Origin of the sequence: Herbaspirillum camelliae (assembly GCF_001929405.1) — a bacterium.
Lineage (GTDB): Bacteria > Pseudomonadota > Gammaproteobacteria > Burkholderiales > Burkholderiaceae_D > Herbaspirillum > Herbaspirillum seropedicae.
The window spans coordinates 2438449-2496119 of record NZ_KV880769.1 but is presented as its reverse complement, the minus strand read 5'-3'; the positions used below and the strand labels follow the sequence as shown (position 1 = coordinate 2496119).

Annotated in this window: 45 protein-coding genes (2 of these 45 only partly in view); 23 read left to right on the top strand and 22 right to left on the bottom strand. The window is 63.7% G+C overall.

Annotated features, from left to right (window positions below; translation table 11 throughout):
* From BGK68_RS11095 to BGK68_RS11055, 9 genes are all read right to left on the bottom strand, one after another.
* A protein-coding gene (locus tag BGK68_RS11095) for a fumarylacetoacetate hydrolase family protein (RefSeq protein ID WP_075257144.1) crosses the window boundary here: on the bottom strand, positions 1-524 show its 5' portion. 460 nt of this gene lie to the left of the window's left edge; 524 of the gene's 984 nt are visible here — the first part of the coding sequence; its start codon is at positions 522-524; its stop codon lies off the left edge, out of view.
* A gap of 3 nt (positions 525-527) precedes the next feature.
* Entirely contained in the window at positions 528-1109 is a 582-nt protein-coding gene (locus BGK68_RS11090; RefSeq protein WP_075257143.1) for a cupin domain-containing protein, read from the bottom strand.
* A gap of 23 nt (positions 1110-1132) precedes the next feature.
* Positions 1133-1948 carry a cyclase family protein gene (locus BGK68_RS11085; protein WP_075257142.1) on the bottom strand — a complete coding sequence of 272 codons (816 nt, stop codon included), beginning with the start codon at positions 1946-1948 and terminating at the stop codon, positions 1133-1135.
* The gene (locus tag BGK68_RS11080; protein ID WP_083657783.1) at positions 1945-3099 is read right to left on the bottom strand and encodes an MFS transporter; all 1155 of its coding nucleotides are present in this window, start codon (positions 3097-3099) and stop codon (positions 1945-1947) included. The genes BGK68_RS11085 and BGK68_RS11080 overlap by 4 nt, the downstream gene beginning before the upstream one ends.
* 75 nt (positions 3100-3174) lie before the next feature.
* Positions 3175-4305 carry an FAD-dependent oxidoreductase gene (locus BGK68_RS11075; protein ID WP_075257141.1) on the bottom strand — a complete coding sequence of 377 codons (1131 nt, stop codon included), beginning with the start codon at positions 4303-4305 and terminating at the stop codon, positions 3175-3177.
* A gap of 32 nt (positions 4306-4337) precedes the next feature.
* On the bottom strand, positions 4338-4676 hold the full coding sequence (locus BGK68_RS11070) for a Rieske (2Fe-2S) protein (protein ID WP_075257140.1): 339 nt from the start codon (positions 4674-4676) through the stop codon (positions 4338-4340).
* A 38-nt stretch (positions 4677-4714) separates the two neighbouring features.
* Complete coding sequence (locus tag BGK68_RS11065) at positions 4715-5641, bottom strand: VOC family protein (RefSeq protein ID WP_075257139.1); 927 nt, start codon at positions 5639-5641, stop codon at positions 4715-4717.
* A gap of 28 nt (positions 5642-5669) precedes the next feature.
* A complete protein-coding gene (locus BGK68_RS11060) occupies positions 5670-6830 on the bottom strand; it encodes an alpha/beta hydrolase family protein (RefSeq protein ID WP_075257138.1) in 1161 nt (386 codons plus the stop codon).
* A 30-nt stretch (positions 6831-6860) separates the two neighbouring features.
* Positions 6861-7724, bottom strand: a complete 864-nt coding sequence (locus BGK68_RS11055) for a SphA family protein (protein WP_075259789.1) — start codon at positions 7722-7724, stop codon at positions 6861-6863.
* 342 nt (positions 7725-8066) lie between these two features.
* Here BGK68_RS11055 and BGK68_RS11050 point away from each other — a divergent pair, with 342 nt between their 5' ends.
* The 8 genes from BGK68_RS11050 to BGK68_RS11015 all read left to right on the top strand — a co-directional run bounded on the left by BGK68_RS11050 (position 8067) and on the right by BGK68_RS11015 (position 22835).
* Positions 8067-8981, top strand: coding sequence for a LysR family transcriptional regulator (locus BGK68_RS11050; RefSeq protein ID WP_075257137.1), 915 nt, complete (start codon positions 8067-8069; stop codon positions 8979-8981).
* 639 nt (positions 8982-9620) lie between these two features.
* Entirely contained in the window at positions 9621-11162 is a 1542-nt protein-coding gene (locus BGK68_RS11045; protein WP_075257136.1) for a TolC family protein, read from the top strand.
* 10 nt (positions 11163-11172) lie between these two features.
* Positions 11173-12009, top strand: coding sequence for an efflux RND transporter periplasmic adaptor subunit (locus tag BGK68_RS11040; protein WP_233149292.1), 837 nt, complete (start codon positions 11173-11175; stop codon positions 12007-12009).
* A gap of 41 nt (positions 12010-12050) precedes the next feature.
* Positions 12051-12971, top strand: coding sequence for a phage tail protein (locus BGK68_RS11035; RefSeq protein WP_075257135.1), 921 nt, complete (start codon positions 12051-12053; stop codon positions 12969-12971).
* A 58-nt stretch (positions 12972-13029) separates the two neighbouring features.
* Positions 13030-14007, top strand: a complete 978-nt coding sequence (locus tag BGK68_RS11030) for a tetratricopeptide repeat protein (protein WP_075257134.1) — start codon at positions 13030-13032, stop codon at positions 14005-14007.
* Positions 14008-14079: 72 nt separating this feature from the next.
* Complete coding sequence (locus BGK68_RS11025) at positions 14080-19299, top strand: Ig-like domain-containing protein (RefSeq protein ID WP_083657782.1); 5220 nt, start codon at positions 14080-14082, stop codon at positions 19297-19299.
* Complete coding sequence (locus BGK68_RS11020) at positions 19296-20696, top strand: efflux RND transporter periplasmic adaptor subunit (RefSeq protein WP_075257132.1); 1401 nt, start codon at positions 19296-19298, stop codon at positions 20694-20696. The genes BGK68_RS11025 and BGK68_RS11020 overlap by 4 nt, the downstream gene beginning before the upstream one ends.
* 9 nt (positions 20697-20705) lie before the next feature.
* Positions 20706-22835 carry an HlyD family secretion protein gene (locus tag BGK68_RS11015; protein WP_198937189.1) on the top strand — a complete coding sequence of 710 codons (2130 nt, stop codon included), beginning with the start codon at positions 20706-20708 and terminating at the stop codon, positions 22833-22835.
* A gap of 14 nt (positions 22836-22849) precedes the next feature.
* Here the strand turns inward: BGK68_RS11015 and BGK68_RS11010 are convergent, their stop codons facing one another.
* Positions 22850-23536, bottom strand: a complete 687-nt coding sequence (locus tag BGK68_RS11010; protein ID WP_075257131.1) for a papain-like cysteine protease family protein — start codon at positions 23534-23536, stop codon at positions 22850-22852.
* Positions 23537-23556: 20 nt separating this feature from the next.
* Entirely contained in the window at positions 23557-24303 is a 747-nt protein-coding gene (locus BGK68_RS11005; protein ID WP_075257130.1) for a DUF1353 domain-containing protein, read from the bottom strand.
* Between the two features lie 392 nt (positions 24304-24695).
* Between BGK68_RS11005 and groES the strand changes: the two genes are divergently transcribed.
* The gene (gene groES, locus BGK68_RS11000) at positions 24696-24986 is read left to right on the top strand and encodes a co-chaperone GroES (RefSeq protein ID WP_008115200.1); all 291 of its coding nucleotides are present in this window, start codon (positions 24696-24698) and stop codon (positions 24984-24986) included.
* 149 nt (positions 24987-25135) lie between these two features.
* On the top strand, positions 25136-26785 hold the full coding sequence (gene groL / locus BGK68_RS10995) for a chaperonin GroEL (RefSeq protein ID WP_075257129.1): 1650 nt from the start codon (positions 25136-25138) through the stop codon (positions 26783-26785).
* A gap of 301 nt (positions 26786-27086) precedes the next feature.
* Here the strand turns inward: groL and BGK68_RS10990 are convergent, their stop codons facing one another.
* The gene (locus BGK68_RS10990) at positions 27087-28310 is read right to left on the bottom strand and encodes a porin (protein ID WP_075257128.1); all 1224 of its coding nucleotides are present in this window, start codon (positions 28308-28310) and stop codon (positions 27087-27089) included.
* Positions 28311-28880: 570 nt separating this feature from the next.
* On the opposite strand from BGK68_RS10990, the gene BGK68_RS10980 reads away from it, so the two are divergent.
* The 3 genes from BGK68_RS10980 to BGK68_RS10970 all read left to right on the top strand — a co-directional run bounded on the left by BGK68_RS10980 (position 28881) and on the right by BGK68_RS10970 (position 31423).
* Complete coding sequence (locus BGK68_RS10980; RefSeq protein WP_075259786.1) at positions 28881-29918, top strand: methionine ABC transporter ATP-binding protein; 1038 nt, start codon at positions 28881-28883, stop codon at positions 29916-29918.
* Positions 29908-30561, top strand: coding sequence for a methionine ABC transporter permease (locus BGK68_RS10975; protein WP_013233024.1), 654 nt, complete (start codon positions 29908-29910; stop codon positions 30559-30561). The genes BGK68_RS10980 and BGK68_RS10975 overlap by 11 nt, the downstream gene beginning before the upstream one ends.
* Before the next feature lie 64 nt (positions 30562-30625).
* Entirely contained in the window at positions 30626-31423 is a 798-nt protein-coding gene (locus tag BGK68_RS10970) for a MetQ/NlpA family ABC transporter substrate-binding protein (protein ID WP_075257126.1), read from the top strand.
* Between the two features lie 81 nt (positions 31424-31504).
* Here the strand turns inward: BGK68_RS10970 and ylqF are convergent, their stop codons facing one another.
* Both ylqF and BGK68_RS10960 read right to left on the bottom strand, forming a co-directional pair.
* Positions 31505-32467, bottom strand: coding sequence for a ribosome biogenesis GTPase YlqF (ylqF, locus tag BGK68_RS10965; protein ID WP_075257125.1), 963 nt, complete (start codon positions 32465-32467; stop codon positions 31505-31507).
* Positions 32468-32607: 140 nt separating this feature from the next.
* Complete coding sequence (locus BGK68_RS10960; RefSeq protein ID WP_075257124.1) at positions 32608-34044, bottom strand: MFS transporter; 1437 nt, start codon at positions 34042-34044, stop codon at positions 32608-32610.
* Between the two features lie 212 nt (positions 34045-34256).
* Between BGK68_RS10960 and BGK68_RS10955 the strand changes: the two genes are divergently transcribed.
* Positions 34257-35123: a LysR family transcriptional regulator gene (locus tag BGK68_RS10955; RefSeq protein ID WP_075257123.1), complete on the top strand. Its 867-nt coding sequence runs from the start codon at positions 34257-34259 to the stop codon at positions 35121-35123.
* A gap of 18 nt (positions 35124-35141) precedes the next feature.
* Here BGK68_RS10955 and BGK68_RS10950 read toward each other — a convergent pair whose 3' ends face one another.
* Positions 35142-36083, bottom strand: a complete 942-nt coding sequence (locus tag BGK68_RS10950) for a histone deacetylase family protein (protein WP_075257122.1) — start codon at positions 36081-36083, stop codon at positions 35142-35144.
* Positions 36084-36298: 215 nt separating this feature from the next.
* On the opposite strand from BGK68_RS10950, the gene mltB reads away from it, so the two are divergent.
* The 3 genes from mltB to BGK68_RS10935 all read left to right on the top strand — a co-directional run bounded on the left by mltB (position 36299) and on the right by BGK68_RS10935 (position 40885).
* Entirely contained in the window at positions 36299-37459 is a 1161-nt protein-coding gene (mltB, locus tag BGK68_RS10945) for a lytic murein transglycosylase B (RefSeq protein ID WP_075257121.1), read from the top strand.
* Positions 37460-37536: 77 nt separating this feature from the next.
* Positions 37537-39708, top strand: coding sequence for a TonB-dependent siderophore receptor (locus tag BGK68_RS10940; RefSeq protein ID WP_075257120.1), 2172 nt, complete (start codon positions 37537-37539; stop codon positions 39706-39708).
* Between the two features lie 4 nt (positions 39709-39712).
* Positions 39713-40885, top strand: coding sequence for a phosphotransferase enzyme family protein (locus tag BGK68_RS10935; RefSeq protein ID WP_075257119.1), 1173 nt, complete (start codon positions 39713-39715; stop codon positions 40883-40885).
* A gap of 57 nt (positions 40886-40942) precedes the next feature.
* Here the strand turns inward: BGK68_RS10935 and BGK68_RS10930 are convergent, their stop codons facing one another.
* Positions 40943-41485: a YaeQ family protein gene (locus BGK68_RS10930; RefSeq protein ID WP_013233015.1), complete on the bottom strand. Its 543-nt coding sequence runs from the start codon at positions 41483-41485 to the stop codon at positions 40943-40945.
* Between the two features lie 112 nt (positions 41486-41597).
* Here BGK68_RS10930 and BGK68_RS10925 point away from each other — a divergent pair, with 112 nt between their 5' ends.
* Positions 41598-42194, top strand: coding sequence for a DUF1415 domain-containing protein (locus BGK68_RS10925; protein ID WP_083657781.1), 597 nt, complete (start codon positions 41598-41600; stop codon positions 42192-42194).
* A 336-nt stretch (positions 42195-42530) separates the two neighbouring features.
* Positions 42531-42878 carry a hypothetical protein gene (locus BGK68_RS10920; protein WP_041310237.1) on the top strand — a complete coding sequence of 116 codons (348 nt, stop codon included), beginning with the start codon at positions 42531-42533 and terminating at the stop codon, positions 42876-42878.
* A gap of 98 nt (positions 42879-42976) precedes the next feature.
* Here the strand turns inward: BGK68_RS10920 and cysM are convergent, their stop codons facing one another.
* Complete coding sequence (gene cysM, locus BGK68_RS10915) at positions 42977-43879, bottom strand: cysteine synthase CysM (RefSeq protein ID WP_075259784.1); 903 nt, start codon at positions 43877-43879, stop codon at positions 42977-42979.
* A gap of 226 nt (positions 43880-44105) precedes the next feature.
* On the opposite strand from cysM, the gene BGK68_RS10910 reads away from it, so the two are divergent.
* Positions 44106-46076: an acyltransferase family protein gene (locus BGK68_RS10910; RefSeq protein ID WP_198937188.1), complete on the top strand. Its 1971-nt coding sequence runs from the start codon at positions 44106-44108 to the stop codon at positions 46074-46076.
* A 117-nt stretch (positions 46077-46193) separates the two neighbouring features.
* Positions 46194-47846 carry an isovaleryl-CoA dehydrogenase gene (locus BGK68_RS10905; protein WP_075257118.1) on the top strand — a complete coding sequence of 551 codons (1653 nt, stop codon included), beginning with the start codon at positions 46194-46196 and terminating at the stop codon, positions 47844-47846.
* 22 nt (positions 47847-47868) lie between these two features.
* Here BGK68_RS10905 and BGK68_RS10900 read toward each other — a convergent pair whose 3' ends face one another.
* Positions 47869-49695: a hypothetical protein gene (locus BGK68_RS10900; protein WP_075257117.1), complete on the bottom strand. Its 1827-nt coding sequence runs from the start codon at positions 49693-49695 to the stop codon at positions 47869-47871.
* 145 nt (positions 49696-49840) lie between these two features.
* The gene (locus BGK68_RS10895; RefSeq protein WP_075257116.1) at positions 49841-50665 is read right to left on the bottom strand and encodes an AraC family transcriptional regulator; all 825 of its coding nucleotides are present in this window, start codon (positions 50663-50665) and stop codon (positions 49841-49843) included.
* 88 nt (positions 50666-50753) lie between these two features.
* Between BGK68_RS10895 and BGK68_RS10890 the strand changes: the two genes are divergently transcribed.
* Entirely contained in the window at positions 50754-51995 is a 1242-nt protein-coding gene (locus BGK68_RS10890; RefSeq protein ID WP_075257115.1) for an MFS transporter, read from the top strand.
* A gap of 81 nt (positions 51996-52076) precedes the next feature.
* Here the strand turns inward: BGK68_RS10890 and BGK68_RS10885 are convergent, their stop codons facing one another.
* Positions 52077-53897, bottom strand: a complete 1821-nt coding sequence (locus BGK68_RS10885; RefSeq protein WP_075259782.1) for a methyl-accepting chemotaxis protein — start codon at positions 53895-53897, stop codon at positions 52077-52079.
* A gap of 659 nt (positions 53898-54556) precedes the next feature.
* On the opposite strand from BGK68_RS10885, the gene BGK68_RS10880 reads away from it, so the two are divergent.
* On the top strand, positions 54557-55777 hold the full coding sequence (locus BGK68_RS10880; RefSeq protein ID WP_075257114.1) for an HD-GYP domain-containing protein: 1221 nt from the start codon (positions 54557-54559) through the stop codon (positions 55775-55777).
* Positions 55778-55817: 40 nt separating this feature from the next.
* Here the strand turns inward: BGK68_RS10880 and glpK are convergent, their stop codons facing one another.
* Both glpK and BGK68_RS10870 read right to left on the bottom strand, forming a co-directional pair.
* On the bottom strand, positions 55818-57305 hold the full coding sequence (gene glpK / locus BGK68_RS10875) for a glycerol kinase GlpK (RefSeq protein ID WP_075257113.1): 1488 nt from the start codon (positions 57303-57305) through the stop codon (positions 55818-55820).
* 262 nt (positions 57306-57567) lie between these two features.
* Positions 57568-57671: the final stretch of an ABC transporter substrate-binding protein gene (locus BGK68_RS10870; protein ID WP_013233003.1), read on the bottom strand. It continues 1645 nt past the right edge of the window; the window shows 104 of its 1749 coding nt (coding positions 1646-1749); its start codon lies beyond the right edge, outside the window; it ends in the stop codon at positions 57568-57570.

The window sequence follows — 57671 nt, the reverse complement described above, 5'->3', positions numbered from 1 at the left end:
CGCAAGCTCCAGTCATTGATCTGCACCAGCAGACGCACTGCCTGCAAGGCCTGGCTGGCCTGCACGCCCATAGGGACGGGGCCGACGATCACACCGAATTCGCCTTCGAAGTCGATGCCATCTTCTTCCGAGGGCAGCGCCACGTCCTGATAGGGGCCGAGGAAATCATCGCTGGCGCCCTGGTACATCACGGGCACGGTGTCGAAATGCGGGATCGGTGGTGTCTTGAAGGCCTCTTCCATCAGCCGCCCATGATTGAGAAAGGCCGAGGCATCCAGCCATTGCGGGCTGCGTGGCAGCGGGGCGATGCATTGGCGCGGGTCGAATGCGATGGTCTCAGTGAGACCGCCCTGGTTGAGGGCGTCGTAACGTTCTTGCAGCAAGGGCCGCACCTGGTCCCAACGTTGCACGGCGTCCAGCAGGCTGGCGGCGATCTGCGGCACGGGCTCGGCCTGGCGCTGGTCGCGCGAGACCAGCAGCAAGGCGCCATCCAGGCTGCCATCGGGGAGCGTGGCCAGTTTCATGGCTCAGCCCTCCTTGCGCAGTTGGGCGGCGATGTCGGCCTCATAACGGCCATCGACCAGGATGAAGAGCATGCGGCAGGGCCGGCCCGAGCGATTGGCCCAGGCGTGGTTGGTGCCGCGCTGTACCACCACGCTGCCCGGCTTGAGCGCGACTTCGCCCTGGTCGAGCACCAGGGTCATCTCGCCTTCGATGACGATGCCATAGTCCACCGACTCGGTGCGGTGCATCAGCGGATGGGGTGAGTCGGCCTGCACCGTGGAGGCCTGGGCTTCGCCGATCTGTGTAAAGGCATCCTGCATCTTGTGATGGGCATGGGCGAGGAACTCGTCGGTATCGGGCGGGATATCGACGAAGCGCATGCGCGTGCCGTGGGGGGGCGGAGACAGCACCAGTGCTCCCACGGTGGGATCAGCGCCGTTGTCCACCTGCGCTGGCGTGCTGGAGGTACTCCAGACTTCATGGAACACGGTGCCGGGGATGGCGGCGATTTCCACGACGGTCGGCAGCGGCCCGTTGCTGCTGACGATGGAACGGCCTTGGGCGTCGTGGCCGGTGACCACGCGATGGATGGGGGGAAAGCTCATGATGACTCCAGTGGCAAGCAGGTTCAGGCGGCGTCGAAGATCGCCACGGCGCGCGTCCATCCGGCGCTGGCGCCGCGGATCTTGTGCGGGAAGCAGCTGATCATGAAGCCATGCGCTGGCAGGGCTTCGAGGTTGTGCAGTTTCTCCAGGTGGCAGTAGCCGATGTCGCGGCCGGCCTTGTGGCCTTCCCAGATCAGGGCCTTGTTGCCGGTCTCGGCCACGCGCTGGGCGGTATAGGAAAAGGGGGCGTCCCAGCTCCATGCGTCAGTGCCGGTCAGGCGTACGCCGCGTTGGAGCAGGTACATGGTCGCTTCATAACCCATGCCGCAACCGGCGCCGAGATAGTCGCGGTGACCATAGCGGGAGCCGGCGCGGGTGTTGACCACGACGATATCGAGTGGCTCCAGGACATGGCCGATGCGCTTCAATTCGGCTTCCACGTCGGCGGCAGTGGCGACGTAGCCATCGGGGAAGTGGCGGAAGTCCAGTTTCACGCCGGGCTGGAAGCACCACTCCAGCGGGACTTCATCGATGGTGATGGAGGGGCGTGCGCCGCCATTCCTGGCGTCCTGGGTGGAATGGAAATGCCAGGGCGCATCGAGATGGGTGCCGTTGTGCGTGGTCAGGGTGACCCATTCAGCGGCGGCGGCTTCGCCGTCGGGATAGTCTTCGGGCTGGGTGCCGGGCAGCATGGCCATGAATTCGGGCAAGGTGTCGGCGTGCTTCTGGTAGGTGATCTTGGGCGCCAGTGGCGGCGGGTCGGAGAGCACGTCGTTTTCGAGATAGATGGACAAGTCGACGAAGCGATGCCGGCGACGTGCTTGCAAGGATGCGGTCATGCCAGGGCCTCCTGAGGTTGAACGGCGGCACCACGCGGCAGCCGCGAGAAACAGAACGATGCCGTCAGGCCCAGCGTCAGCGCCACCGGTCCCAGGCTGCCATAGCCCCAGCCCTGCACCAGCGTGCCGCCGAGGATGGGGCCGATGGCCGCGCCGGTCATCAGCATGGCGGGCGTGGCGGCCATGGCGCGGCCACTGCGGTCCAGCCGGGCCATGAGGCCGAAGGCAAAGGTATGCGTGAAGATCATCACGGCGGCAAATACCGACGCGGCGGCGGCATAGGGTGCGAAGCGCGCCGAGGACATGATCACCAGCACCAGCAGCGCCTGCACCAGCGGGCCGGCCATGAGCACGCTGCGGGCCGGCAGGCGCTTTTCCAGCAGGGCCGCCAGCGGTGCGGGCAGGAGATTGACGAAACCCAGGGCGATGAGCACGCCGGTGACGGCTTGCAGGCCGAAGCCGCGATCACTGCCGACGCGTTCGAGGAAGCTGAAGGTCATCGACTGCACCAGCCCCATGCAGGCGATCCCGGCGATGCCGTACCAGACCTGACGCGGCACCGGTTGACGCACGATGGACACGCGCGGCAGGCCATCGGTCTCGGCACGCGGAAAGGCCAAGGCGCTGGCCAGCGCGCCCACCGCCATCACGCCGGCAAAGAGGTAGAACAGCGTGCTGCCACCAAGGTGAGCGACCAGCGGCGGCGCACTGCCCAGAAACAGGATGGCGAAGACGCCCAGCGCGATACCGACCAGGGCAAAGCCGCGATGCGGATTGCTGCCACGGGCGATGGTGCCATGCGTGACGCTCAGGGACAGCCCGGTCGTGATGCCGCACACGGTATGCAACAGGGCCAGCAGGAGGTAGTGATGGGTCTGCGCCGCCACGGTGAACAAGAGCGCCGACAGGGCGAAGCCGATGGCGGCCTTCCAGCGCGCCGTCTCGGGATCGAAGCGCGGCGCCAGCATGGCGCTGGCCAGCACAGCGCCACCGAGAAAGAGCGAGGCCAGCAGGCCGGCCTGGCGCGCATCGAAATGGTAATGCGCCACCAGCGTGCCGACCCACACTGGCAGGGCCACCAGGTCAATCATGCCGGCGCAATGCGCCAGCATCAGCGCAGCCAGGCCGCGCTTGGAATAGCTCGTGATCATGTCGTCTCCTCGCGTTGTGCGCAGGTCAAAACTGTTAATGATTTATATTTTTTATGGGTTTTATGCGTTGTGCATTCAGATGGGTTGCACCAGCGCCGCATGCGAGGCGCGCATGATGCGCGAATGCTCGTCCTTGTCGCCGCCTTCGACCTCGATCTCACCCAGGCGCGCCGAGTTTTCCACCACCATGCGGCAGCGCTCCCAGCGACGCTCCTCGAAGGCGGCCAGGGCCTGGGGCACGGCGCCGTTGCGTTCCAGCTCATCGGCCAGCACCAGTGCATCCTCGATGCCGATGCAAGCGCCCGAGGCCAGGTGGGGCGTGGTGGCATGGACGGCGTCGCCGATCAGCACCACGCGTCCCTGGTACCACGGACGCGGCAACAGCAGGCCTTCCAGCGGACGGAAGATGATGCGGGCCTTGTCATCGAGCTGCTCGCGGATGGTCTTGAGCACCGGCGCGCTGAACTCTTCCAGCAAGCCGCGCAGATGCGAGACAAAGGTGGCCGGATCGACGTGATCGTTGAGCGGGCGCGGTTCGGTGACGAACAGGTACATCTCGTCCCGGGACACAGGATTGACGCCCGGCTTGATGCGCGGCCCCATCCACATGGTGCAGGTAGTGATCTCTTGCGGACGCGGCAGCACGGCGCGCCACACCGCCTGGCCGCTGTAGCGCGGCTTGGGGGCATGGGGGAAGAGATGCGTGCGCAGCTTGGAATAGAGGCCATCGGCGCCGATCACCAGGTCATAGCGGCGGGTCTGGCCATCGGTGAAGTCCACTTCGACCTCGTGGCCGACTTCGCGCAGTGCGCTGAAGGTGCAACCCAGGCGTACATCGGCGCCGGCCGCGCGGGTGGCGTCGGCCAGGATGCGCGCCAGCACCGGACGCAGGATGGCGCCGCCGCCCGGCACATCGGGGCTGGCCAGGCGCGGTGTGGGCAGTTCGGCCACTTGCGGACCATGCGGCAGGCACAGGCGCACACCATCGCCGGCTGCCCCTTCGCGCAGGAAGGCCTCCAGCACACCCAACTGCTTCAAGGCGCGCAGGGTGGCCGGCCCCAGGCTGATGCCAGCGCCATAGTTGCGCCACTGGGCATCGAGTTCCACCAGGTCGACCTGGGCGCCGCGGCGGCGCAGGTCGATGGCGGCCGACATGCCGGAAAAACCGCCGCCGATGATGAGGATGCGTTGGGCTGCGAGTGTCATGGTGAGTCTCCTGGATATTTTTCTTGAAAGAGTTAACGCTGATCGTCGGCGGCCGCATGCAGGCCGCCGTCGTCATCGATGCGTAGCGGCACTGCCGTGAGCGTGTCGCCCAGGCAGGGACCGAGCGTACAGACGCCCGTGAGCGGATCGAACAGCGCGCCATGGGCAGCGCAGACCAGGTGCTGGCCGGTGCCGTCGAAATAGGCGTCGCGCCGCCACGGCAGCGGCGTGCCGTGGTGCGGGCAACTGTCGCGCCAGGCGCGGACCTGGTCGCCCCGACGCAAGACGAAGAGGGTGGCCTGCCCTGCCGATTCGGTATCGAAACCGCGTGCGCCGTTCTCCGGCAGTTGCGTGACGTGGCACAGGTACATGGCTGTCTCCGTTTTAGTACTCGTACTCGTCCTCGTACTCAGTGCGCCGCGCCTGGCGGCGGCGGGCCGCTCGGCGCCCACTTCTCGCGGTACTGGAACAGGAACAGCTGCGAGGCATCGGCGCCCATGGGGACTTCGCGCGCGGCCCAGCTTTGGTCGTGCAGGTCCATGTCGGCGTCGTACTCGACATGGCAGCCCAGCGGGGAATTGAAATACCAGAACCAGTTGCTGCCGAAACGATGGCGGCCAGGCCCCCAGAAGCTCTGGTAGCCCTTTTCCACGAAGCGGGTGCCGGCCAGCAGCAGTTCGGTCGGACCGCCCATATGGAAGGTGAAATGCTCGCAGCCTTTCATGAAGGGCGGGGTCTGGATCATGAACAGGGTGTGATGGTCCAGGGTACCTGCAGGGCGCAGGAAGGGGCCGACGCCGGTGAAGCGGTCGGTGCAGACAAAGCCCAGGCGATGATAGAAGGCCTCGGCCTTGGCCGCGTCCGGCACGAAATACACCACATGCGAGAGCGTGCGCGGCAAGGCCGGCAATTCGGGCGGCAGACCCAGTTCGTTGGGCGCGCGCTGGGCGTGGCCAGGGCCATTGACGCGTTCAGCGGGCAGCGTCAGGGGGCGGCGCACGGTGAGCTGGAAGGCCAGCGCAAAGCCCATGTCATCGACGCTGCGCACGATGCCATCGCGGCGGCTGACTTCGCGGTCGCGGCGCAGTTCGGTCTCGATGGCGTCCAGCGTGGCGCTGTCGGCCACGCCATAGACGGTCTCGCGCAGCAGGCTGGCGGTGCCCATGGCTGGCGCAAGACTGGCGTCGTCCTTGGCGCGCAGCACGACGGCGGTGCCGTCCAGCGCTTCGAAGCGGTCGCCGCCGGCGTCCTTGAGGCCATAGTCCAGCAGGTACTGGCGGCAGGCGGGCAAGTCATCCACGCCAAATACCAGGGCGTCAGGTCCAATGATGTTCATGCGTATTCCTTAGGGTTGCAGTCGATGTTCAGCGCTTGGTGCGGCCGCCCAGAGTCTCGGCGACCCAGTCGGCGATGTAGTGGCCGGCGTTGATGGAGTTGTCGAAGCTGGCGTGCTGCACGCCGCCTTCGCGGTCGGTGAAGACCTTCAATTCGCGCTTGGGGCTGTTGACCAGTTGTTCGTAGGTGCGATGCGCCCACTTGAGCGGAATCTGGCTGTCCTTCTCGCCATGGGTGACCAGGAAAGGCACGCGGATCTTCTCGACCACGCCGTCCAGGTGGACGTCCTCGGTGATGCGCCTGAAGTCGTCGATATCCTTGGCGCCCCAGACCCAGCAGACGTGCTGCCAGTAATGCGGCACAGGGAAATCGCCCTCCTTCTCCAGACGCCGTTTCTGCACATCGCGCCAATCGTGATTGGCGCCCCACACCACGCCGCAGGCAAAGCGCGGCTCCATGGCCACCACCCGGGGGCAGTAGTAACCGCCCAGCGAGACCCCTTCGCAGCCGATGCGGGCGGGATCGACGTCCTCGCGCTGCTCCAGCCAGTCCACCACATGGCGCGCCCAGTGCTCGGCATCGAAGCGTGCCGTCAAGCCGTGCAGGCGCAGGGCTTCGCCGGTGCCGGGCTGGTCGATCACCAGCGAGGCGACACCGCGCTCGGCCAGCCAGCCGGGCAGGCCCACCAGGTATTTCATTTCCTTGGTCGAATCCAGGCCGTTGAGCTGCACCAGGATCGGGGCGGGCCCCTGCACGTTCCTGGCCCGGGTATAGAGACCGGAGATCACCTTGCCTTCGTAGGGAATCTCGACCCGTTCGCAGTTCTCGCCCGCCAGCGCGATGCCGCGCTGGAACACTTCCAGGAAGCGCTTGTAGAGTTCCAGACGGCCCGGCGCGCCATGGCCCTGCAGGCGTTCGCAGGTCAGCAGGTAGCTGGCGGCGCGCTTGTATTTCTCGCCCGCCGACAGCAGACGGCCGCGCGACTCATCCTCGGCGGCCAGGCTGCACAGCTTTTCGGCCATGTCCGCCCAGGTGGCGCGGAAGGCCGCCGTGCCTTCGGCGTCAGGCTGCCTGGCGGCCTCCTGCAAGGGCGCGCACATGGCTTCGATTTCACCGATGCGCGCGCCCATCTCGATGGCGAGGTCAACGGAAAGATTCCAGACATAGTTCGTCGGGAAGTAACGGAACATGGTGTGACTCCTATGATGACGAGCGCTTGCTCAGTGGCCCCCGCCCATCCACAGCGGCATGGCGAAGTTGATCCAGATGGCGTCGCTCTTGGCGGTATTGGCGGCGTACAGGCCGCGCTGGTAATTCATGTTGATGCTGAAGGGACCGGCGTTGTAGGCCACGGTCGGTCCCAGGGACAGGCTGCGGGCGCGGTTGCCGGTGATGTCGGCGCCGTTCTGCCGGTCATCGGTGAACTGGTTAAGGTAAGAACCGGTGACGCCAAACTTCCATTTGCCGACATTCCAGCCACCGATGAAATCGGCCACATAGGCCGTGCCGGAACGATAATTGGTGCTGCTGTTGCGGTCGTTGATGAGCAGGCGGTTGGAGATGCCCAGATCGAGTCCGTCGGGGTTGTTGTGACGCACGGCCAGCACCGGCTGCCAGGAGGTGTAGCCGACCGCCACGCTGGGCCGGGTCGGGCTGTAGGAGCCGGTCTCCAAAGAGATATCGAATCCGAGCGTGACATTGGTGTGGGCGGCCACGTCCCAGCGCAGCAGCACCGGTGTGGCGGTGACGTTGGAAAGGCCGTTGTGCGTTTCGCTGTGGCCCGCCACTTCGGTATGCAGCGACACCACCGGCAGCACCAGCTGCGAATACACCTTGGCGCCCAGCCATTGCACGCCATAGGAGGCCAGCAAGCGCGTCGTGGCCGAGTAGGCCGACGACTTGAAGGGGATGGGCAGCTTGTTGCCGTTGTTGTCGTAGAGACCGTTAGAGGAACTGTAGTTGAACTGTTCCACCGCAAACAGGCCGGGGATGGGCGGCAGCGCCGCGATGTACTCGCTGGTGGAACCGGTGGGGAACGGCGAGACGCCGCCCTCGAAAGCATAGGCTGCGGGCCATACGGCCATGGTCAGCAGCGCGCAAGTTGCCAGCTGGCATGCCGGCACGAATCCTCTCTTCACTTCTGTCTCCTTGTCTCCTACCCTGCCTGGCGGGGTGTGGCCGCTATCGGCGCATTGTCATGGCCAGGCTCAACAGCGGCGCATCCAGTGCGAGCGCGCCGCCGGCTTGCCGCGCCAGCCCTTTCTGATGGGGCCATGCAGCGGATGAGTGAAGCTTAAGAGTGGGGTTGATATTGATCAAATGGATTGTTTTGATTCATGATATGGACGGCATCAATACATCGACCACCCCATCCGTCGTCTATTCGAGGGTCGGCAAGAACAAGCACAACAACGGAGACCAGCGCCATGCGTTTCAACAAGCTCGACCTCAATCTTCTGGTCGCCCTGGATGCCCTGCTCACAGAGATGAGCATCAGCCGCGCCGCCGAAAAGATCCACCTGAGCCAGTCGGCCATGAGCAATGCCCTGGCGCGGCTGCGCGAGTATTTCGATGATGAATTGCTGATCCAGGTGGGCCGGCGCATGGAGCCCACACCACGCGCCGAGGTGCTCAAGGATGCGGTGCATGATGTGCTGCGGCGTATCGATGGCTCCATCGCGGCGTTGCCGGCCTTCGTGCCGGCCGAGTCCACGCGCGAGTTCCGCATCTCGGTCTCGGACTTCACGCTCTCCGTGCTCATCCCTCGCGTGCTGGCGCGCGCGCACGCTGAAGGCAAGCACATCCGCTTTGCCCTGATGCCGCAGGTGCAAGACCCGACCCGTTCGCTGGATCGGGCCGAGGTGGACCTGCTGGTCTTGCCACAGGAATTCTGCACGCCCGATCATCCTGCCGAAGAGGTCTTCCGCGAACGGCATGTCTGCGTGGTCTGGCGTGACAGCGCGTTGGCGCAAGGCGAGCTGACGCTGGAGCGCTACATGGCCTCAGGCCATGTGGTGATGGTGCCGCCTGGGGCCAATGCGTCTTCGGTGGAAGCGTGGATGGCCAAGAAGCTGGGCTTTGCGCGCCGGGTGGAAGTGACCAGCTTCAGCTTCGCTTCTGCGCTGGCGCTGGTGCAGGGGACGGATCGCATCGCCACTGTGCATGGCCGGCTGGCGCAGCTGCTGGCGCCGCAATGGCCGGTGGTGATCAAGGAGAGTCCGCTGGCGCTGGGCGAGATGCGGCAGATGATGCAGTGGCATCGCTACCGCAGCAATGATCCTGGCATTCAGTGGCTGCGCCGGGTGTTTCTGGAGAGTGCGCGGGAGATGCCACCGGCGTAACTTCTTCGTTGGAGAAGAACATGCATATGGTTTTCTCACTTATTTCACTTATTTCATTTATCTCATTTGTCTCATTTGTCTCATTTATCTCATTTATCTCATTTATCTCTTTGACGGTCCGTACCTGCAGCATGGAGTTTCATTTTGGCGACAGCCGCCCAGGGAAGACTGCAATGGGATCGAGGACCTGACGATATTCAATGGCACAGTAACTCCCCGTAACTTCCTCTAAGTCCACACCGGCCCTTTTTGATCCAGGCCAAGCTCAACTGAACGTACTCGTCAAGCGCCCGCGCTCCACACGAGGCAGGTCAAACCCGACCGGAAATCTGCTTGAACTAAGTCCTGCCATCACTTACCATCCGTAACTGTTTGGTACGTTGCAGTAGAATTCAGCACGTTTTATTACGTGTTACTTCATGTTTTGCATTACGTTGTTCGCATTGATAGTCAGTCACTGATCTATCAAAAAATAATTCCAAATCCCGCGAAAACCAGCGTAACTGCGCGATGCCAGGATGTGCCGGCCAGGACGCAAAAGCCAGTCCGTGGACGAAGGGGGCTTTCTTCACGAGATGGAAGAAAGAGAATAGAAAATATGCTGCGGTCGGGAGCACTGCAGTCGGGGGAAGGTTTCACATGGCAATTCGCAATCGCAGCAGCGAGACCAGGTCTCGTCCATTCATTCGTCTGGCCTGCAGCGCCCTGGCGCTGAGCGCCGTAGCGGGATGTGCATCCATCGAACCGCAGGCCCTGAGCAACAGCGAGATCGCTGCCACCCTGCAGGCGGACAAGCAAGCGCTGGACAAGGGCATCGAGCCGCTCAACGGCCCTCTGACGCTGGATGAAGCGATCGCCCGGGCCATCAAGTACAACGCCGATCGCCGCCTGAAGATGATGGAAGAAGCGCTGGCCGCCGGCACGCTGGAAGCGGGCAACTACGACATGCTGCCCAAGCTGGTCGCCTCGGCCGGTTACCGCGACCGCAACAACGACTACATCACCCGCAGTCAGGATTCGGTCACCGGACAGCAGTCGCTGGCCAACCCCTTCATTTCCTCGGGCCGCAGCGCCGTCACCACCGATCTCACTTTCTCCTGGAGCCTGCTGGACTTCGGCCAGAGCTATTACGCCGCCAAGCAGAACGCCGACCGCGTGCTGGTAGCCCGGGAGCGCCGCCGCAAGGCCTTGCATACCCTGATCCAGGATGTGCGCACGGCCTACTGGCGCGTGGTGGCCGCGCAATCGCTCAAGGGCAAGGTGCAAAGCGGAATCGTTGATGCGGAACAGGCCTTGAAGGACGCCGAACGCGCCGAAAACGAGCGCTTGCGCAACCCGCTGGAGGCCCTGCGCTTCCAGCGCCAGTTGCTGGAAAACCTGCGTCTGCTGGAAACCGTCGAGCAGGAACTCTCGGCTGCCCGCATCGAGCTGGCCGCATTGACGCGCCTGCCGCTGGGCAGCGACTACAGCGTCGCCGCGCCGCAGATGAGCTTGTCCAAGACCTGGCTCGAACTTCCGGTGGCCCAGCTTGAGGAGCAGGCTTTGCAACGCAATGCCGATCTGCGCGAAAGCATGTACAACGCGCGCATCGCCCAGCAGGAAACCCATCGCACCATGCTGCGCCTGTTCCCTGGGCTGTCGTTCAATTATGGCTACAAGAGCAGCGACGACAGCTATCTGATCAATCAGCACTGGCGCGAGGCCGGTGTCCAGGTTTCTTTCAACCTGTTCAATCTGCTGGCCCTGCCCAGCCAGAAACGCCTGGCCGATGCAGGCGTGGACCTGGCCGAACAGAAACGCATGGTCACGCAGATGGCCGTGTTGACCCAGTTGCACATCGCCCGCCTGCAATACGCCAATGCCATGCACCAGTATGAGCGTGCCGATACCATTGCCAATGTGGAAGGACGCATCGCCGACCACGTCGGCAACCAGGCGGTGGCGCAGAAACAGACCCAGCTGGACCGCGTCTCCCAGCAGACCTCGCTGATCCTTGCGCAACTGCGCCGCTACCAGGCCATGGCGGCGGTCCATACCGCCTCATCGCGGCTGCAGGCCTCGCTGGGCATGGAGCCAAGCATTGGCGATGTGGCGGGAGACTCCATTGGCGATCTGGCCAAGGCCGTCCACAAGTCACTTCAGGATTGGGATAACGGCCCCCTTCCGGTGACCAGCAACTAGGTTCGCAAGCATGACCACCCCGCCTCCGCGCCGCCCCATGCAGCTGTTGTCGGCACCGATCATCGCGTTGGTGATGGCTGCGGCTGCGACGCCCTCTTGTCTTGCCGCAGCCCAGACGGCCCAGGCTGCAGACCCTGCAAGACCGGCGCCGTCGGCCTCGCCGGGCATGCTCGACAAACGCGAGATCCGCGCCCAGCTTGCACCGGTGCGCTACACCACCATTGCCGCCGAGATCGGTGCGGTCATCGCGCGCCTGCCCGTCACGGAAGGCGCTCGCTTCCAGCGCGGCCAGACCCTGGTGCAGTTCGATTGCGCCGTCCAGAACGCCCAGCTCAACAAGGCCCGGGCCAGCCTGAGCGCAGCCGACAAGGCCTGGCAGGCCAACAAGCGCCTGGCTGAACTCAATTCAGTGGGGCGGGTCGAGCTTGACGCCTCAGAGGCGGAAGTGGCCAAGGCCCGCGCCGACCTGGCCGCGCAGGCTGCCCTGGTCGGCAAGTGCTCCATTGCGGCGCCCTTTGGCGGGCGTGTGGCCGAGCAAAAAGTGCGTGAACAGCAATTTGCACAACCCGGCCAGACGCTGCTGGAAATCATCGATGACAGCGCCCTGGAACTGGAATTCATCGTGCCCTCGAAGTGGCTGGTCTGGATCAAGCCGGGCAAGGTCTTCCAGATCCGCATCGACGAAACCGGCAAGACCTATCCGGCCAAGGTCCAGCGCCTGGGCGCCAGGGTAGATCCGGTAAGCCAGTCGGTCAAGGTGGTCGGCGTGGTGGATGGAAAATTCAATGAACTGATGGCCGGCATGAGCGGCGCCGTGATGTTCGGCCAGCAAGAGCAGCAGCCGTAGTACCCAATCCAGGGATCAAAAACTCATCAAGGGGGAAGTTCATGCAGATCAAGTCCAACAAGGCGATGAAGAAAATCGCCGCACTGAGCGTATTGAGCGCGGCCATGATGGCCAGTTCCAACAGCCAGGCCTGCTCGGCCGACCCTTTCATCTCGGCGGTCTGCATCATGGCCCTGGCCGGCAATCAGGCTACCGGCGGGTTCGACAGTTACGTGCCGGCCGTTGGCCAGCAACTCCCGGTCTCTTCCTATCAGGCCTTGTACTCCCTGGTCGGCAACACCTATGGTGGCAACAGCAGCTCATTCAATTTGCCTAACCTGCAGGGACGCTTCGTGGTCGGCGCGGGTGTCCAGGCGGCCACGGGCATTGCCTACCCTATCGGCAAAGCGCAGGATAATACCCCGACGATCCTGTTGACGGAAAGCCAGTTGCCCAGCCATACACATGCTTTGAGCAGCGCCACCTCCCCCATCAGCTTCTCCGGCAACGTATCACTGAGCTTCCAGAACGTGAGCTTCGCCACCAGTTTATCGGGAGTCACTGCGGCAACGACCCTGGCCAACGTAGGCGGCTCTGTCGATGGCAGCGCGCTGCAACTGTACGCCTCTCATGGCGGCACCACGACCAATGAGCCTCAGGGAGCCTCACTGACGCTGACCACGGGCTCGAGCGCCAAGATCTATTCCAACGCCACACCTTCTGTGTCCATGATCGGCGGCGCCAACGGCAGCATTCGCGGCACGGCTCCCGTTACGTTCACCGGTACGCCGACCACCACCCTGGGTGGCGCCGCTACGACGATCATGGTGGGCACGCCGACAGCCAGCGTCGCCGGTCTGGGCGCCAATATCACGGGGAAAACTGCTGCGACAGGCATCGGCGCAGCGGTCACCATCATGCCGTCCTATATCGCCATGCGTTACTTCATCGCCGTCAACGGCCTCTATCCTGTTTCCAATTAAGCACGCGGCTACGCTGCCTGCCAGCGTAGCCTGCGTTTTTTGATGATCGTGATTGCCCATGAAGCTCGCCCGCCCCAGTACTCTTCGGGTCATGATGATTGCCGCGCTGCTGGCCGTCAGCGGCGGTGCGCATGCCCAACGGGATAAGGCCGTGGATAAAGCCATGGAGGCTGCGCAAGCGGCACTCACGGCCAAGGATTATCCCAAGGCCTATGCCATGTACCTGCGCCAGAGCGACCGTAACGGTCTGGCGCAGTTCGTGGTGGGCATGTTCCATCAAGAGGGCTGGGGACGCCCGCGCGACCCGGTGAAAGCCTGCTCCTGGTTCGAGAAGGCGGCACAACAAAAGGTGCCGGCCGCTGCGAACAACTGGGCCGATTGCCTGGCGCTGGGCGTCGGTCGTGCTGCCGACATTCCTGCCGCGCTGAAGTGGTACGAGCTGGCGGCACAGCAGGGCCATCTGATTTCGGCCTGCCATGCCGCCGATTACTACCTCCAGGGCAAGGGCGTAGCACAGGATGTACCGCGCGGGATGGCCATGTGCACAGCAGTTGCCCAGGCCTCCTCGATACCGGCCATGCTGCAGATGGCGCAGTACCATGAACAGGGCACATTCGTTCCGCAGGACCTGCAGCGCGCACGCGCCTGGTACCAGGCAGCCGCCGAACTGGGCAGCGCCGAGGCGCAATTCCATCTGGGCGTGATGCTGGCCCAGGGCGATGGCGGACCCGCCGACCTGGGGGCCGCCGTGAACTGGCTGGAAAGCGCTGCCGGTAGCGGTTACGTGCCGGCCTACCTGCCGCTGGCGCTGCTGTATGCGAAGCTGCCGGTGCAAGCCGATACGGGACTGTTGGCGCCCGAGCATCTGGCCAAGGCCTATCTATGGAACAGTGCCGCCAAGGCCACGGTGACCGATGCGACCGCACGCGCTGCCGTCGAGCGCCTGGACGGCATGATCAGCGCCGTCATGCCTGCCGCCTGGCGGCCTACGCTGGATCAGCAGGTGGCGGCCCACCTGGCGCAACATGCGCACTGACACGGCTACCTTTCTTCAACACGCGCTTGCTGCCTTGCGCGCCGGCATCTACGTCACCTCGGGACTATCGCCATGACCAGCACACCCCTCCCCCATCTGCCCACAGCACTCGAGCCTGACACCGACCGCCCTGCCCGCATGCGCCTGCAACGCAAGCCGCACCGGCTGGCGCTGGAGCAGCGTTTCATGTTCGACGGCGCGGCCGTGGTCGATGCGGCGCACGCCGCCGCCGATACCGCCGCGCTAGCCAAGATCGCCGAGGTGCCGGCTGCGGTGGAGGTGCGTGCTGCCGACCCGGGCAAGAATGAGCAGAAGAAGGAAGTGGTCATCGTCGATACCTCGGTGGCCGACTACAAGGCGCTGGAAGCCAAGATCGGCGCGGGTGTGGGCATTGTCGAGATCGACGGCAGCAAGGATGGCCTGGCGCAGATCGCCAAATGGGCGCAGACGCAGAGCGGCTACGATTCCATCAGCATTCTCTCGCACGGAGCCGATGGCCAGTTGCACCTGGGCAGTACCACGCTGACCGACAGCAGCCTGTCCGACACCCTGGTCAAGGCCGAGCTGGCCGAACTGGGACATGCGCTCAAGGCCGGCGGCGACCTGCTGCTGTACGGTTGCGATATTGCCGAAACAGCAGAGGGCAAGGCCTTCATCAATGACTTGTCCAAGGCCACGGGCGCAGACGTCGCGGCCTCCAGCGATGTGACCGGCAACGCCGCGCGCGGGGGCGACTGGACGCTGGAGTACCGCACCGGCACGATTGAAGCCCACGCATTTGCCGCCACCGATTATCAAGGCGTGCTGGCCAGCTCGACCTTCGATTTCGAAACCGTCGGGCAAGGCACCGTCGCCAAGACCATCACCCAGACTGTCGGATCGGACACGATGGTCATTACATCGACCGACAGCAACATGCTGGTGGATTCGCAGGTCAACGCCTTCGGCGCCGTGGTCGCCGATGCCTCGGGCAAGGTGATGGCCACAGGAGAAGGTGGCCTCTATGCCGAGTCGCATCTGGTGATCAGCGTCGCAGGCAGCAAGACCTTTGACCTGACTTCCTTCACCCTGGTCCAGGTGGGCGGGGATGGGCTGACCATTACCCTCACCACCAGCAAGGGCAGTGAAACCTTCACCGCCAACTTCGTCAACAACTCCTGGGTAGTGAACCTGTCCAATGCGGTGCATCCGGCCTACTTCACCGGCGTGAGCACCGTGGCCATCACCACGGCCGATGCCGGCGGCGTCTTCGAATGGGGCTTCGACAATATCGTCCTGAGCAACATCACCTCCCCCAACGCCGTGCCGTCTACCAACGTGGCCACGGCCGTTCTGTCGCAGGACAGTGGCCTGAGCAACAGCGACTTCATTACCAACGTCGCCAACCAGACCATCAGCGGCACGCTCACGGCCAACCTGGTGGCGGGTGAATCGGTGCAGGTCTCCTTCGATGGCGGCGCTACCTGGACCACCGCCACCAGCAGCGTGGGCAGTTCCGCCTGGTCGGTCAATACCACGCTGTCGGGCAGCAATACCTTCGAAGCACGCGTGACCAATGCCAATGGCAGCGGCACGGCCTACACGCACACCTATACCTTCGACAATGTCGCACCGACCGTCACGGTGGGCAACCTAGCCTTCTCCAATGACAGCGGCAGCAGCAATACGGACTTCATTACCAGCATCGCCTCGCAGAACATTACCGCTACCCTCAGCGCGGCCCCGGCCGGTAGCGATGTGGTGTATGGCTCGCTGGACAATGGTGCGACCTGGGTCAACATCACCAGCAAGGTCTCCGGCACCAACTTGATCTGGAACGGCGTGACGCTGACTGGCAGCAACACGCTGCTGATCAAGGTACAGGATCGCGCCGGCAATGACGGCCCAGTGGCCACGCAAAGCTATACGCTGGACACCACGGCTCCCACCATCACCTTCAGCAACGTCGCTCTCTCCAACGACAGCGGCACCAGCAGTACGGACTTCATCACCAACGTTGCCGCGCAGACCATTACCGCCACCCTCAGCGCCGCCCCGGCCGCCAGCGATGTGGTGTATGGCTCGCTGGACAATGGCGCCACCTGGACCAACATCACCAGCAAGGTCTCCGGTACCACCTTGACCTGGAATGGTGTGACGCTGTCCGGCAGCAACACGCTGATGCTGCGCGTGGCCGATGCCGCGGGCAACAATGGCGCGAGCACGCCCCAGTCTTACGTACTGGACACGACCGCCCCGACGATCACGTTCTCCACCATCCGTTTCTCCAGCGATACCGGCGCCAGCAGTACCGACCTCATCACCAACGTTGCCGCGCAGACCATTACCGCCACCCTCAGCGCCGCCCCGGCCGGCAGCGATGTGGTGTATGGCTCGCTGGACAATGGTGCGACCTGGACCAACATCACCAGCAAGGTCTCCGGCACCACCTTGACCTGGAACGGCGTGACGCTGACGGGCAGCAATACCTTGCGCCTGCGCGTGACCGACGCCGCAGGCAACAATGGCTCCAGTTCCAACGCCAGCTATACGCTCGACACCTCCGCCCCCGCCACGCCCGGCGCGCCCACGCTGGACGCCGCCAGCGACAGCGGCGTCTCCAGCAGCGACCACATCACCAACGTGACCACACCAACGCTGAGCGGCACGGCCGAGACCGGCAGTACCGTCAGCATCTACGACGGCGCCACGCTGCTGGGATCCGCGGTAGCCACCAATGGCAGCTGGAGCTACACCTCCGGCACGCTGCCCAGCGGCACTCACGTCTTCACGGTCAAGGCGACCGACACTGCCGGCAACGTCTCGGCGGCGTCTTCCGCACTGACCGTCACCGTGGACACGACCGCGCCGACGCTCAACTCGCTGACCTTGCCCGCCAATGGCACCTATTACAGCGGCCAGGCCATGGACTTCGTGGTCAACTTCGACGAAGCGGTGCTGGTCGATACCACCGGTGGCACGCCGCGCATTGCCATCACCGTCGGCGCGGCAACGCGCTATGCCACCTATGTCTCCGGCTCCGGTACGAGCGCCCTGTCGTTCCGCTATGTCGTGCCCAGCGGCGACAGCGACTTCGACGGCATCACCGTCGGTTCGCTGTCCACTAATGGCGGTACGCTCAAGGATGCCGCTGGCAACGACGCGGGCACCTCCATGACCCCGGGATCGACCACTGCGGTCCTGGTCGACGGCTCCCAGCCCAGCGTCACCAGCGTGAGCGCCAGCACCAGCGACGGTGCCTACGGCAGCGGCCAGACCGTGACCATCGTGGTCAACTTCAGCGGCGCGGTCACAGTGGACACCACCGGCGGCACGCCCACGCTGGCGCTGGACTCCGGCGGCACGGCCACCTATACCGGCGGATCGGGCAGCAATGCGTTGACCTTCGTCTATACGGTGGCAGGCGGACAGAACTCCGCCGATCTCGACTACAGTTCGACCTCCGCACTGGCGCTCAACGGGGCCACCATCGTCGACGCCGGCGGCAGCCACCAGAATGCCTCGGTCACCCTGTTCGCCCCGGGAGCCGCCGGCTCGCTGGGCGCCAACAAGGCCATCGTCATCGACACCATCGCGCCGACCACGAGCTTTGGCGGCCTGTCCTTCTCCAATGACACCGGCAGCAGCAGCACCGATTTCATCACCAATACCGCCGCGCAGACCATTACGGCCACACTGAGCGTGGCCCCGGCGGGCTCGGAGCGGGTCTACGGCTCGCTGGACAATGGCGCCACCTGGACCGATATCACCAACAAGGTCAGCGGCACCTCGCTGACCTGGAACGGGGTCACCCTGTCCGGCAGCAATACCTTGCAACTGAAGGTGCAGGATGCCGCGGGCAACCAAAGCACGGTGAAGACCCAGGCTTATGTGCTCGATACCACCGCCCCGTCCATCACCTTCAGCAATCTGGCCTTGTCGGCCGACACCGGCAGCAGCAACACCGACTTCATCACCAATAGCGCCGCGCAAACCATTACGGCCACACTCAGTGCCGCGCCGGCCGGCACTGACATCGTCTATGGCTCGCTGGACAATGGCGCCACCTGGACCAATATCACCGGCAAGGTCAGCGGCACCACCCTCAGCTGGAACGGCGTGACCCTCAGCGGCAGCAACACGCTGCTGCTCAGGGTCACGGACAACGCCGGCAATGACGGCACGGTCAAGAGCCAGAGCTATACGCTGGACCTGACCGCGCCGACCATTACCGTCAGCAATGTGGCGCTGTCGGCCGATACCGGCGTCAGCAATACCGATTTCATCACCGCCACGGCGGCACAGACCATCACCGCTACCCTCAGCAGTACGCTGACCGGCGGCGACAGGCTCTATGGTTCGCTGGACAATGGCGCGACCTGGACCGACCTCACCGCTCAGGTCACCGGCACCACCTTGAGCTGGGTCGGCGCCACCCTGCAGGGCGGCAACCACACCTTGCTGCTGAAGGTGCAGGACAACGCCGGCAACGATGGTGCCATCGCGACCCAGGCCTATACGCTGGAAGTGCCCGCTGCCACTGTCCCCTCGGGAAATCTGGCGGGGCTGTTGAGTCCATCCAGGCTCCCCGTCGCCAGCACCGATACGCCTCTTCCAGTCGGGCCGCTGCCGGCTCCCGCCCCCTTGTCGCCAGCAGTCGAGCCGATGCTGAGCTTCCTGTCTGGACAATCACCCTTGGGCTCAGGCCAGCCAGGATGGGGCCTCTCGGCAGAACGCAGCTTTGCCTTCGACTTCAGCAATGGCGAGCGCACCAGCCTGCTGACGCCCCCTGCCAGCCCCGGCAGCTATCAGGTGGTCGTGCTGGAGCGCACCGGCAGCGGCGATACCCTGCAGGCCTATGCACCTTTGAACGATGTGTCCTTCGCCGCTGGCCAGCGCATTTCCGTCCAGGTGCCAGCCGACGCCTTTGGCCACACCAATCCGGATGCCGTGGTGAGCCTGTCGGCCACCGCTGCCAATGGTGCGGCCCTGCCAGGCTGGCTGAACTTCTCGGCGCAGAGCGGCACCCTCTCCGGCCAGGCGCCTGCCGGCATGCGCGGCGAATTCAGCATCCGCATCGTTGCGCGCGACAAGCAGGGACATGAAGCGGTGCAGGTGCTCAAGCTCCGTCTGGGCGAACGTGCGCAAGGGGCGATGAACCAACTGCTTCCGGATGACCTGCAAGGCGCCGACAAGCTCGCCGCAGGACGCAGCAGCCTGAGCGAGCAACTGCAGGCCTCGCGCGCCAGTGGCAGCGATCGGCTGGCGGCGCTGGCGCGTAGCATCAAGGTGGCGATGACAGGACAGGTATGAATGCAGTCGCGCATGACGAGCCCCCTTCACCGCTCTTGACGCTGATCGACCTGGGACATCGCGCCCGGGTCGCCGCCAATACCGACGAACTGGCCTTCTTGCTGGTCAACGAAACACATCGCCTGCTGCGCTACCGGCAGAGCGCGCTGTGGTTCGCCGAAGGCGGAGTGCGTTGTCTTTCCGGGGTGGTGCAGGTGGAAGCCAATGCCCCCTATGTGCAATGGCTCAAGCAAGTCTGCCAGGCCTTGCCGGTGGCCGATGAACGTCCGCGCGTGAGCGTGGTGGACGTGGATCGCCTGCCCGATCCGGTGCGTGCGCAATGGGACGAATGGCTGCCGCGCCAGGCGCTGTGGATCAGCCTGCCGGCCAGCGCCCAGCATCCTGGCAGCGTCGCCGGTGGCCTGTTGCTGGCCGGGGATGTCCAACACCATCCCGACCTGGGCAATGCCGCCTTCTACCCCTTGCTGGAAGAATGGCTGCATACCTGGCATCACGCCTGGCTGGCCCAGTTCAGGCCGCGTGCCTGGTCGCCCACCCTGTGGCGGGAAAAGATGGGGGCCTGGTGGCATGGCGCCCGTGACCGCAAATGGTGGCAGCGGCGCCCGCCCCGCATCGCCTTGCTGGTGACGGCGCTGTTGCTGTGCCCGGTGCGGCTGACCGTCCTGGCGCCGGGCGAACTGGTGCCGGCCCAGCCTGTTGTCATCCGCGCCCCGCTCGATGGCGTCATCGCGCAATTCAACGTCCAGCCCAATGCCGTGGTCAAGGCGGGGCAGCCCTTGTTCAGCTTCGATGAAGCGCCCCTGGCCAGTCGCCTGGAGGTGGCCCGCTACGCCTTGTCGGCAGCCCAGGCGGAGTATCGGCAACAGGCCCAGATGGCAGTCTCGGACAGCAAATCCAAAGGCCAGTTGGCCCTTGCGCTGGGCAAGATCGGTGAAAAGCAGGCCGATGCCGATTACCTGCAAAGCCAGTTCGAGCGCTCCCATGTGCTGGCGCCGCAAGACGGCGTGGTGCTCTTCGATGATCCCTCCGAATGGATAGGCCGCCCGGTGCAGACCGGAGAGCGCATCATGAAGATCGCAGCGCCCCAGGATGTCGAGATCGAAGCCTGGGTGGCCGTGGGCGACGCCATTCCCCTGCCCGATGCCGCCCCGGTCAGCCTCTACCTGGCCGCCACGCCATTTGATGCGCTCAGCGGCCAGGTGCGCTATCTCGGTCATGATGCGCTCGCGCGGCCTGACGGCAATTACGCCTATCGCCTGCGCGCCCGCCTCGACAGCACCACGACGCAAAGGGTGGGCCTCAAGGGCAGCGTCAAGATACGCGGCGGCTGGGTTCCGCTGGCGTACTGGATCCTGCGGCGCCCGCTGGCGGTGATCCGTCAATTCATTGCCTATTGAGTCGCGCCGATGATTGCCGAGCTTCCCCCGCTGCGTGACGAACTGGCGCTGCTGCCCGGTCCGCCGCTGGCCGATGGCCAGCCTAGCTGGACCTTGCAGGACCCGGTGCGCAACCTGTTCTTCCAGATCGACTGGAGCGGCTTCGAGATCCTCAGCCGCTGGCCCCGACGCAAGCCCGACGTCATCGTCACCGAGGTCAATGCCGAGACCACCTTGCAGATCGATGCCGAGGAAGTGGAAGCGATGGCGCACTTCCTGCAGGAAAACCAGCTGCTGCGCCCGCCCGACGGCAGCGCCCCGATCCTGGCCGCACAACGCGACCGGCAGCGCAAAGGCTGGGGGCAATGGCTGCTGCACAACTACCTGTTCCTGCGCCTGCCCCTGGTACAGCCGGATCGCTGGCTGTCGCGCTGGAGCCCGCGCCTGGCTTTTCTGTACAGCAGACGTTTCTTCCAGCTCACCGTCATCGCTGCGGTGCTGGGCTTGCTGGGGGTGTACCGCCAGTGGGACCAGTTCGCAGGTACGCTGGTGGATCACTTTACCTGGCAAGGCCTGGCCGCCTATGGCGCGACCCTGATCGCGGTCAAGACGCTGCATGAACTGGGACATGGTTTCACCGCCAAGCGCCATGGCTGCCGGGTCCCGAGCATGGGCGTAGCACTGCTGGTGTTGTGGCCGGTGGCCTATACCGATACCAATGAGGTCTGGAAACTGAGCCAACGCCATCAACGGCTGCAAGTGGCCGCCGCCGGCATCGCCACCGAACTGATCATCGCAGCCTGGGCGACGCTGGCCTGGGTGGTGCTTCCCGAGGGATTGCCGCGAGCGGTGGCCTTCCTGCTCTCGACCACCACCTGGGTCACCACCGTGCTGGTCAATGCCAGTCCGTTCATGCGCTTCGATGGTTACTTCCTCCTCTCCGATTATCTGCAACTGCCCAACCTGCACAGCCGGTCCTTTGCGCTGGCGCGCTGGGACCTGCGCGAACGTCTGTTTGCCATCGGCGAACCGGTGCCGGAACACCTGCCCGCGCGCCTGCACAAAGGACTTGTCGCCTTTGCCTGGGTCGTCTGGATCTATCGCCTGACGGTCTTCCTGGGCGTGGCGGTACTGGTGTATCACTTCTTCATCAAGGCAGCGGGGATTTTCCTGTTCATGGTGGAAATCGGCTGGTTCGTCTTGCTGCCGCTGCGGCTGGAGCTGCTGGAATGGCGCAAGCGCTGGCCGCAGATCCGTCAGCGCGGACGCTATCGCCGCAGCGCCATCGCCGCGGTCATCCTGTTGCTGCTGTTCGTATTGCCCTGGCCGACCCGCATTGCCAGCTCGGGCTTGCTGCAACCTGTGCAGCAACTGGAGCTGTACGCCCCCGCGCATGCCCAGGTAGTCGCGCTGCCCTGGGCCAACGGCAGCCAGGTCGCGGCCAACGCAGCGCTGATGCTGCTCAATTCACCCGACCTGATACGCCGCAATCAGATCAACGAGGCACGTCAGCAGCAACTCGCGCTGCAATCCAATGCAGCCAGTTTCGATCAGGAGACCCGCAAGAACTGGCAGTTGCTCAACGAGCAGCTCTCCTCCACCGAAGCCGAGCAAGCCACGGTGGAAGCAGACCGCAAGCGTTACCAGCCCATCGCGCCCTACGCCGGCAGGCTGGAAGACCTGAACCCTGATCTGCGGGTCGGCCAATGGCTCACCCAGGGCGAATCGCTGGGCCGCCTGATCGGTGATGGCCGCTGGCAGGTCGTGACCTATGTGGATGAAGATGACATCCATCGTATTGACGAGGGTGATCGTGCGCTCTTCATTGCCGATGGCATGGCTGGTCCCAATCTGCATCTGCGCTTGTCCAGCATCGACAAGAACGCCAGCCCGACGCTGGGCGAAGCGCCGCTGGCGAGCAACTACGGCGGCCACATTGCGGTGCGCGAGAAGAATGGCACGCTCTATCCGGAGCGCGCCGTCTATCGGGTGGTGTTCAATGTCGAGGCCGATGATGCCGGCGATGTCCGCAGCGCCCGCAGTGCCATCATGCAGCACAGCTGGCGCGGACGGGTCACCATCGCCGCGCAATGGGAAGCACCGGGGCTGCGCTTCTTGAAGAACGCCATGGCGGTGTTTTGGCGGGAGGCGGGGTTCTAGTTCGTGCAGGCCGGTTAGCTTGCCTCCCCTTTCAAGATGGACAAGAGCTGATCTGCCCCGTCCGGTGTTGCATTGGCATTATAGGAACTCAGTATCTGCAGCAATGCATATTTCAAGGGCTGTCGCGCCAGCCTTTCGTAAAACTGAATCAGCGCCAGGAATGGCTGGCGCTCAATCCTTGCGGTGGCAGGATCTACCACCGTCGCGATCAGGTCGGTCGGCGATGATCCGCTTGGCTCCAACTGGACCAATAGCTTGGCATGCCCGATCTGAGCATCAGGGTTCATGCCAAGAATGACCAAAGGGCCGTACTGCAATTGATTTAGCCACCAGGAAGTATCAAAAGAGGCCAAGCCATAACGCGTCAGCTCAGCCCTTTTCGCCAACAGCTCGACCTCGTCACCAAGCAGCAGGCCTTGATTGGCACGCCCTTGGATACCGTCCTGATAATAGGCCTCGAAGGGTGCGCCGAGCAGCTTCGCCACCCAGCTCATTGAATACGAGGTCGAGGCGCGCCAGGAAATCATCATGGTGACGCATGCCAGCCAACACAAATTGGAATGCCCCTGGTCCACCGGTGAGACCGTCCATCGAGGCGAAGCCATCGGAGCACTGCCATGGGCCGCGAGAGGTCTGGCGAGCATCAAAGATGCCAGCCCGCCGAGCACCAGGCGACGGTTTTTCCTGACCATATTCATCATTCAACAATCTCTCCACTCATTCAAGGCTGGAAATTCTCGATCTCTTCCAACGAGGGATTGTTGTTCTTGACGAAGGCCTGAAGGCGCTTGAATTCCTGCTCATCGATCTCGACCGGGGTTGAGATGAAACTGACTATCAAGGTCCGGTCATCTTGCTCTTGAGGTCCGCCGATACCCACTTGTCCGTCCGGCACATTTGCATTCGATCCGGGCATGCGCAGTACTTCGGTCCGGACACTCTCCTGGCGAGATCGCGCGTCTGCATAGATTTCACGGAGCGTGGAGTCAAGCTTCGCATAAGGCACCTTGGCAATCACTTTTTTCTGCTCCCAGCGCGGCCCGCCCAGATAGACGGCGCCGTACATCACCTTGGCCGTGAAGGGATCGTTTCCCTCCAACAGCATGGCGTGATAGAACGCGCGATGAACGTCCTGCCAGGGGCGTGCTTTTTCATCGCACGCGACATCATGGATGACCGATGCTTTGCGATACTTTCCTTCATAGGGACCACCGATGAACGACCAGGCGGCACGGGGAATGGATGCGCCATCAACCACCGAACCGGCGGGCGCATTCCAGTGCGTTCCAGCGCCATCGATATAGGTAAATGGCTGCGTCAGCTCCATCGTGCGGCCATCAGGTCCCCACTTGGCGACGACTTCGCCGACGAATTTTCCGTAAGACGTTCCAGCATCAGACTCGCTGCCAGCCGCCGTGGCCCATGTCGGAATGAGCAATGCGGCCATCAACCCCCAAACGAACTTCATACATCCCCCTGTTGAATTTTAGTTACATATTCCCGCAAAACGGGATCAGATTATGGGGCGGTGGGCAGGTTGGTGCAACGTTCCTTGTCGGCCCTCGTTCAGAATTGCCGTGCCAGTGGTGGTGCAGATGCATGGATGAATTCCGAGCAGCGCCGCGATCAATTCGTCCGGCGGCTCACCGTCATCAGCAAGGCTCAATCACCCAGACCGCAATTGACGCCTTGAAAATTCCGGAACCCATCCCTATACTTAGCACTCGTCACGGCAGAGTGCTAACAGCGCCGCCGGGCGCAATCCCCTTTTTCATGCGGTGAGGTTTGCTGCATTTGGAAGAAAACCGTTGCAGGCTTCGCCGCAATCAATGCTAACTTATTGAAAATTAAGGAGTTCTCATGAATCTTCGCCCTTTGCACGATCGCGTTATCGTCAAGCGCCTCGACCAGGAAACCAAGACTGCTTCCGGTATCGTTCTGCCTGACGCAGCGACCGAAAAGCCGGACCAAGGCGAAGTCCTGGCCGTCGGCAATGGCAAGATCCTGGAAGATGGCAAGGTCCGCCAACTGGCCGTGAAGGTCGGTGATCGCGTTCTGTTCGGCAAGTATTCCGGCCAGGCCGTGAAGATCGATGGCCAGGAACTGCTGGTCATGCGCGAAGAAGACCTGTTCGCCGTCGTCGAGAAGTAATTCGGCATCCGGCCTTCCTTTTCCTTCTATTTCTATATAGGTAGAGAAAACATGAAGGCCATCGGCAACAAGACAGCAGCCGGTGCTCCCTGAAGCTTCAGGCCCGAGCCCGGCGACATGAACTGAACCGAATTTCTGGAGAATCCAACATGGCAGCAAAGCAAGTTATTTTCGGCGATGAAGCACGCGCCAAGATCGTCAACGGCGTCAACATCCTGGCCAACGCAGTCAAGGTCACCCTGGGCCCCAAGGGCCGCAACGTCGTGCTGGAGCGCAGCTTCGGCGCCCCGACCGTGACCAAGGACGGCGTTTCCGTCGCCAAGGAAATCGAACTGAAGGACAAGCTGGAAAACATGGGCGCCCAGCTGGTCAAGGAAGTCGCTTCCAAGACCTCCGACAACGCCGGTGACGGTACCACCACCGCTACCGTGCTGGCCCAGGCCATCGTGCGCGAAGGCTTCAAGTACGTCGCCGCCGGCTTCAACCCGACTGACCTGAAGCGCGGTATCGACAAGGCTGTCACCGCCATCGTCGGCGAAGTCAAGAACCTGGCCAAGCCCACCACCACCTCCAAGGAAATCGCTCAAGTCGGCTCGATCTCGGCCAACTCCGACGCGGACATCGGCGACATCATCGCCAAGGCCATGGAAAAGGTCGGCAAGGAAGGCGTCATCACCGTGGAAGACGGCAAGTCGCTGGAAAACGAGCTGGACATCGTCGAAGGTATGCAGTTCGACCGTGGCTACCTGTCGCCGTACTTCATCAACAACCAAGAGAAGCAGATCGTCGCTCTGGACAATCCCTTCATCCTGCTGTTCGACAAGAAGATCTCCAACATCCGTGACCTGCTGCCGGTGCTGGAACAAGTCGCCAAGGCTGGCCGTCCGCTGCTGATCGTGGCTGAAGACGTCGAAGGCGAAGCCCTGGCTACCCTGGTGGTCAACAACATCCGTGGCATCCTGAAGACCGCTGCCGTCAAGGCGCCTGGCTTCGGCGACCGCCGCAAGGCCATGCTGGAAGACATCGCCATCCTGACCGGCGGCCAAGTGATCGCCGAAGAAGTCGGCCTGACCCTGGAAAAGGCTACCCTGGCTGAACTGGGCCAAGCCAAGCGCGTTGAAATCGGCAAGGAAAACACCACCATCATCGACGGCAACGGCGACGCCGCTGGCATCGAAGCTCGCGTGGCGATGATCCGTACCCAGATCGGCGAAGCGACCTCCGACTACGACCGTGAAAAGCTGCAAGAGCGCGTGGCCAAGCTGGCTGGCGGTGTTGCACTGATCAAGGTTGGCGCTGCTACCGAAGTCGAAATGAAGGAAAAGAAGGCCCGCGTCGAAGACGCCCTGCACGCTACCCGCGCTGCTGTTGAAGAAGGCGTCGTGCCTGGCGGTGGCGTGGCCCTGCTGCGCGCTCGCGCCAACGTCAAGGACCTGAAGGGCGACAACCCCGATCAGGAAGCCGGCATCAAGATCGTGCTGCGCGCCATCGAAGAGCCGCTGCGCCAGATCGTCTTCAACGCCGGCGACGAGCCGTCGGTGGTGGTGAACAAGGTGCTGGAAGGTTCGGGCAACTTCGGCTACAACGCTTCCAACGGCACCTATGGTGACCTGGTGGAACTGGGCGTGCTGGATCCGGCCAAGGTGACCCGTTCGGCCCTGCAGAACGCTGCCTCCGTGGCCAGCCTGATCCTGACCACCGACGCCCTGGTGGCCGAAGTGGCGGAAGACAAGCCGGCCGGCATGCCTGGCGGCATGGGTGGTATGGGCGGCATGGGTGGCATGGACGGCATGATGTAATTGCCCTCCGGCCATGGCCATGGAATCCATGGCCTGTGCTGCACGCTGCAAGGAAAAACCCGCATCGGCGACGATGCGGGTTTTTTCATGGGCGTCCGGTTGCGCGAATAACGACTGACTGTATGGACACCGAGACAAGCATGCAGCCAACCCATAAGAGAACGAGTGACGGGGGCGACCGCCAAGTCTGCCTTCGCAGCCATACAGGCATCGCTCTCTCAGCACGAAAAAGACCCGCATCCCCGTAAAAGGATGCGGGCCAAACATCGCGGCTTCCAGGGGCCGCGACGCAGTGCCTTGTTTAGAAGCTGTGGATGAGGCCGGTGCTGATGGCAGTCTGGCTGCGATCGATGCCAGGCTCCTGGTCCTTGCTCAGGCCGACGTTGTACATGTCGGACGAACGCAGGTTGCGCACGAGGGCGTAGGCGCTGGTGCGCTTGGACAGGTCGTACTTGGCGCCCAGGTTAAACTGCAGCAGGCGGCCACTGTGCGCGCCGATGAACTTGGCGCGGGTATGCTGAACGCTGCTCATCAGGGCCAGGCTAGGCATCAGCTGGTAGCTCGCGCCGATGTCGAAGGTCTGGCTGGACTGGTGGTTGGTGCCGCCGATGGAGAATGCGCTGCTGTCGGTCGGAGCATAGCCAAGCTCGGTCTTAGGGTCGTACATCTTCGCAAAGCTCTTGCGCTTGTTGTTCTCATCCAGATGCACCTTGGCCAGCGGCAGTTTCACATGCGAGAACGCACCATAGACCTTGGCCGGGCCGAACTGGTAAGCCGCCGCCAGGGTCCAGGTCTTCAGGCAGGTATCGCCGGCGTGGTCCTTCTCGCCAGCGCCGTTGCAAGCCGCTTTGGCGTTGACATCACTGGAGCCATCGCTGCCACCGCCCATCTTGCTCTGGAAGTAACCCAAGCCCAGGCTCAATGGACCGTTGACGTACTGACTGCCCAAGCCGATGGATCGACCGCCGACGGCCCTGCCGACCTGTTCGCCGAAGCCATAGATGGCACTGAAGCTCAGGCCACTGAAGTTGGGCGAGTTGTAGCGGATGGAATTGTTGAGGCGTTGACCGTCGGTACGATCCAGGCCTTTTGAATGGACGGTGCCGGGGACCCCGAAGCCGCCCGCCGAGGCAATTCCGCCGATATCGTTGAGCGGATCGTTCTGGCGGCCGACCAGCACGGTGCCGAAGTTGCCGCTCAGACCCACGGTCGTCTGGCGGCCCCACATCAATTTTCCTTGGCCCGCTTCGCCCGTATCGACGTTGAAGCCGTTTTCCAGCGTGAAGACTGCCTTGAGGCCGCCGCCCAGATCTTCGCTACCCTTTACGCCCAGCCGCGAACCCTTTACCAGGCCTGACTCCACAGCGGTCAGGCTGCCGGTCCTCTTGCCATCAGTCGCGATCTTGTTGGTATAGGTCAGGCTGGCATCGATCACACCATAGATGGTGATGCTGCTACTGCTTTGCGCATGGGCCGCGCCGGCGAATGCACCCAGGACGGCCAGTGCCAGGAGGGACTTTTTCATAGGAACTCCGAAGTGGTTTGATTGCTATTGATTGACGGGCGCGGCCGCCGCAAGGGCGGGCTCGACGCCCTGGCTTCCGGATAGATATCAAGAAGTCAACGGCAATCTAAACCGATTTTATTTTCTCGATCACCTTATAATTTGAAATCAAAGCTTTTATAAGAATTTTCCGCAGCTTTGTTGCAACAAACAGAATGAGAGAAAAATCCGCTTTCAGTCGGGTAAAGAAAAAGAAAAACAGGCAACAATACGACAGTCGGTAAAGAAAAATGAATAAATTAACAATATTCATTCCTCCCCCTCAAAGGACTTCGAGAAGGCCACGTACCGCTCCCGCAGTCGATTGCCGCGCACCAGCACCGACGTGCTTTCCCGCCGGATGCTAAGACGCCAATGTCATATGCAAAGGCGAAAATTATTTTCCCCATATAACCGCTCCGCCTTAAAATAGCGGCTTCTTATAAAAATACTGATGGCAGTGGAGACCTGTGGCCCTCACCCGCCCGCGGCGTCCTCCCGATGCCCTCGCTGGCGCAGGACCCGGGTTCGCTGCCATTTCTTCTTTCCATCATGATCGAAATACAAGCTGTGACCCAGCGCTTCGGCAATGTCGAAGCGGTGCGCAAGGTCGATCTGTCGATCCGCAAAGGCGAGATCTTCGGCATCATCGGCCGCAGCGGCGCCGGCAAGAGCACGCTGGTGCGCACCCTGAACCTGCTGAACCGCCCCACGTCCGGGCGCATCGTGCTCGACGGCCAGGACCTGACCGCGCTGTCGGCGGCCCAGTTGCGCCAAGCGCGGCGTGGCATCGGCATGATCTTCCAGCACTTCAACCTGCTCTCTTCGCGCAGCGTCTACGACAACATCGCCCTGCCGCTGGAACTGGCCGGCAAGAGCAAGGCCGAGATCGCCGCCAAGGTCGAGCCGCTGCTGGAACTGGTCGGCCTGACTGCCCTGCGCGACCGCTATCCGGCGCAGATCTCCGGTGGCCAGAAACAGCGCGTGGGCATCGCCCGTGCACTGGCCAATGATCCCAAGGTGCTGCTCTCGGACGAAGCCACCTCGGCGCTGGACCCGGAAACCACCCGCTCCATCCTCGAACTGCTGCGCAAGATCAACAAGGAACTGGGCCTGACCATCGTGCTGATCACGCACCAGATGGAAGTCATCAAGCAGATCTGCGACCGCGTGGCCGTGATGGAAGCCGGCCAGGTGATCGAACAGGGCGAGGTGCTGGACGTGTTCCGCCAGCCGCGCCATGAAGTCACCCGCGCACTCATCGGCGACGTCATCGCCCACGAACTGCCCAAGGGCGTGCTGGCGCGCCTGCGCGAACGCCTGGCGCGTGCCGACGCCGGCCAGGGCACGGACCACCTGTTCCGCTTCGCCTTCACCGGCAATGACGTGGACCAGCCGCACCTGTCGGAAGCGGTGCGCCGCTTCAACCTGGACTTCAATATCCTGCACGGCCAGATCGACGAGATCCAGGGCCAGGCGTTCGGTTCGCTGGCGATCCTCGCCAACGGCACCCAGGACAACCTCAACCAGGCCATGCAATACCTGCGCGAACAGGGCGTGGTCGTCGAGGAGCTCAACCATGTCATCTGAACTGATCGATCTGTTCGTCAGCTCCTTCGGCGAGACGCTGATGATGGTGGTGATTTCGGGCGTGGTCGGCTCGCTGCTGGGCATTCCGCTGGGCATCGCCCTGCACATCACCGAAGCCAAGGGCGTGCTGCCCAACGTGGCCTTCAACCGCATCGCCGGGCTGCTGGTCAACGCGGTGCGTTCGACGCCCTTCATCATCCTGCTGGTGGCGGTGATTCCGATGACGCGCTTTTTCGTCGGCACCTCCATCGGTACCGCAGCGGCCATCGTGCCCTTGACCATTGCTGCTGCGCCCTTCATCGCGCGCCTGGTCGAGACCGCCCTGCGCGAAGTCGATCACGGCCTGGTGGAAGCGGCGCAAGCCATGGGCGCCACCACCTGGCAAATCATTTACAAGGTCTTGGTGCCTGAGGCATTTGCTGGTATCGTCGCCGGTCTTACGATCACCTTCGTCAGCCTGGTGGGCTATTCGGCCATGGCGGGTGCGATCGGCGGCGGCGGCCTGGGCGACCTGGGCATCCGCTATGGTTATCAGCGCTTCCTGCCGGAAGTGATGCTGGCCGTGGTGCTGATCCTGATCGTGTTCGTCCAGCTGGTGCAATCCCTGGGAGACCTGCTGGTCCGCAAGCTCAGCCACCGCTGAACCTGCACTCATACAAGAAACGGCAGCTACCCGCTGCCCACATCACAAGCCTGAAAGGAAAGTCATGAAGCGTCGTCAGTTGATTCAATTCATCGCAGGCCTGGGCCTGGCCGCCGGCCTGGTCTCGGCTCCCGCCTTCGCGCAGGACCAGATCAAGATGGGCGTGACCGCCGGTCCCCACGCCGAGATCATGGAGCAGGTCAAGAAGCTGCTGGAAAAAGACGGCGTGCAGATGAAGGTCATCGAATTCACCGACTACATCCAGCCCAACGCGGCCCTGGCCGCCGGCGACCTGGACGCCAACTCCTACCAGCACCAGCCCTACCTGGATGCGCAGATCAAGGACCGTGGCTACAAGTTCGTCAGCGTGGGCAGCACCATCACCTTCCCGATGGGCGTGTACTCCAAGAAGATCAAGTCGCTCAACGACCTCAAGCAAGGTGCGCGCGTGGGCGTGCCCAACGATCCGACCAACGGTGGCCGCGCCCTGCTGGTGCTGCAAGCCAAGGGCGTGATCAAGCTCAAGGCCGATGCCGGGCTGAAGGCCACCCCGCTGGACATCGTCGAGAACCCCAAGAAGATCAAGATCGTCGAACTGGACGCCGCCCAGCTGCCGCGTTCGCTGGATGACTTCGACGCTGCTGTCATCAACGGCAACTATGCTGAATCGGCCGGCCTGTCGCCGACCAAGGATGCGATTGCAGTGGAAGCCTCGACCGGTCCTTACGCCAACGTGATCGCGGTGCGCGCCGCCGACAAGGACAAGCCCTGGGTCGCCAAGCTGGTCAAGGCCTACCACAGCCCGGAAGTGAAGAAGTTCGTGCTGGAGAAGTACAAGGGTTCCGTGATCACCTCCTGGTAATCCCCCTGCCCCGCTGCAAACGAAAAGGCCAGCTTCGCGCTGGCCTTTTTACTGTTACTGAACAGTCAATCTTATAAATAATTAATCCCTGCGTTCCCGATGATCCGGCGCATTGCGCCAGTCATCGTCTTCTTCCTCGTCCTCTTCATCTTCCGCCGACAAGGCATCGGGATTGTCAGTGGAGCGATAGGTCGCCAGCAATTCGGCGCGCGATTGCGGCGTCTCCAGCGAGATGCGACCGAGCGCGCCGCTGCGGTAGTCCTGCAGGAAGGTATGCGCGGCCTTCTCGAAATCGTAGTCGCCGCCCTTGAGGCGGAAGCCGCGCTTGGCCGCCACGCCCTCCACTACCGCCACGCCATCCATCCCCTCGGTATTGAAGCCATAGCGCGCCTTGAGCAGATGCGGATAGCGCTGCAGCAGCAGGTCGGCCAGGAAGGTCGCCACCTCTTCCTCGATGAGCGCATTGCTGCCCACCGCATGGCTGGCCGCCAACATCAGGCCATCGCTGGGATGCTCGATCTTGGGCCAGAGCATGCCGGGGGTATCGGTCAAGACCATGTTGTTGCCCAGGTAGAGACGCTGCTGGGTCTTGGTCACGGCGGGCTCGTCGCCCACGGCGGCCACGCGCTTTTTCAACAGCGCATTCATCAGCGTGGACTTACCTACGTTGGGAATGCCCATGATCATCATGCGCAAGGGCTTCAGGGCCGTGCCGCGATGCGGCGCGACCTGTATGGCCAGCTTGGGCACGCGCGCCACGTCCGCAGGTTTCTTGCAGGACAAGGCCACCGCTGTGACACCCTTCTGGCTGTTGTAATAGTCGATCCAGGCTTGCGTGGCGACCGGGTCGGCCATGTCGGTCTTGTTGAGGATCTTCAGGCAGGGGCGCTGACGCGCATTGCGCAGCTGCTCGATCATCGGGTTGCAGCTGGCCTGCGGCAGACGGGCATCGACGACTTCGATGACCATATCGACTTTTTCCATGCTCTCCGCTGCCTTGCGGCGGGCGGAATTCATGTGGCCGGGGAACCATTGGATGGACATGCGGGGCTTCTTTCTGATGCGTATTTCGTGGAAGGCGCTATTTTACGGCCCTGCCCCGCCAAACCCTAACAAATCCCCGATAAAACAGCCGGCCGCGTGCAATCCGGGGCCGGCTGTTGGATGCAGAACAACAATCTTGCTCAGGCGCGGCGTACTTGCCATTGCTCTTTGACAACGCCAACGAAGCGCCAGACCAACCATAAGGCGCCGGCATAGCCGACCGCCATGACGCCAAAGGCCAGCGGATTGCGCAGGTTCCAGCCGCTCACGCTATGCAGGATCGCCCCCATCAGGGCCACGCCGACCAGCGCCCCGATCTGGCGATTGGCGTTCAGCGCAGCGGCGGCGCTATTGGCATGGGCCTTGCCGGCCACCTGCATGACCACCGTGGTCATGGCCGGAATGGCCGTGCTGATGCCCAGGTTGGCCGAGGCGCACACCAGCGCCAGCAGCCAGTAGGGCGTGGCGGGGCTGAAGCCCATGGCCAGGGCGGTGAAGACCGTCCCCACCGACAAGCCCAGCAGCAGCGGCACACGCGGCCCCCAATGCGCCGACATGCGGCCCGACATGAGGTTGCCGAAGAAGATCACCGCCATCATCGGCACCAGTTGCAAGCCGGTCTGCAAGGCATCCGCACCCCGCCCCTGCTGCAGGAACAGGGCCAGGTAGAACAGGTTGCCATAGACGCCGAAGTTGATGAGGAAACCGATGCCATTGGCCGCCGCGAACTGGGGTGTGGCGAACAAGGCCTTGGGCAAGAGCGGCGCGATGCCGCGCAGTTCATGGCGCACCAGCGCCACGGCGGCCAGCACCGTCACCGCCAGCGCCGCCAGGATGCGCGGCGAAGCCCAGCCATACACCGGCCCCTGGATCAGCACGAAGGAAAGCCCTGCCAGCATCACCACCCCGGCCAGATGGCTGAACAGGTGCAGCGCACGGGCGTGCCCCGCGACTTGGGGAATGAGCTTGCGTGCCATCAGCAAACCCAGCAGGCCGACCGGCACGTTGATGAGGAACACGCTGCGCCAGCCCAGCCAGTGGATCAGCACGCCGCCCAGCAGCGGCCCGGCAGCAGCGGCCAGACCGACGGTCGCCGACCAGACGCCCAGCATGCGGGCACGCACGCGGTCATCCTCATAGACGTGCGTCAGCAGGCTCAGCGAACTGGGCATGAAGAAGGCCGCGCCCAAGCCCTGCAGCAGGCGTGCCGCGATCAAGAAGGGACCGTTGGGCGCAGCCCCGCACAGCAGCGAGGCCAGCACGAACAGGAACAACCCGGCCAGATAAAGTCGGCGCGCACCGAAGCGGTCGGCCAGCGCGCCGCCCACCAGCAGCATGGCCGCGAAGGTCAGGGTATAGCCATCGACGATCCACACCAGCGCGGATAGCGGCGCATTGAGGCTGGCGGCGATATTGGAGAGAGCGACATTGACGACCGTCACATCCAGCATGGCCATGACGAAGCCGATGGCCAGCGCTACCAGCGGCAGCATGCCGGCACGCGCAGTGAGGGCGGTGCTGGCGGCGGGAGGATGAGCGGCCAGGGCCGCTGCGGCAGGCGTGGAGGGGCAAGACATGGCGGATTCTCTTTCTGCACAAGGCAACAAGCCAATCAGGCAATGAGGCAAAGCGGACGGGCCGCCACCCGGATCATGAACGGGGGCGGCCAGCGATGGGGCAGATTCTAGGCTGAGCTGGTGATGCAATAAATAGGTATAAAATCAGCAGCCCGATGCAAATCTGCATCAGAAAATCAAGTAATCAAGCAATCAAACGGGGATCATCGATCATGGACTGGGATAACGCCCGCATCTTTCTTGCCATCTACCGTGTGGGCACGCTGCGCGGGGCCGCTGAAACGCTGGAGCTTGACCAGGCCACGGTGGGCCGGCGCCTGGCGGCGCTGGAGAAATCGCTGGGTGCGCGGCTGTTCCTGCGCACGCCCAATGGTTACGTCCCGACCCCGGCCGGCGAGATGGCGGCCGCCGCTGCGCAGCAGATGGAGCAAGGCGCCGAACAATTGCAGCGGCAGATGCAGGGCATCGACGAACGTCTGTGCGGGGTGGTCCGGCTGGCCACCACCGATGTGACGGCGCGGCACTTCCTGATCCCTGCGCTGCATAGGCTGCGCCAGGAACATCCCCATATCCGGGTGGTCTTGTCCACCTCAACCCAGATCACCAACCTGACCAAGCGCGAGGCTGACATTGCCGTGCGCACCCTGCGTCCGGATGCGCCGGATCTGATCGCGCGCCACCTCAAACGCCTGCACAAGGCCATCTATGCCTCCAGAAGCTATGTGAAGAAACGTGGCCTGCCCGAACCGGGCACCGGGCTGAAGGGACACGACGTGGTGATCTACCAGCGCAGTGTCTTGCCGGCAAAGTCAGAGCAGATCTGCGGGGAGTCGATCATCAATGCGCAGGTGGCCATGGAAGTCAGTACCGGGCTGGTCATGTACGACTGCCTGCAAGCCGGCTTCGGCCTGGGCGAGCTGCCCACCCATGTGGGCGACAAGGCCAGCGGGTTGGTGCGCGTCTGGCCGCAGCGCGAGACGCCTTATGACATGTGGCTGGTCTTGCATAGCGACCTGAACCGCACCGCACGGGTGCGCGCAGTGGCCGACGCCATCATTGCCGCCTATGAGGCGGCCTGAGCCTGTGGAAAAGTCAACTTATTCAAGATCGGCCAGCACCTTCAGGTGGGCCACCACGCTGCGCGCCAGCGCCGAGAGGTTGTAGCCGCCTTCCAGGCAGCTGACGATGCGCCCCTGCGCATACTGGTCGGCGATCTTCATGATCTGCCGCGTGATCCAGGCATAGTCGGCTTCCACCAGCCCCATCTGTCCCATGTCATCCTCGCGGTGGGCATCGAAGCCGGCCGAGATGAAGATCATCTGCGGTCGATGCGCATGCAGCGCCGGCAACCACTTCTCGGTCACCAGCGTACGCACGGCATTGCCATCCGAATAGGCCGGCACCGGCACATTGACGATGTGCGGCTCGGTGGGCCCATCACCGGAGAAGGGATAGAAGGGATGCTGGAAGAAACTCACCATCAGCACCCGCGGGTCATGCGCAAAGATGTCTTCCGTGCCATTGCCGTGGTGGACATCGAAGTCGATCACCGCCACCCGCTCCAGTCCATGCACGTCAATGGCATGGCGCGCCGCCACGGCGACGTTGTTGAACAGGCAAAAACCCATGGCCTTGTCGGCCGTGGCATGGTGGCCGGGCGGGCGAATGGCGCAGAAGGCATTGTCCAGTTCGCCGGCCAGCACCGCATCGGTGGCCGCGACTGCAGCGCCGGCTGCGCGCAGGGCGGCTTTCCAGCTGTGCTTGTTGAGCAGGGTGTCGCCATCGACCGAATAGTAACGCTCGCCGGACAGGCTCAGGGCATGGCTGTGTTCCCGCACGAAATCCACCGCCGCCGGGCTGTGCACCCGCTCCAGCTCAGCCGGATCGGCCAGCGGCGCCTCGCGGCGATCAAGAAACTGGTCGATGCGGCTCAGGATGAGCTGGTCTTCGATGGCCTGCAGGCGGGCCGGCGACTCGGGGTGCCAATCGCCCATTTCATGGCGCTGGCAATCGGCGTGCGTATAGATGGCGGTGGTCATTGTTGCTCTTATTGCTATCGGGCAAGCTGCTGAAAGGCGCCGGCCCGGGTTGTCTCGTTGAGCTAGTGTACATCCGCTGTCGCGCATCGTGTACGAAGCCTGAGCTGCTGGCATGCACCGTGATAGGGCAGCACGTCTGATGCGGTATACTTGCAGGCTTATTTGCCCCGGCTTGCCCCGTCTTCGCGACCAGAACGCTTCACCAGCCTCCGCTCATGCCCATCTCCCTGCCTCGCCTGAATTGCCTGTCGTCCCTGTTGCTCGTCCTCGGTCTGTGCGCTGCTTCGTCCGCCCTGTGCGCGGACAACGCTGCTGCAAGCAAGAGCGGCAAGCCCCAGCAAAGCAAGACTGCCTCCACCAGCAACAAGCAGAGTCCCAAGAAAGCCCCGGCCAAGAAGAAGGTCGTGCCCGAAGACCAGGGTGAATTCGTCAATTTCAATGAGTGGAAGGAAGTGGCCCGCTTCATGGATGAAATGGTGGAACGCAACCACTTCAGCCGCAGCGAGCTCAACAGCCTCTTCGCGCAGACCCGCTATCTCGACAGCGCCATCCAGTTGATCAAGCCGGCGCCCAGCAACAAGCCCAAGAACTGGTTCGCCTATCGCGCGCGTTTCGTGGAACCGGTGCGCATCAATGCCGGTGTCGATTTCTGGAATACCTATGGCGTGGCGCTGGCGCGCGCCGAGGCGCAGTACGGCGTGCCGATGGAAATCATCGCGGGCATCATCGGGGTGGAAACGGTCTATGGCCGCAACACCGGCAACTTCCGCGTCATGGACGCCATCAGCACGCTGGCCTTCGATTATCCGAACACGCCGAATCGCGAAGCGCGCATGGCCTTCTTCCGTGGCGAGCTGGAAAACACCCTGCTGCTGGCGCGTGAAGCCGGCATTGATCCGCTCACCCTGCGCGGCTCCTACGCGGGCGCCATCGGCTGGCCGCAATTCATGCCGGGCAGCATCCGCGAATACGCGGTGGACTTCGATGGCGATGGCAAGATCGACCTGCGCAATTCGCCGGTGGACGCCATTGGCAGCGTGGCCCATTACCTCGCCGTCCATGGCTGGCAGCGCGGCCAGCCGGTGGCCTTCCCGGTCACGGTCTCGACCGAGAACCGTCAATGGGAAACCATGCTCAACCAGGGCCTGGAGGCCAAGTACAGCGTCGATGAACTGCGCGCCGCCGGCGTGGTGCTGCCTGATGTGCCGGCCGACCTGCGCTTTGGTCTGGTGGACCTGCAGAATGGCACCAACCCCACCGAGTACTGGATCGGCACCGCCAACTTCTTCGCCATCACGCAGTACAATCGCAGCTACTTTTACGCGATGTCGGTGGCTGAACTGGGCCGCGCCGTAGCGGCAGCGCGCAACCGCTGAGCCTGGCGCATCTGCTGTGCCCCCACGGAGCGCGCCTGCAGCGCGCTCCAGCTTCTGACCTCCACCATTGAACCACGATGAAACGCATTGCTCCCCTGGCCTCCACGCTGATGCTGACGCTGGCCGGCACCTCGCTCGGCCTGCCCGCTACCTCCCGCGCCGCTGACGCTTCCGACAACAAGAGCCAGGACCAGAGCCTGCCCACGATCAATGTCACCGCCAGCGGCGCTACGGGCGCGCAGGCCCGCTCGGCCTCGGTGGCCGGCTTTGACGATGCGCCCCTGCTCGATACGCCGGCCTCGGTAGCCGTGGTGACGTCAGCACAAATGAAGGACCAGCAATCGCGGCTGCTCTCGGACGTGGTCAAGAACGATGCTTCGATCAATGAGAACTATGCGCCGGTGGGCTATTACGAGAACTTCAGCATCCGCGGCTTCACGCTCGATCCGGCCAGTGCCTATCGCGTCAACGGGCTGACGGTCGCCGGCGAACAGACCATCGCGCTGGAAAACAAGGAGCGCGTCGAATTCCTCAAGGGCGTGGCAGGTCTGCAGGCTGGCGTGGTGGCTGCGGGCGGGCTGGTCAATTACGTCACCAAGCGTCCGGCCGATGTACGTTCAATTACGCTGGGTACCGACTCCAATGGTTCGCGCTACCTGGCCACCGACCTGGGCGCGCTCTTCGGCGAACACAAGCAGTTCGGCCTGCGCATCAATGCCGCGCATGAAGACATCCATTCCTACGTCAGCAATGGCGACGGCTGGCGCGACTTCGCCTCGCTCTCGGCCACCTGGGCCATCAGCGCCAAGACGCTGGTGCAGTTCGATGCCGAATACCAGCAGAAGGCCCAGCGCTCCGTGGCCGGCTACCAACTGCTGGGCGGAACGACACTGCCCTCGGGTGTCTCTCCCTCGACCATGCTCACGCCGCAACCGTGGTCGCAGCCGGTGCGCGACAGTTCGATCACTACACGGCTGCGCATCGATACCGAATTCAATGCCGACTGGCGCGGCTATGTGCAGGCGGGCCGCAGCCGCGCGGTGATCGACGACTACCTGGCCTTCCCCTACGGCAGCGGCAATGGCGCTTCGCCGACCTTTGCGAGCAATGGCGACTTCGATGTCTACGATTACCGCGTTCCCAATGACGAGCGCCGCAATGATGAAGTGCAGGCGGTGGCCATCGGCAAGTTCGCAAGCGGCTGGGTGCAGCATGAGCTCACGCTGGGCATGGCGATGTCGCGCCGGATCGTGGACAAGTCCGACGGGATCAGCGTACTGGTGGGCCAGGGCAATATCTATAACGGCACGCCGGTCCTCCCTGCGGCCAACGCTGTCATACCCGCCGCCTATCGCAACCTGGACAGCCGCCAGAAAGCCCTCTTCTTCAGCGACCGCATGCAGTTCTCGCAGCGCTGGCAGGTACTGGCCGGCGGCCGCCAGGTGTGGCTCAACGAACAGAGCTTCAATTCCACCGGTGCGGTGACCCGCGATACTTCACGCAACCTGTTCCTGCCGCAACTGGCGCTGATCTTCAAGCCGGTACAGAACCTCTCGCTCTACGGCAGCTATGCCGAAACCCTGTCGCTGGGCAGCAGCGCGCCCTTCTGGGTCAGCAACTTCCCGGTCACGCTGCCGCCCTCGGTGGCGCGCCAGCTGGAAGCCGGGGCCAAGTACGAACTCTCGCCCGACCTGGCGCTGACCGCTGCCGTATTCCGGACCCGCAAGGCCTATGAATATCAGAAGCCGGACAACAGCACCGTCGGCTTTACCTACGTACAGCAAGGCCAGCAGACCAACACCGGCGTGGAACTGGGTGCGAATGGCAAGCTGACGCCACGCCTGGCCATCGGCGCGACCGCCACGGTGCTGCGCGCCCGTGCCAGCGATACCGGCACGGCCAGCTTCGATGGTCAGCAGGTAGTCAACGTGCCGCGCCTGCGCACGGCGGTCTATGCCGATTACGCCGTGCCGGGCATGGAGGGCGTCAATGTGATGGGCAGCTGGAACTACAGCGCCAGCAAGCCCGCCACCCGCGACGGCAGCGTGAACCTGCCGGCGGTCCATGTGTTCAATGCCGGGCTGCGCTACCAGTTGCGCATCAACGGCCATGCCGCCACGCTGCGCGCCAATATCGACAACCTCTTCGACAAGCGCTACTGGAAAGACGCCGGCCAGTACCTGGGTGACGGCTATGTCCACCTCGGTGCGCCGCGCACGGCGCGCCTGTCCCTGCAATACGATTTCTGATTGCATGGACGCGGCCTCTCATCACCTCACGCGGGTCATCAGCCATGGCATGGGCGCCGATCCCGTCATCTCTGACTGGCCGGCGCTGACCTCGGCCGAGGTGGCCCGCGTGCTGCGCCATTACCCCGGCGTAGGCCAGCCGCTGCGGCTGGAGTGGCACAGCCCGCGCCCGTTCTCGGCAGCCTGCATGATGCAGACCGAGAGCGGCCCCATCATCGTCAAGCGCCATCATGTGCGGGTGCGCGATATGGCGGCGCTGGCCGAGGAACATCGCTTCGTCGCCCATCTGCAGGCACAGGGCCTGCCGGTCAGTTGCGCACTGGCCACCGAATCGGGAGCCACGGCGCTGGCCGATGACTACTGGACCTATGAAGTGTTTGCACTGGCCGCCGGGGTCGACCTGTATCGCGAGGCCTTGTCGTGGACGCCCTTCCACAGTTGCGCCCACGCCTGGTCGGCAGGACAGATGCTGGCGCGCCTGCATCAGGCGGCGGCTGGCTATGAAGCGCCAGCGCGGGCGGCGCGCCCGCTGGTGGCCAGCTTCACCATCTTCTCGCAGGAAGATCCGGTGGGTCCGCTGCAGGCCTACATCGCCCAGCGTCCTGCCATTGCCGATTACCTCGAAGCGCGCCCCTGGCGTGGTGAGGTAGCGCAGCACCTGCTGCCCTGGCACGCCGCGCTCAAGCCCTATCTGGATGAATTCGTCCCCTTGTGGACGCACAATGACTGGCACGCCTCCAACCTGCTCTGGAGCGACGCCAGCCCGCAGGCACAGGTGCAGACGGTGCTGGACTTTGGCCTCTGCGACCGCACCACCGCACTGCATGACCTGGCCACCGCCATCGAACGCAATATCGTCGAGTGGCTGGCCATCCCGCAGCGTGACGAACAACTGGTACACCTGGACCTGCTCGACGCCCTGCTCGACGGCTATGCCGCGCACTCGCCGCTGAGCGCACGCCAGCTACGCGCGCTGGCGGCCTTGCTGCCGCTGGTGCATGCGGAGTTTGCGCTGGCCGAACTGGATTACTTCCATGGCGTGACGCAGTCGGCGATCAATGCTTCGCTGGCCTACGATGCCTACTTCCTGGGCCATGCGGCCTGGTTCCATTCACCGGAAGGCCAGCGGCTGCTGGCACATCTGCACCAGCGGGCCGATGCAATCGAGCAGCGCTGAAACAAGCGCGGCCGGAAGCGCCTGTGGATAAGATAAACCGGCTGCCGAGGCTGCCGATCAGGCAAAGTCCTTGATGGTCTGCGGTTCGATCAAGACCATGTTCTCATTGGCCCCCAGCCAGACCTGTCCATCCTGGATCGTGCATTGCAGCTGCATGGTGCGCTGGGCCAACGCGGCCAGGGCCTGGCTGGCCTCGGCGGCGATGTTGACGACCTTCAGGTTCTTGGCGCGCTCGACGCGGCTGCCGGTCTGGTTCCACCAGATATTGGACACGCTGCTGTAGCTGTAGACGATCACCCGCTCGGCCCGTCCGCAAGCCTTGAGGATGGCGCGATCGTCAGGCTGGCCCACTTCGATCCACAACTCCACCGCGCCGGTCAGGTCCTTCTGCCACAGGTCAGGCTCGTCGGTATCGGAAAGACCCTTGCCGAAGGCCAGCGCCTCGCTGGCGTTGAGAGCGAAGGCCAGCACCCGGATCATCATGCGCTCGTCGGTCTCGGAGGGGTGGCGGGCGATGGTCAGTGCGTGCTGCTGGTAGTAATGCCGATCCATGTCGGAGATCTGCAGGTCGGCCTTGAAGATGGTGGATTTGAGCGCCATGGGAATCTGTGCTTGCAAAAGGGAGAGCGGCCGGGCATGCAGCGCCGCGGCCAAAGGTTGGCAAGCATAGCCGATTCAGGCCCGCTGTGCGCATCGGCGAGCGCATGCGACAATGCCGGCCATGAACACCGCATCTCCCGCCCCTGCTGCTCCCGGCGACGACCAGGTCGTCCCCCTCACCCGCGCCTGGCTGGAACAGGCCGTGATCGGCCTCAATCTTTGCCCGTTTGCCAAATCCGTCCATGTAAAGAACCAGGTCCGCTACCGTGTCAGCCAAGGTCAGGACTGGGACAGCGTAGCTGTCGATCTGGAAGAAGAACTCGTCCTGCTGGCAAAATCCGATCCCGAGCACATCGATACTACCTTGCTGATCCTTCCGCTCGCATTCGCCGACTTTCACGAATACAACGACTTCCTGGACTGGGCAGATCGCATCCTGGAAAGGATGAGACTGGACGGCGAACTGCAGATCGCCAGCTTCCATCCTGATTATCAATTTGCCGACGCCGGCCCCGACGATATCGAGAACTACAGCAATCGCTCGCCTTTTCCCATCCTCCACCTGTTGCGAGAAAGCAGCATCGACCGGGCCGTGGCGGCCTACCCCGACGCATCGGCCATCTTCGAGCGAAATATGGCGACTTTGCGCGAACTGGGCCTAACTGGCTGGAATATGCTCCCATTTGTCGTGACAAATAAGCAACGCTAGCAAAACTCGAATTTTTCCTGTTAATATCTGTTACAAATTCGAAAGTGAGTTGCTGCAACTATTGCAGAAGAAGTTTTTCTGACTGCATGAAAAATGTGCAATTATTTCTATATAGACATAGAATTATTGTTGTGCTGCTTCAAGCGCACTTGGTCAGAGAACAGAGAGCTTGCTGACATTGTTTTGAAGTCGTTCTTTGATAGGGCTTTCGATATCTTGCAGAAAGAGGCATTGCCTTGGCGAGAATAGCGTCAGTCGCGTTTTGCAGTTTTACAAACAATTAATGCTTAGGCGCAAAGCCTTCCACAAACATCTGCATAATGGAACGTCCCGATCATGACTACCAACGATACTGCTGAAACCAATTCCATTTCCGATCAAGTCAACTACGATCCCAACCACCTGCTGGATGCGCTGATCGAGAAGTTGCACCTGAAGAATGATGCGGCCCTGTCGCGCGCGCTGGAAGTCGCGCCACCGGTCATCAGCAAGATCCGTCACCGCCGCCTGCCGGTGGGTGCCTCGCTGCTGATCCGCATGCACGAGGTCAGCGAGCTGTCCATCCGCGAACTGCGTGAACTGATGGGCGACCGCCGCGAGAAATTCCGCATCAGCGACAAGCAGTTCAAACCCAAGCCAGGCGCCGCGCCGGCTGCTGCACCGACCACCGGCAGCGCCGAGTAAGCCGCGCCAGGCCAAGCCTCGGTAGGGCAATAAAAAACGGAGCCAGCGGCTCCGTTTTTTATTGCTGTGCTCTGCAGCAGCCTGCGCCGCTGACGGCATCAGGCTGGAAAGACCCCAGTCGACAGATAGCGGTCGCCCCGATCACAGACGATGAAGACGATGGTGGCGTTTTCCAGCTGGTGCGACAGCCGCACCGCCACCTCACAGGCGCCGGCGGCCGAGATGCCGCAGAACACGCCCTCGGTCACGGCCAGCTTGCGGGCCATGTTTTCGGCATCGGCCTGGCTGACCGATTCGATCTGGTCCACCCGCGAACGGTCGAAGATCTTGGGCAGGTAGGCTTCCGGCCACTTGCGAATACCCGGGATGGACGAGCCCTCTTCCGGCTGCGCGCCCACGATCTGCACCTGCGGATTCTGTTCCTTGAGGTATTGGGCTACGCCCATGATGGTGCCGGTGGTGCCCATGGCGCTGACGAAATGGGTGATGCTGCCCTTGGTATCGCGCCAGATTTCCGGACCGGTGGTTTCGTAGTGGGCCAGCGGATTGTCCGGGTTGGCGAACTGGTCCAGGATCAGGCCTTCACCGTTCTTCTGCATCTGTTCGGCCAGGTCGCGGGCGTATTCCATGCCGCCGCTCTTGGGCGTGAGCACGATCTTGGCCCCGTAGGCCGCCATGCTCTGGCGGCGCTCTTCGGAGAGATTCTCGGGCATGAGCAAGATCATCTTGTAGCCACGCATGGCCGCCACCATCGCCAGGGCGATCCCGGTATTGCCGCTGGTGGCTTCGATGAGGGTATCGCCCGGCTTGATCTGGCCGCGCGCTTCAGCGCGGGTGATCATGGAAAAGGCGGCGCGGTCCTTGACCGACCCGGCCGGATTGTTGCCTTCCAGCTTGCCCAGGATGAGGTTGTTGCGGCGCTTGGCTTCTTCGCCGCCGATGCGCGGCAGCAGGATCAGCGGGGTATTGCCGATGGTGGATTCGATGGTCGGATAGGACATCTGCTTGGCTTCCTTGCGCAACCGTACTGGCGCACGGCGCAATCTCTGGTCGAAACGATCATTCTAATATGACTGGAACGCATGTGCAGACGCTGTGACCTAACAAGATGCTTATAAGGATATAGCCAAATCATTTAAAGGCTTAGAAAAATAACGACGTCGAAGTCACATTTTCTCGTCGCTCAATAAATAGGCAATATAATGCCTAGCTTTTCCTTAAGCATTCATGCTTGCCAGCAATCACAAGACGCCCGCAGGCGCTGCTTCTCCTGCCACCGCCCATCCAGGTTACCGTCCCGACATCGACGGCCTGCGCGCCATCGCCGTGCTCTCGGTGGTGGTGTTCCACGCCTTCCCGGAATGGCTGCCGGGCGGATTCGTGGGGGTGGACATCTTCTTCGTCATCTCCGGCTTCCTCATCAGCGGCATCCTCTTCGACGCCCTCCAGCGCGACCGCTTCAGCATCGTCGATTTCTACATCCGCCGGATCCGGCGCATCTTCCCGGCGCTGCTGCTGGTGATGCTGGCCTGCCTGCTGGCGGGCTGGTTCATCCTGCTGCCCGAGGAATACCGGCAGTTGGGCAAGCATATCCTGGGCGGGGCGGGTTTCGTTTCCAACATCGTGCTGTGGAACGAAGCCGGCTATTTCGATACCTCGGCCGAGACCAAGCCGCTGCTGCACCTATGGTCGCTAGGGGTGGAAGAACAGTTCTACCTGTTCTGGCCGCTGCTGCTGTGGGCGGCCTGCAAGCGCCGCACTGGCATGCTGGCGGTGCTGCTGGGAGTCATGGCGCTGTCCTTCGGCTGGAACATCATCTCGCTGCACCAGGATGCCGTGGCCGCTTTCTACCTGCCCATGTCGCGCTTCTGGGAACTGGGTGCGGGCGCGCTGCTGGCCTGGCGGCATCGCCAGGGGGCTGCCCCGACAAGCGCCCAGGCCCACCGTCTCTCGGTGGCGGGCCTGCTGCTCATTGTCGTGGCCATCGCCATCATCACCAAGGACGACGCCTTCCCCGGCTGGTGGGCACTGCTGCCGGTGACCGGAGCGGTCCTGCTGCTGGCCGCCGGTCCGCAGGCGCGGATCAACCGCAGCCTGCTCTCGCATCGGACCATGGTGTGGGTTGGACTGATCAGCTATCCGCTCTATCTTTGGCACTGGCCGCTGCTGGCCTTTGCGCGCCTCGTCGTAGGCGCCATGCCGCCGGTCCAGTTGCGGCTGGCGGCGGTAGCGCTGGCGCTGCTACTGGCCTGGCTGACCTATCGCCTGGTGGAACTCCCGGTGCGCCTGCGCAGCGCCGGCCGCCGCTCTGCTGTGACATTGGCGCTGCTCATGGCGCTGATGGCGGCGCTGGGCGGCTACGTGGTCAAGCGCAATGGCATGGACTTCCGGCAACTGGGCGCGGTGGCAATGCTGTTCAATGACCAGGTCAAGGAAACAGCGGTGCTGAACCACTTCGAACTGCCACATCCCTCCTGCGCCGCCCTGATGGGCCAGGAACATTCACGCGACTGGTGCGCTGCACCGGTCAGCGCCGAACCACCCCAGGTGCTGCTGATCGGTGACAGCTACTCGGGCGCCTACGCCCCCATGCTGGCTCGCCTGTATCAATCCAGCCCCCAGCCGCAGTTGGTCTTCCAGCAATTCGCCCGTGGCGGCTGTGCTTCGCTGCTCGATGGCGGCGGTGGCTATTGCGGCGAGATCAGCGAGCGGGTGGCGGCCTACGCGCGCCAGACCCCATCGATCAAGACCGTCGTGCTGGCGGCCAATTGGCCTGGCCATATCGCCGCCAATCCGAACGGCGTTCTCAAGGCGCTGGAGCACACCATCCGCTACTACCGCCAGCTGGGCAAGCGCGTCGTAGTGCTGCTGTCTCCCCCCAACGGCGCCAATCCGAAATCCTGCGTGCTGCGCGGTATTCGCCTGTCCGACGCCGACTTCTGCAACCTGCCGCGCGCCAAGGCCGAGCAGATGGACGATCATTACCGCGACCTGATGCTGCCCCTGCTGCAGCAGCTGGACGTGCCCGTGTTCGATCCCTACCCCACGCTGTGCGACGAGCACGGCTGCAAGGTGATCGACGGTCCGCGCATCCTCTACTTCGATCCCGGCCATCTCAGCGCCTACGGCGCGCAATACCTGGCCGATCACGCTGGCGACGCACTGCGCCGCCTGCTGCTGGGAACACCGGCGCACTGAGGCGCCGGCCTGGAGGGCTGCGGAAGGGGCGGCAAATGGTCTACACTGGACTGCAACGCCCCCCCCCCATAACCACAATCAGGGGCGTCCTTGTCCGCGCAAGACCATGGAGACGCCATGCACACCCACGAGATCACCAACCAGGTCCCTGATCTGTCCGGATACAACCTCTACCGCAGCGATGCGGCGCTGGCCGAGGCGGTCCAGCGCGAGGGCGCGCACTGGCACGACTGCACCCTGGCCAGCCAGGGCGAGCTGCTGGGCAGCGCCGAGATGCGCGAGATGGCCGAACTGGCCAATCAGCACGCCCCCGTCCTGCATACCCATGACCGCTGCGGGCGCCGCATCGACGTGGTCGAGTTCCATCCCGCCTGGCATACCCTGCTGGACCAGTTGCGCCGCGCCGGCCTGCACGCCCTGCCGTGGATGCAGCCGGGCGATGGCGCCCACGCAGCGCGCGCGGCGGGCTACTTCCTGCATGCGCAGATCGAGGCCGGCTCGCTCTGTCCGACCACCATGACCTTCGCCGCCATTGCAGTGCTGCAACAGGAACCGGCGCTGTTCGAACAATTGCGCACGCGCCTGTTCTCGCGCGAGCATGACGCCCGCGACCTGCCCATCCCGCAGAAACGTTCCATCCTCATCGGCATGGGCATGACTGAAAAACAGGGCGGCTCGGACGTGCGCAGCAACGCCTCCATCGCCATGCCGGTCGATCCTCTCAATGACGGGCGTGGCGCGGCCTATCTGCTGTCCGGCCACAAGTGGTTCTTCTCCGCCCCGATGTGCGACGCGCACCTGATGCTGGCGCGCACCGAGAACGGCCTGTCCTGCTTCTTCGTGCCACGCTGGCTGCCGGATGGCACGCGCAATCCCATCCTGATCCAGCGCCTCAAGGACAAGCTGGGCAACCGCTCCAACAGCAGCAGCGAGGTCGAGTTCGAGGAAGCCATGGGCATCATGGTGGGTGACGAGGGACGCGGCATTCCCACCATCATCGAGATGGCCAACCACACCCGGCTGGACTGCATCATCGGCAGCGCCGCCCTGATGCGCCAGGCGCTGGTGCAGGCCATCCACCACGCGCGCCACCGCAGCGCCTTTGGCCGTCGCCTGGCCGAACAGCCCCTCATGCGCGCCGTGCTGGCCGACCTGGCGCTGGAGAGCGAAGCGGCCACCCTGCTCATGCTGCGCGTGGCGCATGCCTTCGATGCCCCTGACGATCCCCTGCAGCGAGCCTGGAAGCGCATCATCACGCCCGCCGCCAAGTTCTGGATCTGCAAGCGAACGCTGGCATTCACCGGCGAATGCATGGAAGTCTGGGGCGGCAATGGCTATGTCGAGACCGCGCCGATGGCGCGCCTGTATCGCGAAGCACCGGTCAATTCGATCTGGGAGGGGTCAGGCAATGTGATGTGCCTGGATGTGCTGCGCGCCATGGCCCGCGAAAGCCAGGGCCTGGCGCTGCTGTTGCTGGAGCTCGACGATGCAGCGGCGGGGCACCCGGCCCTGCGCCAACAGGTCCAGGCGCTCAAGCAGATGCTGGCGGCCCCGGAAGAAGAGCGCGAAGCCGGCGCCCGCCGCCTCGTGCAGCAACTGGTGCTGGCGCTGCAGGGCATGCTCATGCTGCGCCATGCCCCGGCAGGCTCGGCCGAAGCCTTCCTGGAAAGCCGCAGCCAGGCCGAGGGCGGGCGCGTCTACGGCACGCTGGGAAGCGCCACCCTGGCGTTGCAGGAAGCCATCCTGCAACGCGCCTGGCCCGAGGCCTGAACGGCTGGCAAACGGACCTTGCTCAGCCTGGCAAGGACGGCATGAGCGGACTGCGCTCGGCCCATGCCAGGAACAGCTTGCCGCGGCGCATCCGGGGACGGCGGCGCTGCTTGAGGGACGAATAGACCAGCTCGGCCAGGGTGCGCTGCTCCGCCGGACTCATGGTCAGCGACAGGCGATACATCCGCAGCAACATCAGGGCATTGTTGAGGAAGGCGGTCTCGGCGGCGTCGCTGCGCGCCAGCGCGGCCATCTGCGCGGCCAGCGTGATCTCCTGCGTGGCGTCGGCAAGGACGCCTGCGGAGACTGTGCGGTTGGCGGCCGACTCCTGCAAGGCCATGCGCTCCAGCACCAGCCGGTAGGCCGGCTCCAGCTCGGCGGCCGTACCGGCGGACTGGCCCAGGCTCACCCCGGCCAGGCCAGCCAGCAATCGTTCCAGCACCCCAAGCGAGACGCTGTGCCCGCTGGCGAGTCCGTCGCGCCAGCCGCCGCCAGCCGGGTCCAGCAACCAGGCCAGGAAGCCGTGGTCCAGCTGGGTCTGGCGCGCCGCCTGGCTCGACAGCAGCCGCTGGGCGATCAATCTGTCCTCGCTACTCATGCGGGTGGCATGGGCAAGGGAGCGGGCCGCGTCGGCCGAACCTCCAGCTCCTGCCCGCTCCTGGCGATAGCGCGCCAGATCCTGCGCCAGGGCATCCACCTCTTCCAGCGCTATTCCCTGCTGCTGGGCATACCCATAGGCCGCAGCAAGATAGCGCCGGTCGCCATAGGAAAGAAAATCACGCGCGGCCAGCAGCGCCGTGCCGCCCACGCCATTGCCAGGGGCAGTATTGCGGCGCGCTGGCGCCGGTTCATCCTCACGTCGCTGCACGCCGAAGATCCGCTGCAGCAAGAACAGATAGCTGCTGTCCTGGACACTGTGCGCCAGATTATTGACCTGCACCAGATCAGCCAGGCGCGGTGCGGCGGCGAGAATCTCGGCCAGCGATGGCCTCAGGCGCTGCAGCAGCAAACCCTGGATGGCCCCGCCGGCCAGGGCCAGCGGCCCGCCAGGCAGCACCAGCGTTTCCAGCATGCGCGCCAGATCGGCCTGCTGCGGCGCTGGCAGCACCGCTTGCGGTTGCAGCCGGTAGAGGTCCAGGTACTGTTGCAGCAGTTGCGGGTAATTGTCGGGATAGGCGGTACGCTCCAAGGCCGAGAGGCTGACGTAGAACACCAGGGCGGCAGTGATCACCGGCTGCCAGTCGCCGCTCTCCAGCGCGCGCTGGAACACCGGCGCCCAGAAACGCTGGTCCAGCTCGGTGCGCTGGTTGGCGGCGGCGTAGCGTTCGTTGATGGTGTAGGCGCCACTGTCATCATAGACGATCGCGGACAGCTCGGCGCGCGCCAGCCCGGCAAAGGGATTGGCGGCGCGGCCATAGAGCGATTCGGTCGCCTGGCGCGCACGCGCCAGCCGCTGTGGCTCTTGCGAGAGGGGCAGTTCGGCATCGGCCAGCTGGATCGCTGCGGCGCTGCCGCGTGCGGCCACCAGCTGAGCCTCCAGCGCAAAGAACAGCTTTCGGCTGACCGGCTGCGTCGGGTCAGCGCTGCGGGCGGCGAGCGCTGCGGACGCGGCAGGCTGCGCGCCGGCGGAAGCGGCGGCGACGCTGTCAACGGCCGTGGCCAGCGCCGCCAGCAACTTGCCTTGCGCCGACAACGACAGCGTCACGCCCTCTTCGGGCGCAGGGACAGCCGTGGCGACCGGCGCGGCCGGGCCCTGCTGGGCCGCGCTGTCGTCGCGGGGATGGGGCTGCGCTGTGAGTTGCGTGATGGCCTCGCGCGCCGTGATGGCCAGGTCGGTTTCCATCGCCATGTTCGTTCTCCTGTCGCGGAGTGTTCATGCCTTGGTTACGGCCGCCAGGCGCACATCTTTACACTTTCCAGACGGCATCAACCCAGGCGGGACACGGCGTCTCGGGCGATACAGGGGCAAAAGCCGCAGTCGATACCTGGTCGCATCAGGACGCCGGCAGACTCAGCCGACGTCTTTCCTGGCGCTGCAGATAGTGGTTGGGGGTGGTGCGCAAGGCCTTGCGGAACATGTTGGAGAACGCGCTCTGGCTGCGATAGCCCAGCGCCTGCGCCACCACGCCCACGGGATCGCCCCGCGAGAGTCGCACCAGCGCTTCGCTCAGGTGGACCTGCTGCACCCAGTGGCGGAACTGCAAACCCGTTTCCTTGGGAAAGAGCCTGATCACCGTGCGCACGCTGGCCCCACCCATCCCCGCCCAATCGGCCAGGGAAAACTGCCGCCCCGGATCGGCCAGGATGGCTTCGCAGATGGCCTGCAGGCGGCGGTCGCCCGGCCACGGAATGGCCACCGGAATGGCCGGTGCGCGCGCCAGTTCCGACAGGATCAGTTCGGCCACGTGGCCGGCACGGCTGTGGGGCGCATAGTCGCGCGGCTCGGCCAGCATGGCCAGGATCAGTTCGCGCAGCAGCACCGACACTTCCAGCAGGCGGCATTGCTCGCCAAGTTCGCGCCCCTGGGCCTGGTTGATGTAGAGCGTGCGCATGCTGACCTTGCTCAGCATGAGGATCTCGTGCTCCACCTGCGGCGGCACCCACAGCGCCCGATGCGGCGGTACCAGCCACACCCCTTGCGGGGTGCGCACCTGCATCACGCCTTCCACGGCATAGAGCAGTTGGCCTCGCCGATGCGAATGCGCCGTCAGCAGATCACGCGCCGACAACTCGCGCGCAAACGCTACCACGCTGCTGGGCAGGTGCTGGAACTCATCCACTTCATCACTGGGGCAGACGGAGGTCAGGTGGACGCGCATGGCATTTAATCGACAATAATTGTCATCAGGATGAATAGGTGCCAATGATACGCTTCGAATCTTCCTCCTGCTTGCCATCCTCGACACCATGACCAGTGCCACCGACTCCAACACGGCAGCGCCCTCCAGCGCGGCCACCCCTGCCACCTCACCTGCGGGCATCGCCGCCCAGCCGCTGGTGATGAGCATCATCCTGGCCTGCGGCGGCGCGCACCTGATCAATGACATGATCCAGGCCCTGCTGCCCTCCATCTATCCCATGCTCAAGACCAGCTATGGCCTCAGCTTTACCCAGGTCGGGCTGATCACGCTGACCTTCCAGGTCACCGCTTCCCTGCTGCAGCCCTGGATCGGCATGTACACCGACCGCCATCCGCAGCCCTGGCTGCTGCCCAGCGGCGCAGTGGCTACACTGGTGGGCATCGTGCTGCTGTCCATGGCGGGCAGCTTCCCGGCCTTCCTGCTGGCAGCGGCCCTGGTGGGCATCGGCTCCTCCACCTTCCACCCGGAAGCCTCGCGCATCGCCCGCATGGCCTCGGGCGGACGCTTTGGCCTGGCGCAATCGACCTTCCAGGTCGGCGGCAACGCCGGCTCGGCCTTCGGCCCGCTGCTGGCGGCGGCTATCGTGGTGCCGTTCGGCCAGGCCAACGTGGCCTGGTTCGTGCTGCTGGCGCTGCTGTCCATCCTGGTGCTCACGCGGGTCTCGGGCTGGTACCGCAGTCACCTCGCCGCCACCAAGGGACGCTCCAAGCCGCGCGCAACGCACAGCCTGCCGGCCGCCACCGTGCGGCGCGCCCTGGTGGTGCTGGCCCTGCTGGTGTTTTCCAAGTACTTCTACATGGCCAGCTTCACCAGCTACTTCACCTTCTACCTGATCGACCGCTTCCACCTCTCGGTGGCCTCGTCCCAGCTCTACCTGTTCCTGTTCCTGGGCGCAGTGGCGGTCGGCACCTTCGTGGGCGGTCCGATCGGCGACCGCATCGGGCGCAAGCTGGTGATCTGGATTTCCATCCTGGGCGCGGCGCCCTTCGCGCTGATGCTGCCGCATGCCAGCCTGTTCTGGACGGCGGTGCTGTCGGTGGTGATCGGGCTGGTGATCTCGTCGGCCTTCTCGGCCATCGTGGTGTATGCCCAGGAACTGGTGCCGGGCAAGGTCGGCATGATCGCCGGCGTGTTCTTCGGCCTCATGTTCGGCTTTGGCGGCATCGGCGCGGCCTTGCTGGGCCATCTGGCCGACCTGTATGGCATCGCCTGGGTCTATGGCCTGTGCGCCTTCCTCCCGCTGGCGGGGATCCTGACGGTGTTCCTGCCGGATGTGCGGGAGCGTTGAAGCCCGAAGCAATACGCTGAACGAAAAAACGCGCTGGAATTGAAACTCCAGCGCGTTTTTTATTGCCTACAAGGGCCAGCCTCAGCCCGCGCGGCTGTCCCGCAGACGGAACAGCGCCACCACCCCCGCCAGGCGCTCGGCCTGTTCCTGCAAGGATTGCGCACCGGCAGCCGCCTGCTCCACCAGGGCGGCGTTCTGCTGGGTGGTCTGGTCCATGTGCGCCACCGCGTCATTGGCCTGGTTGATGCCTTGGCTCTGCTCGCGGCTGGCGGCGGTGATCTCGGCCACCACGTCGCTGACCTTCTGGACGCTGTCGACCACGCTGCGAATGGTCGCGCCGGCCTGGGCCACGGTGTCTTCACCGGCCTGCACCTGCCCCACCGAATCGGTGATGAGCACCTTGATCTCCTTGGCCGCCGTGGCCGAGCGCTGGGCCAGCGAACGCACCTCCGAGGCCACCACCGCGAAGCCCCGCCCCTGTTCGCCGGCGCGGGCAGCCTCCACGGCGGCGTTCAAGGCCAGGATATTGGTCTGGAAGGCGATGCCATCGATCACGCTGATGATGTCCACGATCTTCTGCGACGAGGCATTGATGCCGTTCATGGTCTGCACCACCTGCTCCACCATCGCGCCGCCCTGGGTGGCGATCTGCGAGGCCGATTGCGAAAGCTGGTTGGCCTGCATGGCATTGTCGGCGTTGTGGCGCACGCTGGAGGTCAACTGCTCCATGGCCGCCGCCGTCTGTTCCAGCGAACTGGCCTGGGACTCGGTGCGCTGCGAGAGGTCCATATTGCCGCTGGCGATATCGCGCGAAGCCGCATGGATGGTATGGCTGGCATCGCGGATATCGATCATCACATGCTCGATCTTGTCCACGAAGCGGTTGAAGGCCGCGCCGATGCGCCCCAGTTCATCGCTGCGGTCATGGGTGTCGAGGCGGCGCGTGAGGTCGCCATCACCATCGGCGATTTCTTCCAGCGCCCCTTGCACCACCGTCAGGCGGCCCAGCACGCGCGAAATCAGGGCACCCAGCACCAGCGCGGCCAGCACCGTCACCAGCACGGCCATCACGCCCGAACTGACCAGCATGGCCGACAAGGACGCCAGCGCATCGGCGCGGTCCAGCGCCACCACCAGCAGCCAGTCGGTGCCGCCCACGCGGGCCACGAAGAGCATCTGCCGGCGGCCATCCAGGGCCACGTCCTGGTGGACACCAGTGCGCATGGCCTCGTCGAGGGTCTGCGGGGTGATGGCGGCATCCAGGTCGGCAAGGGGTTTCAAGCGCAGCTTGTCGTTGGGATGGGCGATGATCTTGCCGCTGAGGTCGGCCAGGAAGGCGTAGCTGTTGGGTGTCGGCTTGATGGCCACCACATCGGCCACGACGGTATCGAGCAGCACATCGGCGGCCGCCACGGCGGCGACCTGCCCGTCCTTGGACACCGACTGGGCAAAGGTCACCAGCAGCTTGCCGGTACTGGCGCTGGTATAGGGGGCGGTCAGCACCGGCTCGCCGGTCTTGGCGGCCAGCTGGTACCAGGGCCGCTTGGTCGGATCATAGTCGGGCGCGCGGCTGCGCTGCTGCGAAAACACGGCATGCTTGTCGGCATAGCCCAGGTAGGCCAGGTCGAAGCCGCCAGCGGTCTGGGCCGCTTTCACGAAGGGCAGCGGATCGGCCGCATCGGCGGCCTCCTTGATGGAGGTCACCACCAGCTTTTTCGAGTCGGACCATTCGGCGATGGCCGCCGCCTGGCTTTGCGCCAGCTGGGTCATCTGGGTGTCGAGCGTGCTCATGGTGCGCGAGCGCGCCGTCAGGAAGTTGGTCAGGACGATGGCCAGCATGGCCAGCACGACAATGCCAGCGCAAAGGGCGATTAGCCGGGTTCGCAAGGAAGTGGATTTCATGATGTTGTGGAAGAGCTGGAGAAGTGCAAAGGTGTGGATCGGAGCAATCAGGCGCACGCAACCGCATCCCGGACAAGCCGGAGCGGTGCAAGCTAATGGGATGTTGTGACCGCAGCGTGACAGCATCACAGCGGTCCGGGGAATGGCGCGCCCCAGGTCCATCGTCCGGCATTGACCGGCGCCTGCCCCCAGGCGACCTCGGGCTTGTCCATCTCCGGATGCCCCCCTTTTTTTGTATTGCCATCCGGATGGCGTCAAGCGTACCAGCGCACAGCCCTGCCCATGAAAACAATCTGTTGTTGCGGGCTCCGGCTGATGCGGCAATGCCACGTTGCCCGCCAGCAAAAAAAACTTCGCCCATTTAAGTCTGGCTTAATTTTCGCGGCCTAGAGTAGCCACATCGGGACTCCTCTTTCCCCTTGTCCGCTGCGACGACATCCAGCGGATCTTTCCAGCCCGTCCTTCCCCGGACGGGCTTTTTTTGCGGCTATCGATGCTCCGATGCCATCCTGTCAAGTGTTGCGCAGGTGCTTTTTCCACTGAGATCAAGCGTTCACTTATGCACGTCCATATGAGATGATTGACAACTGGCAATCCTGATCCGCACCCATGTCGGCCGCGATCAACCATTCCCCGGCGCGCCGGAGAGATGTAAAGAAATGTTAAAGAAAATTAAAGTGGAGGATCTGGTCCTCGGCATGTACTTCTGTGGCTTCGAAGCGGCCTGGCTGGACCATCCATTCTGGAAGAACAAGTTCCTCCTCAAGAACGACAGCGAACTCAGGCAGGCCCACGCCAGCGGCATCGCCTATTGCTGGATCGATACCGAACGCGGCCTGGATGTGGCGCAGGAAGAAGAAGCGGCCGGCAGCGCCGCGCCGCTGCAGGAAACGGAGCCATCCCCGGAACCCGAGCACGCCGCCGCGCCGCCCATCGACGCCGTCCTGCTGGACGCCATGGCCCTGCGCGAGACCGCCAAGAAGGCGACCAAGGCCATGTTCAGCGCAGCCCGCATGGGCAAGGTGCTGGACATGGAGCACTGCGTCTCGGTGGTGGAAGAAATCGCCGGTTCGGTCATCCAGAGCCCCAATGGGGCGCTCAGCGTCTTGCGCCTGAAGCTGGCCGATGAATACACCTACCTGCACTCGGTGGCCGTGTGCGCCCTGATGGTGGCGCTGGGCCGCACCCTGGGGCTGGATGAGGCGGCCTGCCGCGAAGCCGGCCTGGGCGGCTTCCTGCATGATGTGGGCAAGGCCTTCATCCCGCATGAACTGCTCAACAAGCCCGGCAAGCTGAGCGACGAGGAATTCAGCCAGATCAAGAAACACCCCGAGCTGGGCTACAAGTACCTGAGCCAGGACCCCAACGTCCCCAACTACGCCCGCGACGTCTGCCTGCACCATCACGAAAAGATCGACGGCACCGGCTATCCGGAAGGACTGCGCTCCGGCGCCATCACCCTCTATTCACGGATGGCGGCGATCTGCGACGTCTACGACGCCCTCACCTCAGACCGCCCCTACAAGCGCGCCTGGGACCCCGCCGAAGCCATCTCGGCCATGGCCACCTGGACCGGCCACTTCGACCGCGCCATGTTCCTGGCCTTCGTCAAGACCCTGGGCATCTATCCGGTGGGCTCCATCGTCAAGCTGGAATCGGGCCGCTCGGGTTTCGTGATCCGCCAGAACGCCCAGGACCTCACGCGCCCGGTGCTCAAGGTATTCCACTACGACGACAGCATGGCCGTGACCGACACCGAGATCCTCGACTTGCTGGCCAATCCCGAGGCCGATACCATCGTCGCCCGCGGTGGCGAGGAATGGGCGCGCCTGAGCCATCTGGACGCCATGCAACTGCTGAGCACGGGCGTGCCGACCTGAGCTGGCCGTCCTCATCTGGCGACCCGGCGCACTCTTCCCATCAAGCCTGACCGGCGCTGACCTGGCGGATCGCCGCCTCCCAGGCGTGGATGCGCGCCTGCGCCTGATCGCGCCCGATGCTGGGCTCGAAGGTATGTTCCATGCGCCATTGCGAGGACAGCTCGGACAGATCGCGATAGACGCCCGTCGCCATCCCGGCCAGGTAGGCCGCACCCAGCGCCGTGGTCTCGGTAACCTGCGGGCGGATCACAGGAATGCCCAGCAGGTCGGCCTGGAACTGCAGCAACAGGTTGTTGGCCGCCGCCCCGCCATCCACGCGCAACTCGGTGATCGGTGAGACTGCATCGCGCACCATGGCATTGAGCAGCGCCGTGCTCTGGAAGGCGATCGACTCCAGCGCCGCGCGGGCGATGTGCGCCACCGTGCTGCCCCGGCTCAGGCCGACGATGGCGCCCTTGGCCGAGGGATTCCAGTAAGGCGCGCCCAGTCCGGTGAAGGAAGGCACGAACACCACCCCGCCCGAATCTTCCACCGAGCAGGCCAGGCCTTCGACGTCGGTGGAGGTCTTGATGGCCTTCAGGCCATCGCGCAGCCACTGCACCACCGCACCGCCGATGAAGACACTGCCTTCCAGCGCATATTGTTTCTGCTCATCGACCTGGCAGGCGGCCGTGCTGATGAGGCCATTGTGCGAGGTGGCGCACTGGTCGCCGGTATGCAGCAGCATGAAGCAGCCGGTGCCATAGGTATTCTTGGCCATGCCGGGACGCACGCAGGCCTGGCCGAACAGGGCCGATTGCTGGTCGCCGGCGATGCCGCCGATCTTCACGGCCGCGCCCAGGTGCTGCGCATCGATCTCGCCATAGATATGCGCCGAGGCATGCACCTGCGGCAGCATCGAGGCGGGAATGCCCAGCCATTGCAACAGTTCCTCATCCCAGGCGCCGGTGTGGATATTCCACAGCATGGTGCGTGACGCATTGGACACATCGCTCACGTGCAGGCGGCCGCCCGTCAGGTTCCAGACCAGCCAGGAATCGACGGTGCCGAACAGCAGCTCGCCGCGCTCGGCGCGGGCGCGCAGGCCATCGACGTTGTCCAGGATCCAGCGCAGCTTGGTGCCGGAAAAATAGGGATCGAGCACCAGCCCGGTCTTCTTCTGGATGGCCTCGCCCAGGCCGCGCTCACGCAATGCCGCGCAGACCACTTCGGCGCGGCGATCCTGCCAGACTACGGCGTTGTAGACCGGCTTGCCGGTGGCGCGCTCCCACACGACCGTGGTTTCGCGCTGATTGGTGATGCCCAGGGCAGTCAGTTCGCTGGCCTTGATGCCGCTTTGCGCCAGCACCTTCTGCGCGGTCTGCAACTGGCTGTGCCACAGGTCCATGGGATCGTGTTCCACCCAGCCGGGCTGGGGAAAGATCTGCGGAAATTCCTGCTGGGCGGTCGCCACGATGGCGCCGCTCTGGTCGAAGATGATGCTGCGCGAGCTGGAGGTTCCCTGGTCGAGGGCGAGCAGATAAGCCATGGTTGTTCCTTGCTGACGTACTGATGAAAAACCGGATCACAAAAAATGAATAAACCAACTGATACCGACAAATACTGAAAATCACTAACCAAAAATCAATAACACTCAATAACACTCAATAACACTCAATAACCCTCAATAACACTGAATAACGATAACCCGATCATCCCGACATCACACCAAAACGAAGACGCCATCCCGACACCGGCCGGGATGGCGTCATCTCACGCGTGATGCAGAGGCTCGTGCGGATCAACGTGCATCAGCGTACGCGGCCATCCTTCCAGGCTTGCAGCAGCTTGTCGTAGGGGATGGTCTCGCCCTTGGGCTTTTCATTGGCCAGCTTGGCCCACGGTGCACCCTTGT

What these genes read in the sequence shown, in the direction of transcription:
- BGK68_RS11090 (WP_075257143.1), bottom strand. Translation starts at nt 1,109, where the DNA reads ATGAGCTTTCCCCCCATCCATCGCGTGGTCACCGGCCACGACGCCCAA.
- BGK68_RS11085 (WP_075257142.1), bottom strand. Translation starts at nt 1,948, where the DNA reads ATGACCGCATCCTTGCAAGCACGTCGCCGGCATCGCTTCGTCGACTTG.
- BGK68_RS11080 (WP_083657783.1), bottom strand. Translation starts at nt 3,099, where the DNA reads ATGATCACGAGCTATTCCAAGCGCGGCCTGGCTGCGCTGATGCTGGCG.
- BGK68_RS11075 (WP_075257141.1), bottom strand. Translation starts at nt 4,305, where the DNA reads ATGACACTCGCAGCCCAACGCATCCTCATCATCGGCGGCGGTTTTTCC.
- BGK68_RS11070 (WP_075257140.1), bottom strand. Translation starts at nt 4,676, where the DNA reads ATGTACCTGTGCCACGTCACGCAACTGCCGGAGAACGGCGCACGCGGT.
- BGK68_RS11065 (WP_075257139.1), bottom strand. Translation starts at nt 5,641, where the DNA reads ATGAACATCATTGGACCTGACGCCCTGGTATTTGGCGTGGATGACTTG.
- BGK68_RS11060 (WP_075257138.1), bottom strand. Translation starts at nt 6,830, where the DNA reads ATGTTCCGTTACTTCCCGACGAACTATGTCTGGAATCTTTCCGTTGAC.
- BGK68_RS11055 (WP_075259789.1), bottom strand. Translation starts at nt 7,724, where the DNA reads ATGGCCGTATGGCCCGCAGCCTATGCTTTCGAGGGCGGCGTCTCGCCG.
- BGK68_RS11050 (WP_075257137.1), top strand. Translation starts at nt 8,067, where the DNA reads ATGCGTTTCAACAAGCTCGACCTCAATCTTCTGGTCGCCCTGGATGCC.
- BGK68_RS11045 (WP_075257136.1), top strand. Translation starts at nt 9,621, where the DNA reads ATGGCAATTCGCAATCGCAGCAGCGAGACCAGGTCTCGTCCATTCATT.
- BGK68_RS11040 (WP_233149292.1), top strand. Translation starts at nt 11,173, where the DNA reads ATGACCACCCCGCCTCCGCGCCGCCCCATGCAGCTGTTGTCGGCACCG.
- BGK68_RS11035 (WP_075257135.1), top strand. Translation starts at nt 12,051, where the DNA reads ATGCAGATCAAGTCCAACAAGGCGATGAAGAAAATCGCCGCACTGAGC.
- BGK68_RS11030 (WP_075257134.1), top strand. Translation starts at nt 13,030, where the DNA reads ATGAAGCTCGCCCGCCCCAGTACTCTTCGGGTCATGATGATTGCCGCG.
- BGK68_RS11025 (WP_083657782.1), top strand. Translation starts at nt 14,080, where the DNA reads ATGACCAGCACACCCCTCCCCCATCTGCCCACAGCACTCGAGCCTGAC.
- BGK68_RS11020 (WP_075257132.1), top strand. Translation starts at nt 19,296, where the DNA reads ATGAATGCAGTCGCGCATGACGAGCCCCCTTCACCGCTCTTGACGCTG.
- BGK68_RS11015 (WP_198937189.1), top strand. Translation starts at nt 20,706, where the DNA reads ATGATTGCCGAGCTTCCCCCGCTGCGTGACGAACTGGCGCTGCTGCCC.
- BGK68_RS11010 (WP_075257131.1), bottom strand. Translation starts at nt 23,536, where the DNA reads ATGATGAATATGGTCAGGAAAAACCGTCGCCTGGTGCTCGGCGGGCTG.
- BGK68_RS11005 (WP_075257130.1), bottom strand. Translation starts at nt 24,303, where the DNA reads ATGAAGTTCGTTTGGGGGTTGATGGCCGCATTGCTCATTCCGACATGG.
- groES (WP_008115200.1), top strand. Translation starts at nt 24,696, where the DNA reads ATGAATCTTCGCCCTTTGCACGATCGCGTTATCGTCAAGCGCCTCGAC.
- groL (WP_075257129.1), top strand. Translation starts at nt 25,136, where the DNA reads ATGGCAGCAAAGCAAGTTATTTTCGGCGATGAAGCACGCGCCAAGATC.
- BGK68_RS10990 (WP_075257128.1), bottom strand. Translation starts at nt 28,310, where the DNA reads ATGAAAAAGTCCCTCCTGGCACTGGCCGTCCTGGGTGCATTCGCCGGC.
- BGK68_RS10980 (WP_075259786.1), top strand. Translation starts at nt 28,881, where the DNA reads ATGATCGAAATACAAGCTGTGACCCAGCGCTTCGGCAATGTCGAAGCG.
- BGK68_RS10975 (WP_013233024.1), top strand. Translation starts at nt 29,908, where the DNA reads ATGTCATCTGAACTGATCGATCTGTTCGTCAGCTCCTTCGGCGAGACG.
- BGK68_RS10970 (WP_075257126.1), top strand. Translation starts at nt 30,626, where the DNA reads ATGAAGCGTCGTCAGTTGATTCAATTCATCGCAGGCCTGGGCCTGGCC.
- ylqF (WP_075257125.1), bottom strand. Translation starts at nt 32,467, where the DNA reads ATGTCCATCCAATGGTTCCCCGGCCACATGAATTCCGCCCGCCGCAAG.
- BGK68_RS10960 (WP_075257124.1), bottom strand. Translation starts at nt 34,044, where the DNA reads ATGTCTTGCCCCTCCACGCCTGCCGCAGCGGCCCTGGCCGCTCATCCT.
- BGK68_RS10955 (WP_075257123.1), top strand. Translation starts at nt 34,257, where the DNA reads ATGGACTGGGATAACGCCCGCATCTTTCTTGCCATCTACCGTGTGGGC.
- BGK68_RS10950 (WP_075257122.1), bottom strand. Translation starts at nt 36,083, where the DNA reads ATGACCACCGCCATCTATACGCACGCCGATTGCCAGCGCCATGAAATG.
- mltB (WP_075257121.1), top strand. Translation starts at nt 36,299, where the DNA reads ATGCCCATCTCCCTGCCTCGCCTGAATTGCCTGTCGTCCCTGTTGCTC.
- BGK68_RS10940 (WP_075257120.1), top strand. Translation starts at nt 37,537, where the DNA reads ATGAAACGCATTGCTCCCCTGGCCTCCACGCTGATGCTGACGCTGGCC.
- BGK68_RS10935 (WP_075257119.1), top strand. Translation starts at nt 39,713, where the DNA reads ATGGACGCGGCCTCTCATCACCTCACGCGGGTCATCAGCCATGGCATG.
- BGK68_RS10930 (WP_013233015.1), bottom strand. Translation starts at nt 41,485, where the DNA reads ATGGCGCTCAAATCCACCATCTTCAAGGCCGACCTGCAGATCTCCGAC.
- BGK68_RS10925 (WP_083657781.1), top strand. Translation starts at nt 41,598, where the DNA reads ATGCCGGCCATGAACACCGCATCTCCCGCCCCTGCTGCTCCCGGCGAC.
- BGK68_RS10920 (WP_041310237.1), top strand. Translation starts at nt 42,531, where the DNA reads ATGACTACCAACGATACTGCTGAAACCAATTCCATTTCCGATCAAGTC.
- cysM (WP_075259784.1), bottom strand. Translation starts at nt 43,879, where the DNA reads ATGTCCTATCCGACCATCGAATCCACCATCGGCAATACCCCGCTGATC.
- BGK68_RS10910 (WP_198937188.1), top strand. Translation starts at nt 44,106, where the DNA reads ATGCTTGCCAGCAATCACAAGACGCCCGCAGGCGCTGCTTCTCCTGCC.
- BGK68_RS10905 (WP_075257118.1), top strand. Translation starts at nt 46,194, where the DNA reads ATGCACACCCACGAGATCACCAACCAGGTCCCTGATCTGTCCGGATAC.
- BGK68_RS10900 (WP_075257117.1), bottom strand. Translation starts at nt 49,695, where the DNA reads ATGGCGATGGAAACCGACCTGGCCATCACGGCGCGCGAGGCCATCACG.
- BGK68_RS10895 (WP_075257116.1), bottom strand. Translation starts at nt 50,665, where the DNA reads ATGCGCGTCCACCTGACCTCCGTCTGCCCCAGTGATGAAGTGGATGAG.
- BGK68_RS10890 (WP_075257115.1), top strand. Translation starts at nt 50,754, where the DNA reads ATGACCAGTGCCACCGACTCCAACACGGCAGCGCCCTCCAGCGCGGCC.
- BGK68_RS10885 (WP_075259782.1), bottom strand. Translation starts at nt 53,897, where the DNA reads ATGAAATCCACTTCCTTGCGAACCCGGCTAATCGCCCTTTGCGCTGGC.
- BGK68_RS10880 (WP_075257114.1), top strand. Translation starts at nt 54,557, where the DNA reads ATGTTAAAGAAAATTAAAGTGGAGGATCTGGTCCTCGGCATGTACTTC.
- glpK (WP_075257113.1), bottom strand. Translation starts at nt 57,305, where the DNA reads ATGGCTTATCTGCTCGCCCTCGACCAGGGAACCTCCAGCTCGCGCAGC.